51 protein-coding genes (2 of these 51 cut by a window edge) are annotated in these 56,821 nt (G+C 70.6%); 18 read left to right on the forward strand and 33 right to left on the reverse strand.

What is annotated here, in order from left to right:
- The 6 genes from cysD to ACFVUT_RS12935 all read left to right on the forward strand — a co-directional run.
- On the forward strand, window positions 1–147 hold the 3' end of the coding sequence (cysD, locus tag ACFVUT_RS12910) for a sulfate adenylyltransferase subunit CysD (protein ID WP_389651801.1). 789 nt of this gene lie to the left of the window's left edge; the window shows 147 of its 936 coding nt (coding positions 790–936); its start codon lies beyond the left edge, outside the window; its stop codon occupies window positions 145–147.
- Between the two features lies 1 nt (window position 148).
- Window positions 149–1,489, forward strand: coding sequence for a sulfate adenylyltransferase subunit 1 (locus tag ACFVUT_RS12915; RefSeq protein ID WP_389651798.1), 1,341 nt, complete (start codon window positions 149–151; stop codon window positions 1,487–1,489).
- Between the two features lie 234 nt (window positions 1,490–1,723).
- The gene (locus ACFVUT_RS12920) at window positions 1,724–2,839 is read left to right on the forward strand and encodes an aliphatic sulfonate ABC transporter substrate-binding protein (protein ID WP_389651795.1); all 1,116 of its coding nucleotides are present in this window, start codon (window positions 1,724–1,726) and stop codon (window positions 2,837–2,839) included.
- A gap of 40 nt (window positions 2,840–2,879) precedes the next feature.
- Window positions 2,880–3,668, forward strand: a complete 789-nt coding sequence (locus tag ACFVUT_RS12925) for an ABC transporter ATP-binding protein (RefSeq protein WP_389651792.1) — start codon at window positions 2,880–2,882, stop codon at window positions 3,666–3,668.
- The gene (locus ACFVUT_RS12930; RefSeq protein WP_389651789.1) at window positions 3,655–4,533 is read left to right on the forward strand and encodes an ABC transporter permease; all 879 of its coding nucleotides are present in this window, start codon (window positions 3,655–3,657) and stop codon (window positions 4,531–4,533) included. The genes ACFVUT_RS12925 and ACFVUT_RS12930 overlap by 14 nt, the downstream gene beginning before the upstream one ends.
- Before the next feature lie 8 nt (window positions 4,534–4,541).
- On the forward strand, window positions 4,542–5,306 hold the full coding sequence (locus ACFVUT_RS12935; RefSeq protein WP_389651786.1) for a sirohydrochlorin chelatase: 765 nt from the start codon (window positions 4,542–4,544) through the stop codon (window positions 5,304–5,306).
- Window positions 5,307–5,368: 62 nt separating this feature from the next.
- On the opposite strand, the gene ACFVUT_RS12940 is transcribed toward ACFVUT_RS12935, so the two are convergent.
- From ACFVUT_RS12940 to ACFVUT_RS12980, 9 genes are all read right to left on the reverse strand, one after another.
- On the reverse strand, window positions 5,369–6,001 hold the full coding sequence (locus ACFVUT_RS12940) for a DsbA family protein (RefSeq protein WP_389651783.1): 633 nt from the start codon (window positions 5,999–6,001) through the stop codon (window positions 5,369–5,371).
- A gap of 68 nt (window positions 6,002–6,069) precedes the next feature.
- Window positions 6,070–6,651, reverse strand: coding sequence for a TIGR03086 family metal-binding protein (locus ACFVUT_RS12945; protein ID WP_389651780.1), 582 nt, complete (start codon window positions 6,649–6,651; stop codon window positions 6,070–6,072).
- Window positions 6,652–6,749: 98 nt separating this feature from the next.
- A complete protein-coding gene (locus tag ACFVUT_RS12950) occupies window positions 6,750–7,751 on the reverse strand; it encodes a ketopantoate reductase family protein (RefSeq protein ID WP_389651777.1) in 1,002 nt (333 codons plus the stop codon).
- A gap of 198 nt (window positions 7,752–7,949) precedes the next feature.
- Window positions 7,950–8,666 (reverse strand): ABC transporter ATP-binding protein, encoded by a 717-nt coding sequence (locus ACFVUT_RS12955; protein ID WP_389651774.1) that lies wholly within the window; start codon window positions 8,664–8,666, stop codon window positions 7,950–7,952.
- Entirely contained in the window at window positions 8,663–9,403 is a 741-nt protein-coding gene (locus tag ACFVUT_RS12960) for an ABC transporter ATP-binding protein (RefSeq protein ID WP_389652313.1), read from the reverse strand. The genes ACFVUT_RS12955 and ACFVUT_RS12960 overlap by 4 nt, the downstream gene beginning before the upstream one ends.
- 74 nt (window positions 9,404–9,477) lie before the next feature.
- The gene (locus ACFVUT_RS12965) at window positions 9,478–11,163 is read right to left on the reverse strand and encodes a branched-chain amino acid ABC transporter permease (protein WP_389651771.1); all 1,686 of its coding nucleotides are present in this window, start codon (window positions 11,161–11,163) and stop codon (window positions 9,478–9,480) included.
- Window positions 11,160–12,119, reverse strand: a complete 960-nt coding sequence (locus ACFVUT_RS12970; RefSeq protein WP_389651768.1) for a branched-chain amino acid ABC transporter permease — start codon at window positions 12,117–12,119, stop codon at window positions 11,160–11,162. The genes ACFVUT_RS12965 and ACFVUT_RS12970 overlap by 4 nt, the downstream gene beginning before the upstream one ends.
- 149 nt (window positions 12,120–12,268) lie before the next feature.
- The gene (locus ACFVUT_RS12975) at window positions 12,269–13,510 is read right to left on the reverse strand and encodes a branched-chain amino acid ABC transporter substrate-binding protein (RefSeq protein ID WP_389651765.1); all 1,242 of its coding nucleotides are present in this window, start codon (window positions 13,508–13,510) and stop codon (window positions 12,269–12,271) included.
- A 265-nt stretch (window positions 13,511–13,775) separates the two neighbouring features.
- Window positions 13,776–15,416: a PucR family transcriptional regulator gene (locus ACFVUT_RS12980; protein ID WP_389651762.1), complete on the reverse strand. Its 1,641-nt coding sequence runs from the start codon at window positions 15,414–15,416 to the stop codon at window positions 13,776–13,778.
- 136 nt (window positions 15,417–15,552) lie between these two features.
- Here ACFVUT_RS12980 and ACFVUT_RS12985 point away from each other — a divergent pair, with 136 nt between their 5' ends.
- Window positions 15,553–16,422, forward strand: a complete 870-nt coding sequence (locus tag ACFVUT_RS12985; protein ID WP_389651759.1) for an aldo/keto reductase — start codon at window positions 15,553–15,555, stop codon at window positions 16,420–16,422.
- A gap of 83 nt (window positions 16,423–16,505) precedes the next feature.
- Window positions 16,506–17,306 (forward strand): ABC transporter ATP-binding protein, encoded by an 801-nt coding sequence (locus ACFVUT_RS12990; RefSeq protein ID WP_389652310.1) that lies wholly within the window; start codon window positions 16,506–16,508, stop codon window positions 17,304–17,306.
- Window positions 17,307–17,398: 92 nt separating this feature from the next.
- On the opposite strand, the gene ACFVUT_RS12995 is transcribed toward ACFVUT_RS12990, so the two are convergent.
- The 6 genes from ACFVUT_RS12995 to ACFVUT_RS13020 form a co-directional block, all read right to left on the reverse strand.
- Window positions 17,399–17,785: a DUF4440 domain-containing protein gene (locus ACFVUT_RS12995; protein ID WP_389651756.1), complete on the reverse strand. Its 387-nt coding sequence runs from the start codon at window positions 17,783–17,785 to the stop codon at window positions 17,399–17,401.
- Window positions 17,782–18,357, reverse strand: coding sequence for a DUF1697 domain-containing protein (locus ACFVUT_RS13000; protein WP_389651753.1), 576 nt, complete (start codon window positions 18,355–18,357; stop codon window positions 17,782–17,784). The genes ACFVUT_RS12995 and ACFVUT_RS13000 overlap by 4 nt, the downstream gene beginning before the upstream one ends.
- Window positions 18,358–18,480: 123 nt before the next feature.
- Complete coding sequence (locus ACFVUT_RS13005) at window positions 18,481–19,677, reverse strand: S8 family serine peptidase (protein WP_389651750.1); 1,197 nt, start codon at window positions 19,675–19,677, stop codon at window positions 18,481–18,483.
- Window positions 19,678–20,109: 432 nt separating this feature from the next.
- Window positions 20,110–21,405 (reverse strand): ABC transporter substrate-binding protein, encoded by a 1,296-nt coding sequence (locus ACFVUT_RS13010; RefSeq protein ID WP_389651747.1) that lies wholly within the window; start codon window positions 21,403–21,405, stop codon window positions 20,110–20,112.
- Window positions 21,405–22,244: a carbohydrate ABC transporter permease gene (locus ACFVUT_RS13015; protein ID WP_389651744.1), complete on the reverse strand. Its 840-nt coding sequence runs from the start codon at window positions 22,242–22,244 to the stop codon at window positions 21,405–21,407. Before ACFVUT_RS13015 ends, ACFVUT_RS13010 begins: the two co-directional genes overlap by 1 nt.
- Window positions 22,241–23,191, reverse strand: a complete 951-nt coding sequence (locus tag ACFVUT_RS13020; RefSeq protein WP_389651741.1) for a carbohydrate ABC transporter permease — start codon at window positions 23,189–23,191, stop codon at window positions 22,241–22,243. Before ACFVUT_RS13020 ends, ACFVUT_RS13015 begins: the two co-directional genes overlap by 4 nt.
- 124 nt (window positions 23,192–23,315) lie before the next feature.
- On the opposite strand from ACFVUT_RS13020, the gene ACFVUT_RS13025 reads away from it, so the two are divergent.
- Together ACFVUT_RS13025 and ACFVUT_RS13030 are read left to right on the forward strand one after the other, a co-directional pair.
- On the forward strand, window positions 23,316–24,182 hold the full coding sequence (locus ACFVUT_RS13025) for a phosphotransferase enzyme family protein (RefSeq protein WP_389651738.1): 867 nt from the start codon (window positions 23,316–23,318) through the stop codon (window positions 24,180–24,182).
- A gap of 489 nt (window positions 24,183–24,671) precedes the next feature.
- Window positions 24,672–26,171 (forward strand): S1 RNA-binding domain-containing protein, encoded by a 1,500-nt coding sequence (locus ACFVUT_RS13030; protein WP_389651735.1) that lies wholly within the window; start codon window positions 24,672–24,674, stop codon window positions 26,169–26,171.
- A gap of 10 nt (window positions 26,172–26,181) precedes the next feature.
- Here the strand turns inward: ACFVUT_RS13030 and ACFVUT_RS13035 are convergent, their stop codons facing one another.
- Both ACFVUT_RS13035 and ACFVUT_RS13040 read right to left on the reverse strand, forming a co-directional pair.
- A complete protein-coding gene (locus ACFVUT_RS13035) occupies window positions 26,182–26,895 on the reverse strand; it encodes a 3'-5' exonuclease (protein WP_389651732.1) in 714 nt (237 codons plus the stop codon).
- A 117-nt stretch (window positions 26,896–27,012) separates the two neighbouring features.
- A complete protein-coding gene (locus tag ACFVUT_RS13040; protein ID WP_389651729.1) occupies window positions 27,013–28,245 on the reverse strand; it encodes an SAV2148 family HEPN domain-containing protein in 1,233 nt (410 codons plus the stop codon).
- 356 nt (window positions 28,246–28,601) lie between these two features.
- On the opposite strand from ACFVUT_RS13040, the gene glgX reads away from it, so the two are divergent.
- Window positions 28,602–30,773 (forward strand): glycogen debranching protein GlgX, encoded by a 2,172-nt coding sequence (glgX, locus tag ACFVUT_RS13045; RefSeq protein WP_389651725.1) that lies wholly within the window; start codon window positions 28,602–28,604, stop codon window positions 30,771–30,773.
- 163 nt (window positions 30,774–30,936) lie between these two features.
- On the forward strand, window positions 30,937–33,333 hold the full coding sequence (treY, locus tag ACFVUT_RS13050; RefSeq protein WP_389651722.1) for a malto-oligosyltrehalose synthase: 2,397 nt from the start codon (window positions 30,937–30,939) through the stop codon (window positions 33,331–33,333).
- A 148-nt stretch (window positions 33,334–33,481) separates the two neighbouring features.
- On the opposite strand, the gene ACFVUT_RS13055 is transcribed toward treY, so the two are convergent.
- Window positions 33,482–34,345: a LysR substrate-binding domain-containing protein gene (locus tag ACFVUT_RS13055; RefSeq protein ID WP_389652307.1), complete on the reverse strand. Its 864-nt coding sequence runs from the start codon at window positions 34,343–34,345 to the stop codon at window positions 33,482–33,484.
- Window positions 34,346–34,556: 211 nt separating this feature from the next.
- Between ACFVUT_RS13055 and lpdA the strand changes: the two genes are divergently transcribed.
- Window positions 34,557–35,990 carry a dihydrolipoyl dehydrogenase gene (gene lpdA, locus ACFVUT_RS13060; protein ID WP_389651719.1) on the forward strand — a complete coding sequence of 478 codons (1,434 nt, stop codon included), beginning with the start codon at window positions 34,557–34,559 and terminating at the stop codon, window positions 35,988–35,990.
- A gap of 152 nt (window positions 35,991–36,142) precedes the next feature.
- Here the strand turns inward: lpdA and ACFVUT_RS13065 are convergent, their stop codons facing one another.
- On the reverse strand, window positions 36,143–36,709 hold the full coding sequence (locus ACFVUT_RS13065) for an FHA domain-containing protein (RefSeq protein WP_389651716.1): 567 nt from the start codon (window positions 36,707–36,709) through the stop codon (window positions 36,143–36,145).
- 168 nt (window positions 36,710–36,877) lie between these two features.
- Between ACFVUT_RS13065 and ACFVUT_RS13070 the strand changes: the two genes are divergently transcribed.
- Window positions 36,878–37,861, forward strand: a complete 984-nt coding sequence (locus ACFVUT_RS13070; RefSeq protein WP_389651713.1) for a GNAT family N-acetyltransferase — start codon at window positions 36,878–36,880, stop codon at window positions 37,859–37,861.
- Window positions 37,862–38,003: 142 nt separating this feature from the next.
- Here the strand turns inward: ACFVUT_RS13070 and ACFVUT_RS13075 are convergent, their stop codons facing one another.
- A complete protein-coding gene (locus ACFVUT_RS13075) occupies window positions 38,004–39,134 on the reverse strand; it encodes an alpha-L-fucosidase (RefSeq protein WP_389658843.1) in 1,131 nt (376 codons plus the stop codon).
- A gap of 121 nt (window positions 39,135–39,255) precedes the next feature.
- Entirely contained in the window at window positions 39,256–40,623 is a 1,368-nt protein-coding gene (locus tag ACFVUT_RS13080; protein ID WP_389658840.1) for a GH1 family beta-glucosidase, read from the reverse strand.
- Between the two features lie 245 nt (window positions 40,624–40,868).
- Here ACFVUT_RS13080 and treZ point away from each other — a divergent pair, with 245 nt between their 5' ends.
- Window positions 40,869–42,686 (forward strand): malto-oligosyltrehalose trehalohydrolase, encoded by a 1,818-nt coding sequence (gene treZ, locus ACFVUT_RS13085; RefSeq protein ID WP_389658837.1) that lies wholly within the window; start codon window positions 40,869–40,871, stop codon window positions 42,684–42,686.
- 87 nt (window positions 42,687–42,773) lie between these two features.
- Here treZ and ACFVUT_RS13090 read toward each other — a convergent pair whose 3' ends face one another.
- Window positions 42,774–43,901, reverse strand: a complete 1,128-nt coding sequence (locus ACFVUT_RS13090) for a M24 family metallopeptidase (protein WP_389658834.1) — start codon at window positions 43,899–43,901, stop codon at window positions 42,774–42,776.
- Between the two features lie 70 nt (window positions 43,902–43,971).
- The gene (locus ACFVUT_RS13095) at window positions 43,972–44,607 is read right to left on the reverse strand and encodes a nucleoside/nucleotide kinase family protein (RefSeq protein ID WP_389658831.1); all 636 of its coding nucleotides are present in this window, start codon (window positions 44,605–44,607) and stop codon (window positions 43,972–43,974) included.
- Window positions 44,608–44,741: 134 nt separating this feature from the next.
- Here ACFVUT_RS13095 and ACFVUT_RS13100 point away from each other — a divergent pair, with 134 nt between their 5' ends.
- Window positions 44,742–45,134 (forward strand): VOC family protein, encoded by a 393-nt coding sequence (locus tag ACFVUT_RS13100; RefSeq protein ID WP_389658828.1) that lies wholly within the window; start codon window positions 44,742–44,744, stop codon window positions 45,132–45,134.
- A gap of 162 nt (window positions 45,135–45,296) precedes the next feature.
- Here the strand turns inward: ACFVUT_RS13100 and ACFVUT_RS13105 are convergent, their stop codons facing one another.
- The 9 genes from ACFVUT_RS13105 to ACFVUT_RS13145 form a co-directional block, all read right to left on the reverse strand.
- Window positions 45,297–45,848, reverse strand: a complete 552-nt coding sequence (locus tag ACFVUT_RS13105) for a DUF4231 domain-containing protein (RefSeq protein WP_389658825.1) — start codon at window positions 45,846–45,848, stop codon at window positions 45,297–45,299.
- Between the two features lie 10 nt (window positions 45,849–45,858).
- A complete protein-coding gene (locus ACFVUT_RS13110; RefSeq protein ID WP_389658822.1) occupies window positions 45,859–46,632 on the reverse strand; it encodes a glycerophosphodiester phosphodiesterase family protein in 774 nt (257 codons plus the stop codon).
- 104 nt (window positions 46,633–46,736) lie between these two features.
- A complete protein-coding gene (locus ACFVUT_RS13115; protein ID WP_389658820.1) occupies window positions 46,737–47,669 on the reverse strand; it encodes a LysR family transcriptional regulator in 933 nt (310 codons plus the stop codon).
- Window positions 47,670–48,021: 352 nt separating this feature from the next.
- Window positions 48,022–49,950, reverse strand: a complete 1,929-nt coding sequence (locus tag ACFVUT_RS13120) for an alkyl/aryl-sulfatase (RefSeq protein WP_389658817.1) — start codon at window positions 49,948–49,950, stop codon at window positions 48,022–48,024.
- A gap of 405 nt (window positions 49,951–50,355) precedes the next feature.
- Window positions 50,356–51,549: a glycine C-acetyltransferase gene (locus ACFVUT_RS13125; RefSeq protein WP_389658814.1), complete on the reverse strand. Its 1,194-nt coding sequence runs from the start codon at window positions 51,547–51,549 to the stop codon at window positions 50,356–50,358.
- 40 nt (window positions 51,550–51,589) lie between these two features.
- Window positions 51,590–52,618 carry an L-threonine 3-dehydrogenase gene (gene tdh / locus ACFVUT_RS13130; RefSeq protein WP_389658811.1) on the reverse strand — a complete coding sequence of 343 codons (1,029 nt, stop codon included), beginning with the start codon at window positions 52,616–52,618 and terminating at the stop codon, window positions 51,590–51,592.
- Between the two features lie 317 nt (window positions 52,619–52,935).
- Entirely contained in the window at window positions 52,936–53,364 is a 429-nt protein-coding gene (locus tag ACFVUT_RS13135; protein WP_389658808.1) for a TIGR03668 family PPOX class F420-dependent oxidoreductase, read from the reverse strand.
- 107 nt (window positions 53,365–53,471) lie between these two features.
- Window positions 53,472–54,296, reverse strand: a complete 825-nt coding sequence (locus ACFVUT_RS13140; protein WP_389658805.1) for an LLM class F420-dependent oxidoreductase — start codon at window positions 54,294–54,296, stop codon at window positions 53,472–53,474.
- A 362-nt stretch (window positions 54,297–54,658) separates the two neighbouring features.
- Window positions 54,659–55,123 carry an ATP-binding protein gene (locus tag ACFVUT_RS13145; protein ID WP_389658802.1) on the reverse strand — a complete coding sequence of 155 codons (465 nt, stop codon included), beginning with the start codon at window positions 55,121–55,123 and terminating at the stop codon, window positions 54,659–54,661.
- 157 nt (window positions 55,124–55,280) lie between these two features.
- Between ACFVUT_RS13145 and ACFVUT_RS13150 the strand changes: the two genes are divergently transcribed.
- Both ACFVUT_RS13150 and ACFVUT_RS13155 read left to right on the forward strand, forming a co-directional pair.
- Window positions 55,281–56,144 (forward strand): Scr1 family TA system antitoxin-like transcriptional regulator, encoded by an 864-nt coding sequence (locus ACFVUT_RS13150; protein ID WP_389658799.1) that lies wholly within the window; start codon window positions 55,281–55,283, stop codon window positions 56,142–56,144.
- Window positions 56,141–56,386, forward strand: a complete 246-nt coding sequence (locus ACFVUT_RS13155) for a DUF397 domain-containing protein (RefSeq protein ID WP_389658796.1) — start codon at window positions 56,141–56,143, stop codon at window positions 56,384–56,386. The genes ACFVUT_RS13150 and ACFVUT_RS13155 overlap by 4 nt, the downstream gene beginning before the upstream one ends.
- Window positions 56,387–56,527: 141 nt before the next feature.
- Here ACFVUT_RS13155 and ACFVUT_RS13160 read toward each other — a convergent pair whose 3' ends face one another.
- A protein-coding gene (locus ACFVUT_RS13160) for a peptidase S1 (protein ID WP_389658793.1) crosses the window boundary here: on the reverse strand, window positions 56,528–56,821 show its 3' end. 591 nt of this gene lie beyond the right edge of the window; the window shows 294 of its 885 coding nt (coding positions 592–885); its start codon lies beyond the right edge, outside the window; the stop codon is at window positions 56,528–56,530.

The raw sequence follows: 56,821 nt of genomic DNA on the forward strand, positions 1-56,821 counted from the left end.
GGCGCCGTCGACTCGGACGCGACGACGCTGACCGCCGTGATCAGCGAGATCGCCGCGTCCCGGCTCACCGAGCGGGGCGCGACGCGTGCCGACGACAAGATGTCCGAGGCCGCGATGGAAGACCGCAAGCGCGAGGGGTACTTCTAAGATGACCACACCCACCCAGCACGCAGAGCAGTCGTCGACCACCACCCTGCTGCGGTTCGCCACCGCGGGGTCCGTCGACGACGGCAAGTCCACCCTCGTGGGACGTCTGCTGCACGACTCCAAGTCGGTCCTCACCGATCAGCTGGAGGCCGTCGAGCACGCCTCGCGCAACCGGGGCCAGGAGACGCCGGACCTGGCGCTCCTCACGGACGGGCTGCGGGCCGAGCGCGAGCAGGGCATCACCATCGACGTCGCCTACCGCTACTTCGCGACCCAGCGCCGCCGGTTCATCCTGGCCGACACCCCGGGACATGTGCAGTACACCCGGAACATGGTGACGGGCGCCTCGACGGCCGAGCTGGCCGTCGTCCTGGTCGACGCCCGCAACGGTGTCGTCGAGCAGACCCGCCGCCATGCCGCGGTCGCCGCGCTGCTGCGGGTGCCCCATGTGGTGCTGGCCGTCAACAAGATGGACCTGGTCGACTACGCGGAGCCGGTCTTCGCCGCCATCGCCGAGGAGTTCACCGCGTACGCCGCCTCGCTCGGCGTCCCGGAGATCACCACGATCCCGATCTCCGCGCTGGCCGGTGACAACGTCGTGGAGCCGTCCTCCCACATGGACTGGTACGGCGGCCCCACCGTCCTGGAACACCTGGAGACGGTGCCGGTCAGCCACGACCTCACCGCCTGCCACGCCCGCTTCCCCGTCCAGTACGTCATCCGGCCGCAGACCGCCGAGCACCCCGACTACCGGGGATACGCGGGCCAGATAGCGGCCGGCGCGTTCCGCGTCGGCGAGACCGTCACCGTCCTGCCCTCGGGCCGTACGTCGACGGTCGCGGCGATCGACGCGCTCGGCGAGAGCGTCGACACCGCCTGGGCGCCCCAGTCGGTGACGATCCGGCTGGCCGACGACATCGACATCTCGCGCGGCGACCTGATCGCCCCGGCCGACGACGCACCGGCCGTGACCCAGGATGTCGAGGCGACCGTCTGCCACGTCGCCGACCAGCCGCTCACCGTCGGCCAGCGGGTGCTGCTCAAGCACACCACCCGCACGGTCAAGGCGATCGTCAAGGACATCCCCTCGCGCCTCACGCTGGACGACCTCTCCCAGCACCCGGCGCCCGGCCGGCTCGTCGCCAACGACATCGGCCGGGTCGTCGTCCGTACCGCGGAGCCGCTCGCCCTCGACGCCTACGCGGACTCCCGGCGCACCGGTTCCTTCCTCCTGATCGACCCGGCCGACGGCACGACGCTGACGGCCGGCATGGCCGGTACCTCGTTCGCCGCCGCGGACGAGCCCGAGGCCACCGACGACGACGCCGCATGGGACTTCTGATGAGTATCGACATCTACTCCACGTTCGCGAAGGAGGGCGGCCGCGTCGGCAGCGGCGCCCTCGGCAGCGGCCAGGGCGGGGTCGCACGATGTGCGCGCTGACGTACGCGCACTGCCTGCGCGCCCGCTTGCACCAACCGCAACGCCAGTTCAGACGAAGACCTGCCGACTTCCCGGCCGCGTCCCCGTAATCCCGAGGGACGCGAGCACCGGGCCAACGAGAGGAAAGCCTCCCGTGCCTGCCCCCCGTACCACGCTCCGCCGCAGCCTCGCCGCTGCCGCCGCCCTGCCGCTGCTCGCCGTGGCGCTCACCGCCTGCGGCTACGGCTCCGACGCGAAGGACGACGACTCCAAGAAGTCGGACGTCGCCGCCGACGCGAAGAAGCTCTCCACGGACACCGTGCGGATCGGCTACTTCCCGAACCTCACGCACGCCACCGCGCTGGTCGGCGACCAGGAGGGCATCTTCCAGAAGGAACTGGGCGGCACCAAGCTGAAGACGTCGCAGTTCAACGCCGGGCCCTCCGAGATCGAGGCGCTCAACGCCAACTCGATCGACATCGGCTTCATCGGCCCGTCCCCCTCCATCAACGGCTACACCAAGTCCAAGGGCAAGAGCCTGCGAATCATCGGCGGTTCGGCCTCCGGCGGCGTGAAGCTGGTCGTCAACCCCAAGAAGATCAAGACCCTGGACGACCTCAAGGGCAAGAAGATAGCCACCCCGCAGCTCGGCAACACGCAGGACGTGGCGTTCCTCAACTGGATCTCGGAGAAGGGCTGGAAGGTCGACGCCCAGAGCGGCAAGGGCGACGTCTCCGTGGTCCGTACGGACAACAAGGTGACCCCGGACGCCTACAAGTCCGGTTCCATCGACGGTGCCTGGGTTCCCGAGCCCACCGCGTCCAAGCTGGTCGCCGAGGGCGCGAAGGAACTGCTCGACGAGTCGACGCTGTGGCCGGACAACAAGTTCGTGATCACGAACATCATCGTGTCGCAGAAGTTCCTCAGCGAACACCCGGACGTCGTCGAGGCGGTGCTGCGCGGCTCGGTGAAGACCAACGCGTGGATCAACGCCAACCCGGACAAGGCGAAGGCCTCCGCCAACGCCGCGCTCGAGGAGCTGACCGGCAAGCCGCTGCCCGCCGAGATCATCGACCCGGCGTGGAAGTCGATCGAGATCACCGACGACCCGCTGGCCGCCACGCTCGACGCGGAGGCCGAGCACGCGGTGAAGGCCGGTCTGCTGGAGAAGCCGGACCTCACCGGGATCTATGACCTGAAGCCGCTGAACAAGGTCCTGAAGGCCGCGGGCAAGCCCGAGGTCGCCGACGCCGGTCTCGGCGTCAAGTAAGCCGCCCGAACCCGAATCGGATTCCCAGGAGGTGACGACCATGGCGACCACCCTCACCAAGGACGAGGACCGTACAGCGGTCGGGCACGCCGCCCGCATCACGCACGTCTCCAAGTCCTTCGGCGGACCACAGGGGCAGCAGCCCGTCCTCGACGACATCACGCTCGATGTCGCACCGGGCGAGTTCGTCACCCTCCTGGGAGCCTCCGGGTGCGGAAAGTCGACACTGCTCAACCTGGTGGCCGGACTCGACCGCCCGACCGCGGGGTCCATCGAGACCCCCGGCGGGCGGCCGGCCCTGATGTTCCAGGAGCACGCCCTGTTCCCGTGGCTGACCGCGGGCAAGAACATCGAACTCGCGCTGCGGCTGCGCGGCGTGGCCAAGTCGGAGCGCCGCACGGAAGCGGAGCGGCTGCTCGAACTCGTCCGGCTGGGCGACGCGTACAAGAAGCGTGTGCATGAACTCTCGGGCGGTATGCGGCAGCGGGTGGCGATGGCCCGCGCCCTCGCCCAGGACAGTCAACTGCTCCTGATGGACGAGCCGTTCGCCGCGCTCGACGCCATCACCCGGGATGTGCTGCACGACGAGCTGACCCGGATCTGGCGCGAGACGAACGTCTCGGTCCTCTTCGTCACCCACAATGTGCGCGAGGCGGTGCGGCTCGCCGAACGGGTCGTCCTGCTGTCGTCCCGCCCCGGCAGGATCGCCCGTGAGTGGACGGTCGACATCCAGCAGCCGCGCCGTATCGAGGACAACGCGGTCGCGGAGCTGTCCGTCGAGATCACCGAACAACTGCGTGGGGAGATCCGCCGTCATGGCCAGCACTGACACGAAGCCCGACGATCTGGCCGGCCTGGAGGCCGGGCTCGACGCGCTGGACGCCGTGCAGGTGCGCCGCACACCGGTGCGCGAGGTGCTGGTGAAGAAGGTGCTGCCGCCGGTGCTGGCGGTGGCGCTGGTGCTCATCGTCTGGCAGTTGCTCGTCGAGGCCCAGGTCACCGACGACTACAAGCTGCCGTCACCGGGCGCGGTGTGGGACAGCGCGTCCGACATGTGGCGGCAGGGCACACTCCTGGAGGTCGTCTGGACCAGCATCTCTCGCGGCCTGCTCGGCTTCCTGATGGCCGTGGCCATCGGTACGCCGCTGGGCCTGCTGGTCGCCCGGGTGAAGTTCGTACGGGCCGCGATCGGGCCGATCCTGTCCGGGCTCCAGTCCCTGCCGTCGGTCGCCTGGGTGGCCCCGGCCGTGATCTGGCTCGGGCTGAACGACAAGATGATGTACGCCGTGATCCTGCTGGGCGCCGTCCCCTCGGTCGCCAACGGGCTGGTCTCCGGCGTCGACCAGGTGCCGCCGCTGTTCCTCAGGGCGGGGCGTACGCTGGGCGCGACCGGGCTGCGCGGGACCTGGCACATCATCCTTCCGGCCGCACTGCCCGGCTATCTGGCAGGTCTGAAGCAGGGCTGGGCGTTCTCCTGGCGCTCGCTGATGGCTGCCGAGATCATCGCCTCCTCCCCCGATCTCGGCCTGGGACTCGGTCAGTTGCTGGAGAACGGCCGTAACAACGCGGACATGCCCGGCGTCTTCCTCGCGATCCTCCTGATCCTGTTCGTCGGCATCGCGATCGACCTGCTGATCTTCAGTCCGCTGGAGCGGTGGGTGCTGCGCAGCCGCGGTCTCCTCGTGAAGAGCTGAGCCCCGCCATGTCCGAACCGGTCCTCCTCGTCATCGCCCATGGCAGCCGCGACCCGCGGCACGCGGCGACCGTGCACGCGCTCACCGCGCGGGTACGGTCGCTGCGGCCGGGGCTGCGCGTGGAGACCGGTTTCCTGGACTTCAACGCTCCGTCGGTGCCGCGTGTGCTGGAGCGTCTGGCGACCGAGGGCGCGGAGGAGGTCATCGCGCTGCCCCTGCTGCTCACCCGGGCCTTCCACGCCAAGTCCGACATCCCGACGGTGCTGCGCGAGGCCCGGACCGGCCTGCCCCGGCTGCGTGTGCGGCAGGCCGAGGTGCTCGGTCCGTCGTCCCTGCTGAACTCGGCGCTGGAGCGGCGGCTGTACGAAGCCGGCGTCCGTCCCGGCGACCGCGGCTCGACCGGGCTCGTCCTGGCCTCGGCGGGCTCCACAGACCCGGAGGCGATCGCAGTGATCGCTGAAATCGCGCGGGAGCTGCGGCACACCGGTTGGTGCGCCGTGCGGCCTGCGTTCGCCTCCGCCGCCTCCCCCGCGGGGTTCCCGCACACCGAGGACGCCGTACGGGCCCTGCGGGCCGAGGGGGTGCGACGGGTGGCGGTGGCCCCGTACGTCATCGCACCCGGCCGGCTCCCGGACCGTATCGCCGCGGGCGCCGCCGGGGCGGACGTACTGGCCGATGTCCTGGGCGCCTCGGCGGAGTTGGCACGACTGCTGCTGATCCGCTACGACGAGGCCCGCGTCCGGGCCGCGGGACCGGTACCGCTCAGCGCTTAGGGCGGGGCTGTCACGGGGAGGGGCAGGGCCGCGTCCGCGACGTGCCGCCGGGCCCCTCCTTCTCAGCCCACATCCAGGCTGCCCGTGCGGGTCCGCTTGAGTTCGAAGAGGTCGGGATGGCCGGCGAGGACCCGGAAGCTGTCGAAGATCTGCGCCGCTTCCTCGCCGCGCGGTACGGCCCGCAGGACCGGACCGAACCAGACCGCGCCGTCGACATGGATCGTGGGCGTGCCCACGTAGGCGTCCGCCTCCGGGTCCTTGCCGGCGTCGTGGCTGCGGCGCAGTGCCTCGTCATACGTCTCCGTGTGCGCGGCGCCGCCCAGCTCGGCGGGGAGTCCGAGTTCGGCGAGGGACTGGGCGATGACCTCGTCGAAGTCCTCGTTCTTCTGCTGGTGGATGCGGCTGCCCAGCGCGGTGTAGAGGTCGCGGAGCACCGCTTCACCGTGACCGGCGGCCGCCGCGACCGCGACCCGCACCGGGCCGATCGACCGGTCGACCAGGTCCCGGTACCAGTCGGGGAGTTCGTTGCCGATGTTGTGCAGGTAGAGGCTCATGACGTGGAAGCGGAGCTCGATGTCGCGCCGCTGTTCCACTTCGAGCAGCCACCGGGAGGTGATCCAGGCGAACGGACAGGCCGGGTCGAAGTAGAAGTCGACGGCGGTCCTGCCCGTGTCCGGGGTGGGGTGAGAGGTCATGCGCCGAGCCTAGGCGGGCATTGGCTCACCGTCCCGGGCCATTCAGCGTCCAATCAGCTGGGCCACTTTCAGCCTCTGGTCCAGTGCGGGTCACGTCCGCTGCGGGCCAGCGCCCGCTCGAACACCGAGTCCGTGGCGGGCAGCGCGACCTCGTCGGCGAAGCCGTCGTACTGCCGGTAGAGGGCGGCGTTTCCGTCCACGGCGTCGAGGACGTGGGCCGCTGCCGCGTCGGAGAGCCGGACCTGCTCGCCGATGGCGCGGGCCACGTCCCAGGTGTGCAGGGCCGTCTCCTCGATGAGCATCGTGGCGATCGCGGAGGCGGGGGTGGTCGAACCCCCGAGGTCGACCTCCCCCTCCCAGACCGCCGGGTCCGACCAGGCGGCGACGGCCCGGTCCAGTTGGTCCGCGTACTTCCGCGCCCAGTCGGCGTCGGCGGTGAAGTCCCGGGTGGTGAGCGCGTCCGGGAGGTCCTTGCGCAGGGCGCGGTGTTCCAGGCCGTGTGAGGTGTAGAGCACCCAGTGGTTGACGAGTCCGCGCAGGTCCCAGTCGTCGCAGGGGGTGGTGAGGCCGAGTTGTCCGGTGCTGACGGAGCGGGCGATACGGGCCGCCTCGGCAGCGCATTCGGTCATGTGAGCGTGCTCGTTCTTCATGCACGGCACGCTAGGACACGTCCCCGCTGCCGGGATTGAAGAAAGGCGACGGCCACCCGGTCCACGCGGCTCAGGAGACGGCACCCGGTCCGCGCCGCTCAGGAGACGGCGTCCGCCAAAGCGGTGAGTTCGGCGACGGACATCGAGCCGGGCTCCCGGCGCTCGCGCGCGAAGGTGTTCGCGGTGTGCCGCAGAACGTCGTTGACCGGTGTCGGTACGCCGTGCAGCCGGCCGAGGAGCACGATCTCACCGTTGAGGTAGTCCGCCTCGATGGTGCCCGTGCCCCGGCTGAGGCTCTGCCAGGAGGAACCGCCGCCGCGCGGGGAGCCGTCGAACGGCTCGAAGCGGATCCTGTCGGCCCGCGCCTCGGCCTGTTCCTCTCGGCCGGCCGGTTCGATCCCGGCAGCCGCGAGTACGGCCCGACCCTCGGTGAGCGCCCGCTCGAACAGGGCGAACGCGTCCGGCTCGGCGAGGGGGCCGGTGACGGCCTCGATCGCGTTGGCGAGGTTGGAGAGCAGCTTGCCGTACTTCCAGCGCATCACGTCCGGCACGACCGGCGCGAGCATCGTCGACTTCTCCAGGTCGGCGGCGATCAGCCGGGCCGTCCCGTCGGTCCCCGCGGGGTAGCGGCCCAGATGCAGGATGCCGGTGAGCGGTGTTCCGGCGGCGGAGACCTCGCCGGGTTCGACGAAGGTGGCGGGCAGCCACACGCACATGCCGTAGACGTGCCGGAAGCGGCGCAGCGCGAGGCGTTCGCCCTCCACCCCGTTCTGCGCGCAGACCAGGGGCAGCCGTTCGCCCGCCGTGGAGCCGCCCGCGACGGGCCGGACGCTCCAGGCGTCGAGTGCGTCGGTGCTGTCCTGCGTCTTCACGGCGAGCACGAGCACGTCGTCCGCGGTCAGGTCGAGCGCCTCGGGCCGGTCGACGACGGGCAGGGTGTGGGTGCGGGGTCCGTCCGGTGTGACGAGGCGCAGCCCGCGGGTGCGCAGCGCCTCGTACTGCGCACCGCGTGCGACGAGCACGACGTCGTGGCCGGCCTGTGCCAGCCGTCCCCCTATGGCGCAGCCGACAGCACCCGCCCCGACGATGATGTAGCGCATGGAGACTTCCTCCGGTGCGGTCGCGGGAAGGGACCTTGCCGACCCCGGAGGGGGGTCGGCAAGGTGCCAGCATAGGCCAGTGGGGAGTTGCCCTCCGGTGAGAGGAGGTGTCGTGCGACGGCGGCGGGGCCGGGTCGTTCCGTGGGTCGGACCCGTCCGAGAAGCCGTCTGACATCCTGCCGCCTCACATCCTCACGGTCAGTCCTCGCCGAGGTACGCCTTGCGGACGCTCTCGTCGTGCAGGAGTTGCTTGCCCGGACCGGAGAGCACGACGCGGCCGGTCTCCATGACGTATCCGTGGTCGGCGAGGGCGAGGGCGGCGCGGGCGTTCTGCTCGACGAGCAGGATGGTGGTGCCGGTGGACCGCAGTTCCGCGACGGTCTCCATGATCTTCTGCATCATGATCGGCGACAGTCCCATGGACGGTTCGTCGAGCATCAGCAACCGGGGCCGGCACATCAGGGCGCGGCCCATGGCCAGCATCTGCTGCTCGCCACCGGAGAGTGTGCCCGCCGGCTGGGAGCGGCGTTCGCGCAGGCGCGGGAAGAGCGTGTACGCCCGTTCCACGTCGTCCGCCACCGCCGGGTCGTCCTTGCGCAGGTAGGCGCCGAGCAGCAGGTTCTCCTCGACGGTGAGCCGGGGGAAGATGTGCCGTCCCTCGGGGGAGTGCGCGAGTCCGAGGGCGACGACCTCGTGGGCCGGAACACCTGCCAGGTCCTGTCCGCGGAAGGACACCCGGCCCGCGGCCGGTTTCAGCAGTCCGCTGAGTGTCCGCAGGGTGGTGGTCTTGCCGGCCCCGTTGGTACCGATGAGGGTGACGACCTGCCCCTCCTCGACGCGGAAGGAGATGCCCTTGACGGCCTCCACCTTCCCGTACGCGACCCGCAGGTCCCGTACGTCCAGCAGCGTGCTCATGTGTTTTCCTCCTGCGGTGTGCCGAGGTAGGCCTCGACGACCCGCGGGTCTGCCTGTACGTCGGAAGGGATGCCCTCGGTCAGTCTCCGGCCCTGTACCAGGACCGTGACCCGGTGGCAGAGGTTCATGATGAAGCGCATGTCGTGCTCGATCACGAGGACGGCGATGCCCTGGTCGCGGACGGCGAGGACCAGTGCCTCGGTCTCGCGGGTCTCCTGCGGGTTCATGCCCGCGGTCGGTTCGTCGAGGAGCAGCAGGGCGGGATCGGTGGCCAGCGCGCGGGCGATCTCCAGCCGTCGCTGGGCGCCGTACGAGAGGTTGCGCGCGAGCGTTCCCGCGCCGGCGCCGAGTCCGACGAAGTCGAGGAGTTCGCGCCCGCGTTCCCGCGACTGGCGCTCCTCGCGGCGGTAGCGCGGTCCCCGGCCGATGGCCGAGAGGAGGCCGGCGCCGGTGCGGGTGTGCCGGCCCACCATCACGTTCTCCAGCGTCGACATGTTGGGGAAGAGCCGGATGTTCTGGAAGGTGCGGGCGACGCCTGCGCGGGTCACCTGCGCGGGCCTGGACGGCAGCACCTGGCCCCGGAAGCGGACTTCGCCGTCGGTGGGGGTGTACAGACCGGTGAGGCAGTTGAAGAAGGTGGTCTTCCCGGCCCCGTTGGGACCGATGAGACCGACGATCTCGCCCCGGCCGACGGTCAGGTCCACCGCGTCGACGGCGGTGAGGCCGCCGAAACGCATCGTGACGCGCCGGGCCTCCAGCAGGGGCGCGGGAGCGGATCCGGGTGTGGGTTCCGGGTCCGGTGCGGAGAGGGTCACGCGGTGGCCTCCGTGGCTTGTGGGTGGTGCCCGGGTTCCTCTTCGTGGAACTCCAGTTGGTGCTTGCGGTCCGGTACGAGGCCCTCGGGCCGGAACCGCATCATGAGGATCAGCGCCAGGCCGAACAGCAGCATCTGGTACTTGCTGAAGAACTCGAACTTCGCGGGGATCAGATAGAGCAGTGCCGCGCCGACCAGCGGTCCCGAGATGGTCCCCATGCCGCCCAGGACCACGGCGGCCAGCAGGAAGGCCGAGTTGGGCGGCGCGGTGTCGGCGAACTTGTAGTTGTCCGGTACGGCGTTGGTCTGGAGGTGGGCCATGACGGATCCGGCGAGTCCGGCGAGCGACGCTCCGAGGCCGAAGGCGAGCAGCTTGTACCGGAATCCCTCGATGCCCATGGCCGTCGCGGCCTTCTCGTCCTCGCGCAACGCGATCCAGGCGCGTCCGACGCGGGAGTCACCGGCCCGTGCGTACACGAACACGACCAGGGCGGTCACGGCGAGCAGGAGCACGTAGTAGTTGGCGAACCGGCCGAACTCGACGCCGAGCACGGTGTGCGGCCGGCCGAAGTCGAAGCCGAACAGCGAGATGTTCGGCACGGAGTTGATGCCGTTGGGTCCGTTGGTGAGGGACGGGCCGGAGGTGCCGTCGAGGTTGTTGACCGTGATCCGGAAGATTTCGCCGAAGCCGAGGGTGACGATGGCCAGGTAGTCGCCGTGCAGCCGAAGGGTGGGGGCGCCGATGACGACGCCGGCCACCAGCGAGACGGCCATGCTGAGCAGCGCCGCCGCCCAGAAGGGCAGCGGCTCCATGTGGAAGGTGGAGAAGGTGGAACCGGAGACCAGTGCCGCGGTGTACGCGCCGGTGCCGAGGAAGGCGACATAGCCGAGGTCGAGCAGGCCGACCAGTCCCACGACGATGTTGAGGCCGAGGGCCACCGTCGCGAAGACGAGGATGTTGGCGGCGATGGCGGTGTACTGGTCGCCGGTCTGGGTGAAGGGGAAGACGAGTGCGGCGGCCAGTCCGGCGGCCGCGACCGCGATCCGGTTGCGGCGGTTGATCTCACTGAGCCGCCGGCCGAGTCCGCTCACGACGAGCGCGCGCATGCCGAGTCCGGCGGCGGGCAGGAAGGCGAGGAAGTCCTGGGCCGACTCGGTGGTGATGCCGTAGGTGAGGATGAACATCGCGGCGAGGAACACCGCGGTGATGAGGGCGACTTCGGCCGCGCGCGGCAGGCCGCGCCGGCCCGTGGGCCGGTCGGGCACGGCGTCGTCGGGCAGGGTGTGCGCACCGGCGGCGAGCAGCACGGCACCGGCGGCGGCGAGGAACCCGCCCGGTTCGATGTTGATCGCTCCGCCGAGCGTGATCGCGATGGCCACGACCGTGATCAGGGTGGTCGTGAGTGCCGCGAGGGACGCGGCACGCAGGGCCCGTACCGCGCCGGCGGGGGCGAGAAGCGCCGTCCGGTCGCCGCCGAGCGCCGCGACCGCGAAGTAGGCGGCGAGCAGGCCGGTGACGAGGGTGACGAGCTGGCTGCCGCCCGGATATCCGGCGAGGGTGAGGTTGCCGGGGTAGGTCGTGGACTGTGTCCACGGGAGGAACGGGGAGAGGAGGGTGAGGGCGAGGCCGGTGACGGTGAGGATCCGGGCCGCGCGGGGGTGGAGGTGAATCACGACGGTCACGCCCTGTCCGCGATGCGTTCGCCGAGCAGGCCCTGTGGCCTGATCAGCAGCACGACGATGAGAATCACGAAGGCCCACACGTCCTTCCACACCGAGCCGCCGAACATGTGGAAGGCGGGGATGTGCGGCAGGATGCCGGAGGCGACGGACTCGGCGACGCCGAGCACCACCCCGCCGAGCATCGCTCCGTGGATGTTGCCGATGCCCCCGAGCACGGCGGCGGTGAAGCCCTTGAGGCCGGCGATGAAGCCCATGTTGTACGAGATGGAGCCGAGCCGGAGTCCCTGGGCGACGCAGGCGACGGCGGCCAGGACCGCGCCGATCGCGAAGGCGATGACGATGATGCGGTCGGTGTCGATCCCCATGAGCCGGGCGGTGTCGGGGTCCTGCGAGGTGGCCTGCATGGCGCGGCCGGTACGGGTGCGTTTGACGAAGTAGGCCAGCCCGGTCATGGCGACGGCCGCGACGACGAGAGTGATGACCGCGGCGTACTGGAGGCTGATGCCCGCCACGTGGATCGGCTTGCCCGGGAGTTGGGGGAAGGTGACCGGGGCGGTCACCCCCATGTTCCGGCCGGGGAGGGTGAAGAAGTTGAAGACGACCTGTTGCAGGAAGAGCGAGAGGCCGATGGCGGTGATCAGCGGGGCCAGACGCGGGGCGCGGCGCAGTGGGCGGTAGGTGAGGCGTTCCGCGGCGACCGCCGCGGTGACGGAGACGAGGACGGCGGCGAGCAGCATGACCGGCAGCGCGGCCCACAGGGAGATGGTGTGCAGGCCGGGCACCCAGGCGTAGACGAAGAGTGCGCCGAAACCGCCGAGCATGAAGATCTCGCCGTGTGCGAAGTTGATGAGCTGCAGAATGCCGTAGACCATCGTGTATCCGACGGCTATCAGCCCGTACATGGCGCCGAGGACCAGGCCGTCGGCGAGAAGTTGCGTGATGTCGTTGAGGGTCAACCCGGGGTCCTTCGATGGTGCCTGAGTGGCCGGAGGGCAGGTCGCGTGTGCCGTCCGGCGATGAGGAGCGGGGGCCGGGCCGGAAGCCCGGGGCGGCCGGGGCCGAAAGCCCGGGGCGGCCGGGCCGGCCCCGGCCTGCCGGTCGGCTCTCAGCCGACGGTCACGACCTTGAGACCGTCGGACCAGGCACCGTTCTTGACGCCGTTGACGCTGATCACCTGGTTGACGCTGTCGCCGAACTCGTCGAACCCGATCTGTCCGGTGGCGCCGGTGAAGGTGACCTTCTGCATCGCCTCGACCACGTCGGGCCGCAGGTCCTTGACCGCGCCCGGCTTGCCGCCCTTCGCCTCGACGGCGGCGGCCACGGCCTTGATCAGCGCGGTGGTCGCGTCGTACGTGTAGGCGCCGAAGACGCCGTAGGGCTCGGAGTAGCCGGCCTTCTCGTAGTCGGAGATGAAGGTCTTCGCGGAGTCGAGCGTCTCGATCGGCGCGCCGTCGGAGGTGGTGTAGACGCCGTCCGCGGCCGTCTTGCCCGCGAGCTCGACGAGCTTGTCGTCCTTGACGGCGTCGCCGCCGCCCATCGGCCCGTCGAAGCCGGCCGCGACGAGCTGCTTCTTCAGCGGACCTGCCTGCGGGTACTCGCCGCCGTAGAAGACGGCCTCGGCGCCGGAGGACTTCACACTGCCGACGACCGCGGCGTAGTCGCTCTCGTCGGGGTTGATCGACTGGTGGATGGTGACCTTGCCGCCGAGCTTCTTGAACTCTTCCGTGAAGTTGTCGACGATGCCGACGCCGTAGATCTTCTTGTCGTCGACCGTCGCGATCTTCTTGATCTTGAGGTCCTTGTAGAAGTACTCGGCCATCACCGGGGCGGCGACGGCGTCGGTGGTTATGGTGCGGAAGTAGTTGTCGTAGTCCCTCTTCGGCGCCGTCTCGTAGTCGGCTCCCTGGGTGAGCGTCGGGTTGGTGTTCGCTCCGGACACCTGCACCATGCGGGCGTCGCGCAACGTCGACTGCATCGCTGCGGAGACCGAGGAGTTGTACGCGCCGACCACTCCGATCACGGAGGTGTCGGACGTGAACGCGGCGGCGTTCTGCTGGCCGATGTTCGGCGTGGCCTGGTCGTCCTTGGCGACCAGCTTGAACGTGACTCCGGGCACCACCTTGTCGGTATTGGCCTTCTTGACCGCAAGCTCGGCGGCGTTCTTCATGCCCAGGCCGACAGCGGCCAGGTCCTTCGAGAGCGGGGCGTCGAAGCCGATGGACACCGTGGTCGCGGCGGAGCCGCCCGATGTGCCGCCGTTGCCTTCGTCCCGGCTGCCGCACGCGGTCAGGGCGAGTGCCCCGGCCACGAGCGGTACTCCACAGGTGAACAGACGGGTATGACGCATGATTTCCTCCCCAGGCCGGCTCGCGGAACCGCGGCCGTGTGCACCGCTGCTCGGGATTTGCGCGGTGGCTGAAACCTAGGTGAGCGGAAGGAGACCGCACGCTGTCCATCGGGATGACATCCGGGCCCTCCCGTTGTCGGGACGGACAACGGCGGAATCAGTCCTTCCGCCGGACCGTCCCCGCACGGCTCCGTATCCGGCCCCGGTGCGGGGATTCAGCGCACGGCGAGGTGACCGGCGACTTCCCGCCTCCGGACCGGGCCGTTCATCCGGCTCCCTCGCCGAGACGGAGTTGGAGCATGGCGGCAAGCCGGTGCTCGGGGTCGTCCAGGTCCAGTCCGGTCAGCGACGCCGCCTTGCGTATGCGGTAGCGCAGGGTGTTGGGGTGCACGTTCAGGGACTTCGCCACGCGGGCGACGTCGCCGAAGGCGTCCAGGTAGAGGAGCAGCGAGCGGGCGAACTCGGTGCCGTGTTCCGCGTCCCTGTCGACCAGGGCCTGGAGGGCGGGGTGGCGGACCTCGTCGTGCCGCTCCAGCAGTTCCAGCAGGTCACGCACCATCAGCGAGGCCGTGAGCCGGCCGTGCGTGTCCACGGCCAGCTCGGGGGTGCGTGCCATCACCTCCAGGGCGTGGTGGCCGCGCCGCTTCACGGTGGGCACGTCGTCGAGCCGCTGGGCGGTTCCGGCGACCGCGGCCTGGACCGGTGTCTTCAGGTGCCGGCGCAATGTGGCCACCAGGTCGGTGACCCAGCGGACGAGTGAGGGGTCGTCGGAGGCGGTACCCGCTCCCTGGGCGGGGGCGGGCTCGGGCAGCATGGTGTAGATCTGCCCGCAGGCCTCGGCGACGAGTGCGTTCCTCCGGTACGAGGCCGCGTGCACCGACACGATCTCGGCGGCCTCGGCACGCCGCGCGTCCTGCCAGGCGGTGTCCCGTTCCGGACGGTCGCGGAGGTCGAGGGCGACCACGGTCGTCGCCGCGGACGGGGTGATCCCGAGATGGAGCGCGAGAGCGGCGGAGTTGAAGCGTCCGGTGAGCAGGCCGTGCGAGAGTTCGGCGCGGGAGAACAGCCGGGTGGCGGAGTCGCCCTGGTAGTAGTGGTCGACGAGTTGTGAGACGGCGAGCCTCGATGCCCCCTGCATGACCTGGTCCGCGTGCTCGGCGAGCGGCCGGTGGCCTTCCTGCACCCAGATCGTGCCCAGGGGCCGGGGCCCTGCGTTGATACCGATCACCAACCGGCGCCGGATGCCCATGCCGGGCTGCTCCTCGACCTCGACCACTTCCTCGCCTGCGCGCACCCGCCGGTACACACCCCACCGGCGGAGCAGGGAGAGGTAGGGCTCGGGGCAGTTCCGGCCGAGGATGGACTGGCGGCGCAGCTCGTCCGCTTCGTCGCCCGCCCCGGCATACGCCATGACGCGGTGCGCGCTGTCCTCGATGCTGACGACACCGTGGGTGAGGGTCGCCACGGTGTGGGCGAGGGAGAACAGGTCGCCGCGCTGCTGGGGGGCGGGTGCGGCGGTCGCGCGCTCCAGCACCCCGCGCGCCTCCGCCTCGGCCTTGTCCCATCGGACACCGTTCGGGATGCCCATCAGGGCGACGCGCGCCGTCTCGGCGGCCTCGCGCATCGGCTCGGGTACTCCGTCGCCACCGATCCTGACCATGACGGCGGCGGCGCCCGCCCGGCCCGCCGCGGTCACGAAGGCCACCGCTGCGGCACCGCGTGCGCCGATGGCGAGGACGAGGGCGCCGGACGCCTCCGCGAGGTCGTCCCCGGGCTCCGCGATGAGTACGTCACCGAACTCGGTGTCGCTCCGGCCTGCCCAGGCCACGCCGACGCCGAGCACAGTGGCGAGCCGTCCCAGTGAGGTGCCGGAATCGTCTGCACCTCTGCTGTCAGCCAGATTCATCACAGCAGGGTAAGGGCAGTTCCTGAGACATGGCTGTGAGAGGACGAACCCGCTGCGGACCGTGCGACGGCGGGCCCGGGGGCCTTGGACCGGACCGCCCACCGGTTGCTCCTGATATCGGACTATTGTTCCCGTCATGACCTCAGCACTTCCTTCGCGCGATGATTCCTTCCTGCTCGGCGGTGAGCTGCCCGTACGACGTCTCGGTTACGGCACCGCTCAGCTGACCGGCCCCGGGTACTGGGGGCCGCGCGGTGAGCGGCGGGACGCCGTGGCCGTGCTGCGGGCTGCCGTCGAGCGGGGTGTCACGCTCCTCGACACCGCCGACAACTACGGTCCCGGGCTCGCCGAGGAACTGGTCGCCGAGGCCCTCCACCCGTATCGCGAGGATCTGGTGATCGCGACCAAGGGCGGTGTCGTGCGTACCGGTGACAGCGCCTGGCACGTCGCGGGCCGCCCCGAGCAGCTGCGGTCGATGTGCGAGGCGAGTCTGCGGCGCCTTCGGACGGACCGGATCGACCTCTACCAGTTGCACCGGCTCGACCCGGACGTGCCCATGGCGGACCAGCTGGGCACGCTGGATGCGCTGAGGCAGGAGGGTAAGATCCGGTTCATCGGTCTGGACACCCTCACCGCCGACCAGTTGGAGCAGGCCCTCTCCCTGACCGGGATCGCCTCGGTGCAGAACCGCTTCAATCTCCTGGACCGTTCGTCGGACCCGGTGCTGAAGGTGTGCGAGGCCCACGGCCTGGCTTTTCTGCCCTGGTTCCCGCTGGCCAACGGCGCACTGACCGGTGAGGCCGCCGCGGCGCTCGCCGGCGTCGCCGATCGGCACGGTGCCACCCGCGGGCAGATCGCCCTCGCCTGGCTGCTGCACCGCTCCCCCGTGCTGTGCCCGACCCCGGGCACCGGTTCGCCCGTCCATCTGGAGGAGAACCTGGGGGCGCGGGAGATCCGGCTGTCCGCCGAGGACATGAGCCGCCTGGAGGCGCTCGTACCCGCATGAAGGAGGAGCACGTGACCACTGCCCGCACCGCTGCCGCCGTCCCCGTCCCTGTCCCGGCCGCCGCTCCTGTTCCCGGCCCCGGTGTGCCCGCCGTCCCGGTGATCCGGGCCGACGGTGTCTCACTCGTACGGGACGGCAACGTCCTGCTGGACTCGGTCTCGCTGACCGTGCGCAGCGGCGAGCACTGGGCCCTGCTCGGCGCGAACGGGGCCGGGAAGAGCACGCTGCTGAAGCTGCTCGGCGCGGTCAACCACCCCACCAGTGGCTCGGTCGAGGTGTTGGGGCGGACGCTCGGCCGGGTCGATCTGCGGGAGCTGCGGACCCTGCTCGGGCATGTCGATCCCCGTCATCCGCTGCGTTCGCCGCTGTCGGTGCGCGAGGTGGTGCTGACCGGTCTGACCAACTCGGTCGAGCCGGTGCCACGCTGGTCGGCGAGTGCGGAGCAGCGGGCGCAGGCGGAGCGGTTGCTGGCGATGCTCGGCATGGGCGGCAAGACCGCGTCACGCTGGCCCGCGCTGTCGCAGGGTGAGCGGGGCCGTACGCTCATCGCCCGCGCCCTGATGCCGCAGCCGCGGCTGCTGCTGCTCGACGAGCCCGCCACGGGTCTTGATCTGGCCGCCCGTGAGCAGTTGCTCGACAGTCTGGACACGTTGCGCGAGGAGCATCCGGAGCTGGCGACGATCCTGGTCACGCACCATCTGGAGGAGCTGCCCGCGTCGACCACGCACGCGATGCTGTTGCGGGGCGGCGTGTGTGCGGCGTCGGGCCCGGCGGACGAGGTGCTGACCACCGATCTGGTCAGCGACTGCTTCGGGCATCCGGTGCGGATCTCCCGTACGGACGGCCGGTGGACGGCTCGGGCACAGCGCGTCACCCGTCGCTGACCGGGTTCGGCGGCCGGATCCGGGTGCCGGTGCCGGCCGTCGGCGCCCGGGACCGGCGTTCCCCGCCCCTCGCCGGGTTCGGCGACAAGGGCTCAGCCGTCGGCGTCGGGACCGGCGTGGCCGAAGGGCGTGGCCTGGTGGAAGTAGAGCAGCCAGCCCGCGTCGGTCAGTCGCCACAGCGAACTGCGGTGGGAGCGGTCTCCCTTCGTCTCGGCGTCGTAGACGAGGTGGACGAGTTCGTCGGCCAGTTGCACTCCGCGCATCCCGGACACGGTGAGCGGGCCGGGGCGCGGGGCGTCCGCGGCGGTGAGCGAGGCGATCATCGCGTCGCGGTCCCAGACCCGGCCCGTGGAGTCGATCTCGCGGTACTCGGAGTGCAGCACCCGGGAGAGGCGTTCGGCGTGGGCGCGTACCAGCGGGTCCAGGAGGCGCAGCTCGCCCTCCACCGCCGCGGCCACGCCGGCGGGCGTCTCGGTCATGCGGGGGCTCCGTCGTGTGCGGTCCCGGTCCGCGCGGTCATCTCCACCAGCTTGACCACGGTGTTCCAGTTGCGCGTGGTGGCCACGACGCCCGGGGCGAGAGCGGGCCGGGACAGGGCGGCGGCGAGCCGGGAACGGCCCAGTCCGTCGGGGGCGTAGAGGTACAGGGCGCGGTCGCCGAGGCGGAACTCCTCGGGAAGGTGGGCCGCCGGGTCGATCGCGTCGAAGCGTGCGGTGTCGACGGGCCGCCCGTAGTAGGTGACGTGCAGCTGTCTGCCTTCGAGTGCGGCGGCCGGGAACGGGCAGGCGTCGGCGACCGCCGCGAGGTAGGCGCCGTCCCGGACCAGGCAGGGGACCGGGAAGCCGAACCGCTTCTCGATGGCCCGCTCCAGCTCGGCGGCGAGCGCTTCCCCGTCGTCCGATGTGCTGCTGAAGAAGGCGTTGCCGCTCTGCAGGTGGGTACGGACGTCCCCGTGGCCGAGTTCGGTGAGCAGCACGCGGAGTTCGGCCATCGGGATCTTCTTGTGGCCGCTCACATTGATCCCGCGCAGCAGCGCCGCGTACATCGTCATGGGCACACCATAGGACGATCCGTCCACGCGGTGCGGCCGCCGCGCCCCGTGGGGGAGGGCACGGCGGCCGCCGCTTCTGTGGTGCCGGGCGTCTGCTGCCCGGTCACGGCTGCGCGGGGTCGGTTACTCGACGACCTTCAGCAGCTTGTTGGGCGTGTCCTCGCTCGCGTCGGAGATCGCGTCGGGAGTGGCGCCTTCGGTCAGGGCCGTGGCGACCTCTTCCGGGGTGGCGTCCGGGTGGCCGGAGAGGTAGACGGCGGCGGCGCCGACGACGTGCGGGGTCGCCATGGAGGTGCCGGAGATGGTGTTGGAGCCGTCGTCGCTGTCGTTCCAGGCCGAGGTGATGTCCGATCCGGGGGCGTAGATGTCCACGATCGGGCCGTAGTTGGAGAACGACGACTGCTCGTCGTCCACCGTCGACGAGGCGACCGTGATGGCTTCCGGGACGCGGGCCGGGGAGCTCTCGCTCGCGTCGGTGGACTCGTTTCCGGCGGCCACCGCGAAGGTGACACCGGAGGCGATGGCCTTCTGGACCGCGGTGTCGAGCGCCTCGTCCGCGCCGCCGCCGAGGCTCATGTTGGCGACGGAGGGGCCCTCGTGGTGGGCGGTGACCCAGTCGATGCCCGCGACGACCTGCTCGGTGGTGCCGGAGCCGGAGTCGTCGAGGACCCGGACGGCGACGATCTTCGCGTTCTTGGCGACCCCGTAGGTCGCCCCGGCGATGGTGCCCGCCACGTGGGTGCCGTGGCCGTTGCCGTCGTCGGCGCTGTCGTCGTCGTCCACGGCGTCGTAGCCCGAACTGGCCCGGCCCTCGAACTCCTCGTGCGTGGTGCGGACGCCGGTGTCGATGACGTACGCGGTGACGCCCTCGCCGGCGCTGTCCGGGTAGGTGTAGGCGTCGTCGCCGGCCGTCTCGGTCTGGTCGATCCGGTCCAGCCCCCAGGACGGCGGGTTCTCCTGGGTGGCGTCGATGTGGAACTTCTTGTTCTGGACCACCTTGGAGACGGCCGGATCGGCCGCCAGACGCTTGGCGTCGGCCAGGGAGAGGCCGCTGGCGGAGAAGCCGTTGATCGCGGAGCTGTAGTTCCGCGTGAGCGTGCCGCCGTACTCCTTGGCGAGCTTCGCCTTGTCGGCCTTCTGGTCCAGCATCACGATGTAGCTGCCCGAGACGGCGGTCGCCGCGTCCGTACCGTAGACGGTGCCGGTGGCGGGTGCGGCTCCGGCGGTGGGGGCGCCGAGCAGGGCTACTCCGGCCGCTGCGGCCACGGCGGTTATCGCCGCGGTCAGCTTCATCCGGTGTGCGCGCTTGTGAATTGCCATGAAGAGGGGTCTCCTCGTCATTCTTTGTGGGGGGATTGACCCCCGGCCGGAAGATCTCCGGGGGTTGGCTCGAAACCCTCGCTGATTGACGCGCCCAGTTCAAGACCTTCAGGCAGCTGTGACTTACACAACAAGGTTTCTTAATAAGATTTCGGCCAACCACACTCAAGCCGGGCGCCGTTGCCCCGGAATCCGCCGCGCACCCCGGGCCCGCCGGTCTCGTCACGGCGATCCGTACACTTCGCACCAGGGAACTCGGGTCTCTCATGCACCACCGGGCGGACGCGGATCCGGCTTGATTCCACCCCCGCCACTCAGCGGGGGTGTTCGCCTTCGACGAGGTTGGCCGCGCACCACGCGCCGCCCCTCCCCATCCCCCGCCGCCATCCGTTCGCCCACGGCAGCGGCCCTCTCCGTCGGTTCCGGGCGGCCTCAGCGCTGGTAGCGGGCCAGCACCCGGTTGCCGTCCTCGACCAGACGTTTCGTCAGCTCCTCGGCGTCGATCGCCCCGCTGTAGTACTCCTGGAGGGCCGGGGTGGCGACCTTGTCCTTCCACTCCGGGTAGCCGCGCACCGACTGGGCGGGCGCGGGCCGGAGCGCCTTCGCCACGGCGACACCGGTCGACCAGCCGTTCCTGTCGGTGTGCAGGGCCGGGTCCGCGAGGGCCGCGGTGCCGGTCGGGAGCATCCAGTCGCCCTTGGCGAGGCGCACCATGTTCCGCGGCCGGAGCAGGAAGTCGATGAACTGCGCGGCCTCCTTCTTGTGCGGGCTCGCCTCCGACACGGACAGGGTCTGCGGGCTCACCCCCTGGGCCAGTCCTCCGCTGCCGGCCGGGGCGGGCAGCACCGTCCACTCGAAGCCCTCGGGAGCCTGTTCCACGACCTGTTGGCGGTACGAGAAGCCCAGCGGGACCATCGCGTACTTGCCGCCGAAGAATCCGGGAAGGGTGTCCGATCCGCCCATGCCGAGCGCGGTGCGGGCGGCACTGTGGTCGGTCTCGACCTGGTCGTGGATGATGCCGGGGACGATGTGGTCGCCCGCGTCCGCACGGATGGTCACCTTGCCGTCGGCGCCGGGGTGGAAGAGCCGGCCACCGGCGGAGAGGCCGAGGTTGAGGGTGACGGAGACCGGCTCCTTGAGGGGCCAGGCGACGCCGTATCTTCCCTTGCCGGTCAGCTCCTTGGTGATCTGCCGGAACTCGGTCCAGCTCCAGGGGTGTTCGGGGGTGGGGATACGGACGCCCGACTCCCGGAGGATCTCGGTGTTGGCGATCAGGACGCGGGGCTCCTGGAGGAACGGCACTCCGTAGACCCCGTCGCCGAAGGTGGTCGTCTGCCAGCTCTGCTGCGGGATGTCGGCGGTCAGCCGGTCCGGGAGAAGCGTCCGCAGATCGGCGAGGTAGCCGCCGTACGCGAAGTCGGCGAGGTCGTCGGAGGCGTCGTGGATGATGTCCGGCGCCTCGTCCCCCTCGAACGAGGTGAGCAACTGGTCGTGGACGGTGTCCCAGCTGCCCTGGACATAGGTGACATGGATGCCGGGGTGGGCCTCGTTCCACTCCTTCACCAGCTGCTTGTTGGCGTCGACGGACTCCTTCTGCCAGGCCAGCGACTGGAAGCTGAGCTCGGTCCGCCCGCTGTCGTCCCCGCCGCCCGTCCCCGCGCAGCCGGTGAGCAGCAGGGCCAGCGCGGTGGCCACGGCGACGGCCGCCGTCCGTAGGGGTGCGCGCATCAGCTCTTCACCGCCCCGGCCAGTACGGAGCCGGTGATCCGCCGCTGGATGACGGCGAAGACGACCAGCGAGGGAAGGGTCGCGAGGAACGCGGCGGCGGCGAGCGGCCCGAGATCGACCGCGCCCCCGGCGCCGATGAAGTGGGTCAGCACGACCGGCAACGTCTGCTTCTCCGGTGTCTTGAGCAGGACGAGCGCGAAGAAGAACTCGTTCCATGCGGTGATGAAGGCGAAGAGTGCGGTGGCGACGATGCCGGGGGCCAGCAGCGGGGCGGTGACCGAGACGAGGGTCCGCAGCCGGCCCGCGCCGTCGACCGCGGCGGCCTCTTCGAGCTCGACGGGCACGGCCCGGACGTATCCCACCAGCATCCACAGCGCGAACGGCAGCGCCCAGACGACGTACACCATGATCAGCCCCCACAGAGTGTTGATCAGATGGAGGTTCTTCAGGATCAGGAAGAGCGGAATGATCAGCAGGACGAAGGGGAACGCCTGGCTGACCACGACCCAGCCGGTGGCGGCCTTCGAGAGTCTGGAGCGGTGGCGGGCCATCGCATAGGCCATGGGCGTGGCGATGAGGACCGCGATGGCCGCGGCGCAGAGCGCGGTGGTCAGTGAATTGGCGGCGGCCCGGAGCAGCGGCTGTTCGTCGAACGCCGTGCGGAAGTTGTCCAGCGTCGGGTGCTCGGGGATCCAGGTCGGGTGCAGGGAGCCCAGTTCGCGCGCCGGTTTGAAGGCGGTGGAGATCAGCCACAGGAACGGGAACGCCAGGAAGACGAGATAGCCGAGCAGGGCCACGTACTGTCCGGCCCGTGCGGATCTGCTGCTGCGCAGGCTCACCGTTCCTCACCTCCCCCGAGTCGGCCGGCAAGACGCACCGCGAGGATCACGGAGATCACCGCGACCATCACACAGCCCATCGCCGCGGCGTAGCCGAACTGCCCGTAGCGGAAGGCTTCTTCGTACGCGAAGAGCATCGGCAGCCGGGTACGGCCGCCGGGCCCGCCGTTGGTCAGCACGTACACCAGGGCGAAGGAGTTGAAGTTCCAGATGAAGTTGAGCGCGGTGATGGAGAGCGCGACGGGTCTGAGCACGGGCCAGGTGACGGTACGGAAGCGGCGCCAGGCACCTGCTCCGTCCAGCGCGGCGGCCTCGTGGAGTTCGTGCGGGGTGTTCTGCAGTCCGGCCAGGAGGGCGACGGTGGTCTGGGGCATGCCGGCCCAGACGCCCACGACGATCACGGCGGGCAGGGCGGTGGCGAGTCCGGTGAGCCAGTCCCGGCCGTCGCCGAGGCCGAGATCACGGATGGTCTCGTTGAGGACGCCCGCGTCCGGATGGTAGACGAGCCGCCACATGATGCCGACGACCACCTCGGGCATCGCCCACGGGATGATCGCCAGCGCCCGTGCCAGCCAGCGCATCCGCAGGTTCTGGTTGAGCAGCAGGGCGAGGCCGAGCGCCAGGACGAACTGCGGGACGGTGACACCGACCGCCCAGAGCAGACCGATCCGGAACGAGTCCCAGAAGAGGGTGTCATGGAGCAGGTCCTGGAAATTCAGCCCGCCGATCCACTGCGTGGAGCGGGTGCGGCCGGACTGGGCGTCGGTGAAGGCCAGCGCGATGCCGTAGAGGAGCGGGCCGACGCTGAGGATCAGGATCGGGATCAGCGCGGGCAGGACCAGGAACCAGGTGCCGGCGCTCCGGTCAATCGGCCGGGCGCGCGCGTCACGCGGACTACCAGGCGGCCCGTTCCTCCCGGAACGTACGGTTGCACTCGCCAATGTCATGAATTCGCCCCCTTGCGTTATTCCACCGGTTTCGTACCGTTCTGGCCGCTCAGGTAGCCCTCGCCATCGTGCTGACGGACCGTGGGTTCGTCAAGCCAACCTGCACAGATGCGAAAATCGGAGCATGAATGAGATGCGTGCGCGCGAGGTGCTGACCGCTGCGGGATTCCCCGGCGGTGCGAAGCTGCTCGCGCTGGGTGAGAACGCGGTGTTCGCCGTGGACGACCTGGTGGTCAAGGTCGGGCGGAACGCCGTGCAGAACCCGGAACTGCGGGACCGGGCCGAGCGCGAAGTGGCCGTCGCTCAGTGGCTGGCCGCCTCCGGTGTCCCCGCCGTACGGGCGGCCGAGCCGGGCGCGCGGCTGGTCGAGGGCCACCCGGTGACACTCTGGCACCGGCTGCCCGATGCCGTACGCCGCGCCGAGCCGCAGGATCTGGCGCCGCTCCTCACCCTGGTCCACGCGCTGCCCGCCCCGGACGGATTCACGCTGCCGCGCCGTGAACTGCTGGGCGGCGTCGAACGCTGGCTGCGGCTCGCCGGCGATGCGATCGACCCGGCCGACGCCGCCTATCTGCGTGAGCGCCGCGACGGCTTCGCCGCAGCCGCGGCGGCACTGGTCCCGCATCTGCCGCCCGGGCCGATCCATGGTGACGCCCTCCCCCGCAACGTCCATGTCGGCCCCGACGGGCCGGTGCTGGTCGACCTGGAGACCTTCTCCGCGGATCTGCGCGAACACGACCTGGTGGTGCTCGCGCTGTCGAGGGACCGGTACGGTCTCCCGGCCGAGGCGTACGACGCCTTCACCGCCGCCTACGGCTGGGACGTGCGCGCCTGGGACGGCTGCGCGGTGCTGCGCGGCGCGCGTGAGACAGCCAGCTGTGCGTGGGTCTCCCAGCACGCGCCGACCGACCCGAAGGCACTCACGGAGTTCCGCCGCCGGGTGGCATCGCTCCGCGACGGGGACACGACGGTGCGGTGGTATCCGTTCTAGTCCCGGTGACTGGCAAACATCGCCGGGAGGGGCATCGGTGCCGCGGCCGGAAGGACTCGCCGCCTCGCGCAGCCCGACACGGCACGGCACCAGGTGCGCTGGCACTCCGGTCGGCCCACCCATCAGGGCCGCGGGATGCCGAGGTCCTCGGGCGCCGGACGTCGGACCGCTCAGCGACCGCAACGAACCGCCGGGCTCCGGGCGCCGGTGACGGCCTCATGCCCCACGGGCGTATGCGCTCCGTCCGGCGCCGCCGCGGATCCGCGCGCCGGACGGGCCCGGGGAACTCAGGCGAAGCGATCGCGTTACTCGCATCGATCGCCGCTGATCGATGCGGCCTGATGCGGCCTGATGCGGCACGCTATCCCCCTTGCAGAAGGTGATCTCGATGGCCATCCTCGAAGGCGGCGATGCGCCGGCCCCCGCCCTACGCTCCCGATCACGAGATCGGCCGCTGAGCGGGCATCGTCAACAACCACGGGGAGCAACGTGCCGCCTTTCGTCCACCGGATCACCAAGTACGACCCTGCCGACCGCGACGAGCACGACAGCTACATCGGCGCTGAGGACTCGACCAGCGACCACGGACCGGTCGAGGCTGCATATCTGCAAGCAATAGCCGCCTTCGCCGAAGACACCGGCATCGACCATCTGGCCATTCGTGAGCCGGGGATCTCCGGCCTTGCCCACTTCGGCTTGGAGCCGGCGATCGACGGCCACGGTCTTGCCGGGCTCTTCCCACCCGATCTCAGCGGGTTCCACGACGGTGCCGAGGTGTCCCTCTCCCTCGGCCTGGAGCTGGTCAGGGTCATGCTCCGCGACAACGGTGCCTGGTGCCGTCTGGCGGTGGAGGACAGGTTCACCGTGCAGGTCGGATGGGACCAGTACGTCTACGTCAGCAGCGACCAGCCCTGCGAGCGCGCCGTTGCCCGCACCCGGGATCTCGGTCTCTTCCCGGAGCCGCTGGACGCCTCGCCCTACGACAAGGACTTCGACGAGCCCGGCGTACAGCGTCCCGCCGACGAGGACTTCTGGGCCCGTCTGCGCTGGTCCGTCGCCATGCGGCACGCAGCGATATTGGAGGAGGGGTACCTCCACAATGCCTCCCGCTGGCATCGCCTCACCGACGGCACCCTCGACTCGGTACGCGCCCGGCTCGCCCCTCGTGCCCAGTTGACCGTCTGGCCGGACCTGTCCACCGATGTCGCAGCGGTCCTCGCCTCGCTTCCCGATGAAGGTCCGGTCGAGTTCCTATGGGAGGACGAGAACGGGACCATCTCCAGCACGACGGCCGACGAGCCCGAGTACAGCGAACTGGCCGCCCAGGTGGCAGGCGCCCGTGCCGCTATGGCCCTGTCCTTGACCCTCGATGAACGCCACCCGCTGTTCACTGCGGTCCTGCCCGACAGCGACGGTGTCCTGCGCGCGCGGTGGAGGACCGAGCCGACGCCGAGCGACCGGAACTGGGCCTTCCTGAAGACTCTCCAGCCTGGGCAGATCTGCACGGGCACGGTCACGGAGATCGCCAGCTTCGGCGTGACCTTCGTGGACATCGGCGGTTTCACCGCGGTGATCAACATTCCCGAACTGTCCTGGCGCCGCATCAATCACCCCTCCGACATCGTCACCGTCGGCCAGGAAATCTCGGCCGAGATCCTCGACGTCGACCTGGTGCGCGAGCATGTGCCGCTGTCCCTGAAGGCATTGCAAGAGGACCCGATGCCGCCATTCGTACAGCAGGTCGGCCAGACGGTGACCGGCGTCGTGACCAAACTTGTACCGTTCGGCGCCTTCGTCCGTATCGAAGACAGAGAGGACGGCCTCGAAGGCCTGGTGCACCTCACCGAGCTGGCCGAAGGACACATGGTTCGGCCCGAGGACGTGGTCCAGGTCGGAGACACCCTCACGGTGAAAATCGTGGACGTCGACCTTCCACGGCGCCGGATCGTCCTCTCCCACCTGCAAGCTCTCGCGCCCGGAGGGGGCTGACCCAACGCGGTCATCGCCTCCGGGGAACGAGCGGCCAGGCCGGCTCGACGACTGCCGACGGATCCGCGGTACGCCGCAGATAGGCCTGCAAAGAGACCGACTGTTCAGCCGCCGCACGCACCTGAAGGTCATGCAGATCCGCCAACGGCATCAGGCCGACGGGTTGATGCTTCTCACCCATGCGTCGCACCACGCGGGCGGCGGCCACGGCATCGGCCCTCGCATTGTGCGCGTCATCGAGCGACACCCCGTAGTGAGCACACAACGCATGGAGGGCCCGCTTGCCCTTCCGGTACTTGTCGATGTGCTTGTCGATCACCAGCGGATCGATGACGGGCGAAGGCACACTGCCCAGCCGCTCGCTGATTGACTCGACCTCGTGCCGCCGACACTCACGGTCCAGCAGTGACAGGTCGTAGCGTGCGTTCATCACCACCAGGGGCGTACCAAGACGCAGCCCCTCGGCGACGGTCTGCGCGATCTCCTCGATGGCGGAAGCAGCCGGCACTCCGTGCTCGCGAGCATGTTCTGTCGAGATGCCGTGGATCGCCGACGCCTGCTCAGGTATCGCCACCCCGGGATTCAGCAGCCAGGTCCGTTCAGCCGAGACGGCCCCTGCCGCATCCAGGCGCACGACCGCGGCCGTCACGATGCGGTCGGTCTCGACGTCGGTGCCCGTCGTCTCCAGGTCGAAGCCGACCAGCGGCTCCAGGTGCCAGCTCATCCCGTACCTCCTTCGTGGTGCCCTCCCCCAGGTGATGACCACCCTCGCACGCACCACTGACAACGGACGGCCGCCCCCTCGGGAACGGCCTTCGCTGAACCGACCCCCGGCACCACCTCAGGAGACGGGCCGTGAATCCGTCCACACGGACTCGAATTCCTCACGGTATGTCTCGAAAAGCCCGTGTTCGTTGTCCTGTCCCGCCCGGACCACCGCGCGCCCGCCGCCCCGCAGGACCAGCACGGGTGCCTCCATGCCGCGTGCGCGCCGCAGATACGGCTGGACGACCCCGACCGCGTCCGTCCCGTCGCCGTCGACCAGGTAGGCCGTGAAGCGCGGCGTCTCGTCGAAGACATGGATCTCGAAGGCGCCCGGATCACGGAGCTTGGAGCGGACCCGGCGCATATGGAGGATGTTCATCTCCACCGACCGGCTCAGCTCGCCCTTCTTGAGACCCAGCTCCCGCTCCCGGCGCTTGACCGCGCTGCTGGCCGGGTTGATGAAGAGCAGGCGGACCCGGCAGCCCGACTCGGCGAGCCGGATCAGTCTGCGGCCGGAGAAGTTCTGCACCAGCAGGTTGAGCCCTATGCCGATGGCGTCGAGACGGCGCGAACCGCCGAAGAGGTCCTCGGCGGGCAGTTGCCGCTGGAGCCGTACCCGGTCGGAATGGACGGAGACCACATCCGCGTACCGGTCGCCGACAAGCTCCTCGACGGCGTCGACCGGGAGCCGGTCGGCCGACGGGACCGCGGCGCCGCTGCCCAGGATCTCCAGGAGCCGGGCCGAGGCGCGCTCGGCCTGGGCGAGGACCGCCTCGTTCAGGGCGCGGTTGCGGGAGACCACATTGCGGGCGACCTCCAGTTCGTCGAGCGCCAGCTCGACCTCGCGGCGTTCGTCGAAGTACGGCTCGAAGCAGGGCCAGTGCTGGACCATCAGCTCACGCAGCTGCGGCAGCGTGAGGAAGCTGAGGACGTTGTCGTCGGCCGGGTCCAGCAGGTAGCCCTTGCGACGGGAGACCTCGCGTACGGCGACGGCGCGCTGCACCCACTCCTGCCCGGCGGGTCCGGCGGCGGCCACCACCCAGTCCTCGCCGTGGACGGGGCCGTAGATGGGCCGGAGCACCGCGGCGACGACGGCGCGCAGCCGCTGCTCCACGAGATTCAGCCAGATGTAGGCGCGCCCGGCGCGCTGGGCGCGTGTGCGCACCTCGCTCCAGGCGTCCGCTCCCCAGTCCAGTTCAGCGCCGATCTCCATGGGTTGCGCCAGCGAGACCGCCCCGGGCGGGGCATCGGTTGAGTCCCCCTCGTGACCTGTGTCACCCGGGGGCAGCTCGAACCCTCCCGAGCTCACCCGCGCACCGCCTTCCACTCCCCCACCAACGATCAAGGAAGGGTACTCCGGGAGCGGGAGCCGGTGCAGCCGGATGCACAGGCTCCTTCCTCAACTCCCGCAGAACACAAGCATGTTCCGGACGGCAAGATCTGCCGTAGTGAGCGGATTCATAGGGATTGACCACCCCGTCCAGGGCTTCATACGGGGCGTATGTCCGGCTCGGGTCACCGGATCGCGGTTCCGGGCGACACGGAGAGGCCCGATGTTGACCGGACCGCGCGACGTCCTAGGTAGCCGCACCTCTTTCGGGGAAGATCTGGCTCAAGCAGCCCGCAAGCCCCAGGCACCCGGATCAGAAGTGGAAGAGTCAACCTATGCAGGTCTGGCCGGGACAGGCGTATCCCCTCGGCGCCACGTACGACGGCGCCGGGACCAACTTCGCGGTCTTCTCGGAGGCCGCCAACCGAATCGAGTTGTGCCTGCTGCACGACGACGGTTCCGAGACGGCGGTGGAGCTGAGAGAGACCGACGCGTTTGTCCGCCATGCCTATCTGCCCGGCGTGATGCCCGGTCAGCGGTACGGATTCCGGGTCCACGGACCGTACGAGCCGGACCGCGGCGCCCGCTGCAATTCGGCGAAGCTGCTGCTCGATCCGTACGCCAGGGCCGTCGCCGGGCAGATCCAATGGGGCGAGGCGGTGTACGGCTATCCGTTCGGCCGGCCCGACGCGCGCAACGATCTCGACTCGGCACCGCACACCATGTCCTCGGTCGTGGTCAATCCGTACTTCGACTGGGGGGACGACCGACGCCCCCGTACGGACTACCACCGCACGGTGATCTACGAGGCCCATGTGAAGGGCCTGACGATGCTCCATCCGGGGCTGCCGAAAGAGCTGCGCGGCACCTACGCGGGCCTGGCCCACCCGGAGGTGATCGCCCATCTGACGGAACTGGGCGTCACCGCGATCGAGCTGATGCCCGTTCACCAGTTCGTCCAGGACCACCGGCTGGTGGACGCGGGTCTGGCCAATTACTGGGGTTACAACACCATCGGATTCTTCGCCCCGCACAACGCGTACGCCTCCTGGGGGGACCGCGGTGAGCAGGTGCTGGAGTTCAAGCAGGCCGTGCGCGCGCTGCATCAGGCCGGAGTCGAGGTGATCCTCGACGTGGTCTACAACCACACCGCGGAGGGCAATCACCTGGGCCCGACGCTCTCCTTCCGTGGCCTGGACAACGCCTCGTACTACCGGCTCGCGGACGACCAGCGGTACTACATGGACACCACGGGGACCGGGAACTCCCTGCTGATGCGGTCGCCGCACGTACTCCAGCTGATCATGGACTCGCTGCGGTACTGGGTCACGGAGATGCATGTGGACGGCTTCCGCTTCGATCTGGCGGCCACTCTGGCGCGGCAGTTCCACGAGGTGGACCGGCTGTCGTCGTTCTTCGACCTGGTGCAGCAGGACCCGGTCGTCAGCCAGGTGAAGCTGATCGCCGAGCCGTGGGACGTGGGTGAGGGCGGTTACCAGGTGGGGAACTTCCCGCCGCTGTGGACGGAGTGGAACGGCAAGTACCGGGACACCGTGCGGGACCTGTGGCGGGGCGAGCCGCGGACCCTCGCCGAGTTCGCCGGACGGCTGACCGGATCGTCGGACCTGTACCAGGACGACGGACGGCGACCGCTCGCCTCGATCAACTTCACGACCTGCCACGACGGATTCACGCTGCACGACCTGGTCTCGTACAACGACAAGCGCAACGAGGCGAACGGCGAGGGCAACCGGGACGGCGAGAGCCACAACCGGTCCTGGAACTGCGGCGCGGAGGGCGAGACGGACCAGCCGGAGATCCTGGACCTGCGCGAGCGCCAGATGCGGAACTTCATCGCCACCCTGATGGTGTCGCAGGGCGTGCCGATGCTGAGCCACGGCGACGAGTTCGCGCGTACGCAGCGGGGCAACAACAACGCGTACTGCCAGGACAACGAGTTGTCGTGGGTGCACTGGCCCGACCCCGACCCCGACAAGGGCGGTGCGGACGGTGCGGGCGGGAACGATCCGGCGGACGGCGACGATCCGCGCAGCGGTCTGCTGGAGTTCACCCGGGCCATGGTCTGGCTCCGCCGCGACCATCCGGTCTTCCGGCGCCGCCGGTTCTTTCACGGCCGCCCGGTCGAGGGCACGCACGACGAGCTCTCGGACATCGCGTGGTTCACGCCCGAGGGCGGCGAGATGAAGCAACGGGACTGGCAGGCCGCGCACGCCAAGGCGCTGACGGTCTTTCTCAACGGCCATGCGATCTCGGAACCGGGGCCGCGCGGCGAACGCATCTCCGACGACTCGTTCCTGCTGATGTTCAACGCCAGCGCCGACACGCTGGAATTCTCCGTTCCGGTGAATCACGGCCGGCAGTGGAGGGTGGTGGTGGACACGGCGCATCCCACCGGGGTCTTCCCCGGCTCGGGGCCGAAGGTGTCGGGTGGCGAACGGGTGACGCTGGTCGGCCGGAGCATGGTGGTGCTCCAGCGGCCCGCGTAGCCCACGGCGCGGGCCCTTCGGGACCGAACGTGTGGGTCCGTGGTGTCCCGGCGGCGCGGGACGGGGCGCGGGGACTCGTCGTACGGCGGTCCGCGACACCGCCGGTCGAGCCGTTTGCGTCGTTCGGTGACACAGGAGGCCGCAGGCTGGGTACGAACCGGGCATGACGCCCACCGCCACCTACCGGCTCCAGCTCCAGCCGGACTTCCCGTTCTCGGCCGCCGGACAGGCCGTGCCGTACCTCGCCGCGCTCGGCGTCTCCCATCTGCATCTGTCCCCGGTGCTGGAGGCCGTGCCCGGCTCCCGGCACGGGTACGACGTCGTCGACCACGGCCGGGTACGCGCCGAGCTCGGCGGCGAGGACGGACTGCGGGAGCTGGCCCGCACGGCGCGTGCGCACGGTCTCGGGCTGGTCGTGGACATCGTGCCGAACCACATGGCCGCCGACCCCCGCCACAACCACGCGTTGCGGGAGGTGCTGCGCGAGGGCGCCGGCTCCCCGTACGCCCGCTGGTTCGACATCGACTGGGCGGCGGGCGACGGCAAGGTGCTGCTGCCGGTCCTGGCCGGACGGATCGGCGACGAGATCGGCAGGCTCCGGGTCGACGGCCGGGTGCTGCGCTACGGCGAGCAGGAGTTCCCGCTCCGCACGGGCACCGCCCACCTGCCGCTGCCCGAGCTGCTGGACGCCCAGCACTACCGGCTCGGCTGGTGGCGCCTGGCCCGCACCGAACTGAACTACCGGCGGTTCTTCACCATCTCGGATCTCGTCGGAGTGCGGGTCGAGGACCCCGAGGTCTTCGCCGCCACCCACGGCAAGATCATCGAACTGGTCCGGGACGGGGTGGTGGACGGGCTGCGCGTCGACCACCCCGACGGACTCGCCGAACCGGCGGCCTATCTGGAACGGCTCTCGGCGGCGACGGAGGGGCGGTGGACGGTGGTGGAGAAGATCCTCGGCCGCACCGAGCCTCTGCCCGCGGACTGGGCCGTGGCGGGGACGACGGGGTACGACGCGCTGCATCGGATCGACGGCCTCTTCGTCGATCCGATGGGCGCCGCGGAGCTGGTCGGCCGTTACCGGGAGTTCGCCGGGCCCGCCGGGGACCGCGGTGGTGACTGGCCGTCGACCGTCCGCCGGGCCGCGTACCGGGTGGTGACGCATGAGCTGGCCGCCGAGACCGGGCTGCTGACCCGGCTCGCCGTTCGCATCTGTGCCGAGGACCCCGCCCTGCGCGACCACGCGCCGTGGACGCTGCACACCGCTGTGCGGGAGCTGCTCGTACGCCTGCCCGTCTACCGCCCGTACACGACAGCCGGCGGGCCCTGCACGCAGGCGGCCCGAGCGGCGCTGCCGGATTCGGCCGTACGGGACGCGAAGGCGATGTTCTCCGTTCCGGAGGAGGCGTCGGCCGTCGACGTCGTGCGGGATCTGGCGCTCGGCCTGCTGGGGGAAGGGCCCGACCGGTCGGCGTTCTGCGTGCGGTTCGCCCAGACCGCGTCGGCGTTGCGCGCCAAGTCGGTCGAGGACACGGCGTACTACCGGTACGTACCGCTGATCTCGGCGAACGAGGTGGGCGGCGATCCCGGGCAGCCGGGGGTGGCGCCGGAGGAGTTCCACGCGTTCGCGGCCCGGCTGGCGCGCGACTGGCCGGCCACCGGCACGGCGCTGACCACCCACGACACCAAGCGGAGCGCCGACGTGCGGGCCCGGATCGCGGTGCTGACCGAGTGTCCGGAGCAGTGGTCCTGGCTGCTGGTGGAGCTGGGGCGGGTGACTCCCGCCACCGCACCCGATCCGCAGCTCGCCTGGCAGGCCTGGCAGACGGCCGTCGGCTGCGCGGCGCTGCCGGTCCGGGAGATGGCGGCCCGGCTGGAGCCCGCGCTGCTGAAAGCGGTCCGCGAGTCGGCGCTCTTCACCGGCTGGACCGAGCCCGACCCCGCGTACGAGCGAGCGGTGACGGACTTCGTCGCCGCGGGGCCGGCCGCCGGCGAGGGTCCGGTGCGCGAGGCGCTGGAACGCTTCGCGAGCTCACTCGCCCCGTACGTACGGGCCAATGTCCTCGGCGCGGCGCTGGTGCAGCTGACGATGCCGGGCGTGCCCGATCTGTACCAGGGCACGGAACGGGAGTACGCGGCGCTGGTGGACCCGGACAACCGGCGGCCGTTCCGTACCCCGGACAAGGACGCGGCCCGCGGTGAGAAGGAGCGGCTCACCGCGGTGGCGCTGCGGCTGCGGCGCGAACGGCCGGAGGTGTTCGGTGAGTCGGGCACGTACACCCCGCTGAGTGCCCACGGCCCGGCGGCCGCGCACTGCCTGGCGTTCTGCCGCTCCGGCGAAGTGGTCACGGCGGTGACGAGGCTGTCGCTGCGGCTGGCCGAGTCGGGCGGCTGGCACGGGACGGAGCTGACGCTGCCGGACGACGGACCGTGGACCGATCTGCTGTCGCCCGGCCGGAAGTTCACCGACACCGTGGTCCCGCTCGTCGAGCTCTTCGCCGAGCGTCCGGTGGCACTCCTCGGCCGGGCCGGACGAGAAGGGCCCACGGACCGTGTGTGAGCAGCCCGGTGCCGACCGGGCGGAGTCCCGTCCGCCCGGCGGAGCCGGCGCGTGGCGTCGGGCGGGGCACGCCGCGTGCGGGCCCGGCCCGAAGCTCTGGAGCCGGTGACGGATTGCCGGACAGTCCGGGGACGGCCCGGGGCAGCGCTTACGGCCAGGTCGCTTCGAGCAGGTCCGTGAACGCCGCGGCGGCACCCGTCAGCTCGACGCGGGAGAAGACGGCCAGCCGACGCCGCCAGGGCGGGTCGACGCCGAGGATCGCACAGTCCTCGCCGACCGCGCCCCGGACGACATGGGCGGGGGCCGTGGCGACTCCGACGCCGGCCGCGGCCATCCGCACCGCCGTCGACGTGTGCTCGGTGCGCACCGCCGTCCGGGGGGTGAATCCGGCCTGGCCGCAGGCCCAGTCGAGGAAGGGCTGTCCCTGCACGGAGGGTTCCATCGCGCAGCGCACCCAGGGCCGGTCGGCCAGTTCCCTGAGCCGGACGGAGGTACGTCCGGCGAGCCGGTCGTCGAACGGGACCACGAGCACGATCTCCTCCTCACCTACCGGGACGACGGGCCCCTGCCAGTGCGCCGGCGGCGGGCCGACGGCCAGGTCGGCGATGCCGCGTTCGAGCTGTTCCTCCAGGGCCTGTGTGGTGGCGTACTCGTGCAGGACGAGTGCGACCCCGGGGTGCGCCCGGCGCCAGCGCGCGAAGACGTCCGGGAGGATCCCGACGGCCACCGCGTGCACCGTCGCGATGTGCAGCTCGCCGCCCTCCGCCCCGGCCGCCGCCCGGGCCGCGCGCGCGGCCTGGGCGGCGCTGCGTACGGAACGCTCGGCGTGCGGCAGGAAGGCCCGGCCCATCGGGGTCAGGCGCACGCCGCGCGGCAGCCGTTCGAGCAGGGCGCCGCCGACGGTCTTCTCCAGGGCCTTGATCTGGTGGGACAGCGCGGGCTGGGTGACGTGGAGGAGTTCGGCTGCCCGGGTGAAGGACGCCTCCTCCACGACCGTGACGAAGTACTCCATCTGCCGCAGACTCACCGCGCCGCCCTCCCGTGAACCGTTGCCGCGAAGGCGCCCGTGGACCGTTGCCACGGACGCCCCACGGACCCTTGCCCGGACGCCTCGTGGACCGTGGCCGTCGAACGTCCTGCGGACCGTTGCCATGAAGATTGTGCATCGGATCCACAGAAACATTGCCTTGGACTCATGACGAGGCCGGGCGGAGGCTGGGCTCATGACACAGCCCCAGGAAGAGAAAGAGAACCGGACCGAGACGGACGTGCTGGTGATCGGTGGTGGCACCGGCGGGTACTCCACGGCGTTGCGGGCCGCGGCCCTCGGTCTGCGGGTGGTACTTGCGGAACGTGACGCGGTCGGCGGTACCTGTCTGCACCGCGGCTGCATCCCGAGCAAGGCGATGCTCCACGCGGCCGAACTCGTGGACGGCATCGCGGAAGCCGGGCAGCGGTGGGGGGTGAAGGCCACGCTGGACTCGGTGGACTGGCCCGCGCTGGTCGCCACCCGGGACGACATCGTGGCGCGCAACCACCGGGGTGTCGTGGGGCATCTGGGGCACGCGGCGGTCGACGTGGTGTACGGGAGCGCCGAGTTGACCGGTCCGCGCAGTGCCCGGGTCACCGGCCGCGGTGAGATCGTCGCCCGCCGCGGCATCGTCCTCGCCACCGGGTCGCGGCCGCGCACGCTGCCGGGCCTGCCGGCCGACGGGCGCCGGGTCGTCACCAGTGACGACGCGCTGTTCGCGCCGGGGCTCCCGAAATCCGTCCTGGTGCTGGGCGGAGGGGCGATCGGTGTCGAGTACGCCTCGTTCCACCGGTCGATGGGCGCGGACGTCACCCTGGTGGAGGCCGCCGACCGGCTCGTGCCGCTGGAGGACGTCGACGTGTCGCGCCATCTGACCCGCGGTCTGAAGAAGCGCGGGATCGATGTGCTGTCGGGGGCACGGCTCTCGGACGCGGCGGTGCTGGGCGACGGAGTGCTCGCGACGGTCCGCACCGCGCGCGGCGAGACGCGCACGGTGCGGACCGAGCGGCTGCTCGTCGCGGTGGGGCGGGAGCCGGTGACGGACGGGCTCGGTCTCGCGGCGGCCGGTCTGGCCGCCGACGACCGCGGTCATGTGGCGCCCGCCGACTGGTCCCGGTTCGAGACGTGCGTGCCGGGCATCCACGTGGTGGGCGATCTGCTGCCGCCGCCCTCCCTCGGGCTGGCCCACGCCTCCTTCGCCGAGGGCCTGTCGGTCGCCGAGACGCTGGCCGGTCTCCGACCGCCCGCAGTGGACTACACGGCCGTTCCCCGGGTGACGTACTCGTCCCCGCAGACCGCCGCGGTGGGCCTGACCGAGGCGGAGGCGCGTAACGCCGGGCACGATGTCACCGTCGGGACCACGCCGCTGACCGCCGTGGCCAAGGGCATGGTGCACGGTCAGGGCGGCATGGTGAAGGTCGTCGCCGAGCGGGGTGGCCGCGTGCTGGGGGTGCACCTCGTCGGCCCGCACGTCTCCGAGATGATCGCCCAGAGCCAGCTGATCGTCGGGTGGGACGCCGAACCGGCCGATGTGGCTCATCACATCCACGCCCACCCGACACTGTCCGAGGCGGTCGGTGAGGTCTTTCTCGCTCTCGCCGGCCGTGGTCTCCATCAGCGGTCCTGAGGGGACCGGCGAGGAGGAATCCCGAGCCTGGCCTCGCCCCGGGCGCGGGATGCGGGGACGGGCTCGTCCCAGGCACGGGATACGGGACGGGCCGTCTCAGACACGGGATACGGGACGGGCCGTCTCAGGCACGGGATACGGGACGGGCCGTCTCAGGCAGGAGGTCCCGGGACGGGCGCGGAGAGCCGGAAGCTCATCCATCCGAAGCTCACCTGGTCGCCGTCGCGGACCTGGACCGTGCCGATGACGCGCTGCCCGTTGACGCACGTGCCGTTGGTCGAGCCGAGGTCGCGCAGCAGCCAGAGGTCGCCCTGCGCGGTGAGTTCCGCGTGGAGCCGGGAGACCGTCTCGTGGTTGAGCCGCAGCCCGTTGCCCGGATCGCGGCCGATCAGCAGGGGGTGCGGACTCGGGGCGGGCAGCAGGAGCTTCGGGAGCCGTTCCGTCTGCCAGACCCGGCGCACCCGGCCGGGAAAGCCGGACACCCCGCCGACGACCCGGAGTATCCGTCGTGACCAGCGGCCCTCACCCTCCAGGTCGGCGGTGAGCGCCTCCAGCTCCTCCGAGCGGCGGGCGGTGAGGGCCAGTTCCATCCGCCGCATGAAGGTGTCGTGGGACAGCTTGCCCTGGGCCGCGCCGTCTCTGAGCACGCCGAGGACACGGTCGCGCTCGGCGTCCGAAAGCCGCGCGGGGTACGTGTGGAACTCGAAGGGAGACGTCACGCGGTCAATTGTCGTGCCGGGCGCCCCGGGGTGTCCAGAACAACCCCGCTTCCGTCCCCTTCCCTGACCTGCGCGGAACCACCGCCGCGGAATTCACGGGCGGCTCCGGGAGGAGGTTGCTACCGTCTCCCGCTGCGGGCGGTGCGCCGATCGGCGGCCGCCCTCTGTATGCCTCAAGGAGAATTTGTGACCCGTGCACCACAGGAATTGACCATCCGTCCCCTCACCGGTCCGCAGGAGCTAGGACTGTTCCGTCAGCTGTCGTACGTGCTCGATCACGAGCTCGCCGAGGACCTGGAGAGCGGGCGTCGCCGTCCGGAGTGGATGTGGGTGGCGCTGCGCGGCGAGCATGTGGTGGCGCGAGTCGCCTGGTGGAGCCGGGACGGCGACGCACCTATGTTGCTCGACTTCTTCGACCTCGACGACACCCTGCCCGAGCCCGAACGCGGCGAGGCCGGGCTGCGGCTGCTGGAGGCCGCGACGTCAGCGGTCGTGCCCGCCGGGGCACCGCGCCCCGAGTACGGACGCTTCGTCCCGCCCGACTGGCGCGAGGACCCGGCGGCCCGCGATGTCGTCGAGGCCCGGATCCGGGTCATGGAGCGCTCCGGTGCGCGGATGCTGGTCGAGCGGCTGCGCCTGGAGTGGCGGGCCGGTACGCCGGTCCCGACGGACAGCGGCCGGCTGCGCTTCCGCCCCGTCGACGGCCGGGAGGACCTCCTCCCGCTGATGACACCGGTGATGGAAGGCACGCTCGACGCCCACGGCCGCGCCGACCTGGCGTCCGGTCTCAGCGCCCGCGAAGCGGCCGAGAAGCACTACGACGAGGAGCTGGCGGAGTACACGACTCCGCGGGAGTGGTGGCGCGTCGCCGAACTCCCCGACGGCGAACCGGTCGGGTTCGTGATCCCGGCACGCAACAGCTACAACCCGATCATCGCCTACCTCGGTGTGCTGCCTGCCCATCGCGGTCACGGCTACATCGACGACATCCTCGCCGAGGGCACCCGGGTGCTGGCCGCGCAGGACGGCATCGTCAGGATCCGGGCCGCGACCGATCTCGGCAACGTCCCGATGGCCAGGTCCTTCGAACGCCTCGGGTATGTGAACTTCGAGCGCGCCTTCGACATGGTCTGGGACGCTCCCCAGGGCTGAGGCCGCCGCGGTACGACATGGTTTCCCCGGTCGGCGGCGGCGTTCCGCTGCGGCTCTCCGCAGCGGAACGCCGCCCGCCGCCACGCGTCGGCGCCGACCCGCCCCGCACGGTCTCTCGCCCCGTCCCGCACCGACCGGCGCGTCAGCCGGGTACGCGTGCGTCCGGGGCGCGGTCGCGGGTGAGTTCCGCCAGCCAGTCCAGGCGGAGCCGCTGCTCGGCGGGGATCGTCGCGTCCTCGCCGCGCGGTCCCACGTTGAGCAGCAGGTTGCCGCCCTCGGACGCCGTCTCGCGGACCAGCGAGTCCAGCGCGTCGCGGCCGAGGAACGCCTCGGGCGGGGAGTTGCGGTTGTAGCCGAAGCTGTGGTCGATGCCACGGGTGATCTCGTACGGGTCGGGGCCGGTGTAGCGGGCGAATTCGGGTGTGCGGAAGTCGTAGTACGGGGGTTGGCGCGGCACGAAGCCCTCGCCCTGGGCGATGGTGCGGCGCTCCCAGCGGTCGTACAGGGCCTTGGCACCCGGCAGTCGCAGTGCGCGCCACATCGGTGCGTACGGGAACAGCCGGTCGTTGACGACGCCGTGCGGGACGGTGAAGCGGTAGTACTCGACGAGCCGCTGGATGTCGGTGAGGGAGCCGGGCCAGGCGATGTCGTTCCAGAGGATGTCGGGGCGGTAGCGGCGGATCAGTTCGCGCATCTGGGCGCCCGCGTACGCGGGATAGCCGCCGCGGGGCACGGCCGAGACGGTGTCCGCGCCGGTGCCGATGGGACGGTCGTCGAAGGTCCAGTCGAGACCGCCGGAGTAGTAGACGCCGAAGCGCAGCCCCTCGGCCCGTACGGCATCGGCGAATTCTCCGACCACGTCGCGCGAGGTGTGCCAGCCGGCGCGGTGCGGGTTGGTGATCCCGGAGGGCCAGAGGCAGAAGCCGTCGTGGTGTTTGGTGACGAGGACGGCGTAACCGGCGCCCGCGGCGCGGAAGCTGCGGGCCCAGGCGGTCGGATCCCAGGTGTCCAGGGCGTCGTTGAAGTCGCCCCCGAACGCGGTGTACGGGCGGGTGCCGTAGGTCGCGCGGTGGTGGGCGGAGACCGGGCTGCCGGGGAAGCGGAGCGCGTTCTCGTACCACTCGGCGTACGACGTCCAGCCGAGCGGCGAGCGGCGGCCCGCCAGGGGCAGCTCGTCCGGGGGAACGTACGGCGGGGCCCAGCCCGGTACGGAGGCGGGCGTCCAGTGCACAAAGATCCCCAGTCGGGCCCGGGACCACCAAGAAGCAACCATGGCGCGAAGTATTGATCACACCGGGGGCTGTTCGTAAGGTCCCCTCTCCGGGCGCGGTGCCTGACCCTGCGCCGACGGCCGGCGGCCGGTGCTCCCCCAGGGTGCGGTGCGGCGGATCGGGTCAGCGGGCCGAGCCCCCGGTACCGGCCTTCTGCGTACGGATCAGGTCGCGGTACCAGGCGTAGGAGTCCTTGGGCGTCCGGCGCAGTGTCTCGTAGTCGATGTGGACCAGGCCGAACCGTTTGCTGACGCCCTCGGTCCATTCGACGTTGTCCGTGAGCGACCAGGTGAAGTAACCGCGGACGTCGACGCCCGCGTCCATGGCCGACCGCAGGGCCCGGAGGTGCCCTTCGAGATAGGCGATCCGGCGCGTGTCCCGGGCCGGCTCGTCGACGGCGCAGCCGTTCTCGGTGATGAAGAGCGGGGGGAGCCGGTCGCCGAAGCGGTGGTGGAGCTGGACGAGGGTTTCGCGCAGGCCGTCGGGGACGACGGGCCAGCCGAAGTCCGTCTTCTCGTATCCCTGTATCTCGCGGATGCCGAAGGGGAGTTCGGCGGGCATCCCGAAGCCGGAGAAGGAGCCCAGGGCGTTCGCGTCGGGCGCGCCGACGAGGGTCGGGTTGTAGTAGTTGACGCCGTACCAGTCGAGCGGGGTGGAGATGGTCGCCAGGTCGTCCTCGACCGGGCCCGGCATCAGCGCGGCGAAGTTCTCGTCGGGGTAGCGGCCGGTGAGGATCGGGTCGGCGAACATCCAGTTGGTGATCGTGTCGTACAGGTCCGCGCCCAGGCGGTCCTCCTCGGAGTCCCCGGCGGTCCAGACGGGGGTGTGCGAGACGGCGACGCCGATGGCGTCGGCGCCCGCGCCGCGCAGCGCGCGCACGGCCAGGCCGTGCGCGAGGAGCTGGTGGTGGGCGGCGGGCAGGGCGTCGAAGAGGAGAGTGCGGCCCGGTGCGTGCTCGCCGAGTGCGTAGCCGAGCAGCGTCACCTCGGCCGGTTCGTTGATGGTGATCCACATCGGGACGCGGTCGGCGAGCCGTTCGGCGACGATGCCCGCGTACTCGGCGAAGCGGTAGGCCGTGTCCCGGTTGAGCCAGCCGCCCGCCTCGTCCAGCGGCAGCGGGGTGTCCCAGTGGTAGAGGGTGGGGGCCGGTGTGATGCCGTGGGCGCAGAGTTCGTCGACGAGGCGGTCGTAGAAGTCGAGTCCCTGCGGGTTGACGGATCCGCTGCCGCCGGGCACCACGCGCGGCCAGCTGATGGAGAACCGGAAGGCGTCGGCGCCGAGGCCGGCCAGGAGCGCGACGTCTTCGCGGTAGTGCTGGTGGAAGCCGGTCCCGCGGGTGGTGTCGGTGCCGTCCTTGATCCGTCCCGGCTGTGCGGCGAAGGCGTCCCAGCCGGAGGGCCCCTTCCCGTCGGTGTCCGTCGCCCCTTCGGTCTGGAACGCGGAGGCGGAGGCTCCCCAGAGGAAACCGGGCGGGAACGGCGGCACAGTCATCTCGGCCTCCACAGCCGTCAGAGGAAGGAAGTGTGAATCGGGGGGCACGCACGTGGTGGGGAGTGCGTCAGGGAGTACGTATCGAGGGGTGCGTATGGAGAAGTGCGTATTGAGCGGAACCTTGCCGGGCAATGATCAGAACCAGACCTTAATCGCCAGTAACGGGCTCGATCCAGTGTCGCGAGTCAGTCGTCGCGGCTGATGCCGACCATGGGGCACGGGGGCGAGGAGACGAGGAGCGTTGCATGCTGTTCGAGGTATGGGCACCGGATGCGGACTCGGTCGAACTGCGGCTGGCGGGTGTGCCCCGGGCCATGGGGCCCGATCCCGTACGGGCCGGGTGGTGGACGGCCGAGGCGGAGGCTTCGGACGGGGACCGGTACGGCTTCGCGCTGAACGGGGGCGAGGGTCGCGGGACCGGGGACGGGACAGGCGGGGGCGAAGGGGCCGGGACCGGTGGGGCCGTGCTGCCCGATCCGCGCTCGCGCCGTCAGCCTGACGGACCGGACGGTGAGAGTGCCGTCGTCGACCACTCGGCGTACGTCTGGCGCGACGACTGGGCGGGCCGGGGGCTGCCGGGCGCGGTCCTGTACGAGCTGCACATCGGCACGTACACCCCCGAGGGCACCTTCGACGCCGCGGCGGCCCGTCTCGGCCACCTCGCCGAACTGGGCATCACCCACGTGTCGCTGATGCCGGTCTGTCCCTTCCCCGGCAGAAACGGGTGGGGGTACGAGGGGGTGTCGCTCTGGGCCGTCCACGAGCCGTACGGCGGCCCGGAAGGGCTCAAGCGATTTGTCGATACAGCGCACGGTCTCGGGCTGGCGGTCGTCCTGGACGTGGTGCACAACCACCTGGGCCCGTCCGGCAACCATCTCCCGTCCTTCGGACCGTACTTCACCGAGACCCATCACACGCCGTGGGGTGCGGCGGTCAATCTCGACGCCCCCGGTTCGGACGAGGTGCGGGCGTATCTGCTGGGCAGCGCGCTCGCCTGGCTGCGCGACTACCGGCTGGACGGGCTGCGGCTGGACGCGATCCACGCCCTGGCCGACACGCGGGCGCTGACCTTCCTGGAGGAGCTGTCCACGGCGACCGACGCACTCGCCGCGGAACTCGGCCGTCCGCTTTCGCTGATCGCCGAGTCCGACCTCTGCGACCCGCGGACGACGACACCGCGCGACTCCGGCGGCATCGGCCTGCACGCCCAGTGGAACGACGACTTCCACCACGCCCTGCACTGCGCGCTGACCGGTGAGTCCCAGGGCTATTACGCGGATTTCGCCGCCGCGCCGCTGGCCGCCGTCGCCAAGACCGTGACGAGTGCCTTCTTCCACAACGGTACGTACTCCAGCTTCCGCGGCCGTACCCACGGCCGGCCCGTCGACATCGCCCGCACGCCCGCCCACCGGTTCGTGGGCTACGCCCAGACGCATGACCAGATCGGGAACCGGGCCCTGGGCGACCGGCTCGCCGCCACCCTCTCCCCCGGTCTGCTGGCCTGCGCCGCGGCCCTCGTGCTGACCGGGCCGTTCACCCCGATGCTGTTCATGGGCGAGGAGTGGGGCGCCCGCACCCCGTGGCAGTTCTTCACCGACCACACCGATCCGGCGCTCGCCGAGGCGGTCCGCAGGGGCAGACGGCGCGAGTTCGCGGCGCACGGCTGGGCGGCCGACGACATTCCCGACCCGCAGGACCCGGCCACCCGGGACCGCTCCTGTCTGGACTGGAGCGAACCGTCGCGGGAGCCGCACGCCCGCCTGCACGCCTGGTACCGCGAACTGATCGCGCTGCGCCGCACCCTGCCCGACCTCTCCGACCCGGATCTGGCATCGGTGCGCACCGCCCACGACGAGCGGGCGCGCTGGCTGGCGTACCGCAGGGGAGATCTGCGGATCGCGGTCAACCTGGACGAGAAACCGGCCGCGATCCCGCTGGGCGGCGGACGGCGCCGGGGAGCCGGGGGCCGGGTGGTGGCCGCGTGGGAGCCGGTGGAGGCCCCGGACGGCGACGGGCTGCTGCACCTGCCGCCGGAGTCGTGCGTGGTACTGGCCGACGACTGAGGGCCCGTCAGCCGTGGGGTGCGTCCAGCGCCGAGGGGTGCGGCGCGACCGGGCGGGGCGCACCTGCCGGGGCGCGCCCGGGCACGGCTACTCGACGATCGCCATCTCCCGTGCGGTGCTGTTGAGGCGCCGGCCGCCGTCCTCGGTCACGGTCACGATGTCCTCGATCCGGACACCGAACCGGCCCGGCAGATAGATGCCCGGCTCCACGGAGAAGCACATCCCGGGCACCAGCGGCTGCTCCTCGCCCTCGATCATGTACGGCGGTTCGTGGGTGGTGACGCCGATGCCGTGGCCGGTGCGGTGGATGAAGCGTTCGCCGTAGCCGAACTCGGTGATGACGGCTCGGGCCGCTCGGTCGATGTCCTGGCAGGCGACGCCGGGCCGGACCGCGTCGCAGCCCGCCCCCTGGGCCTCCCGCACGATGTCGTGGACCCGCTGCTCCTCGGCGGTGGGCTCGCCGACGTGGACGGTACGGGAGGTGTCGGAGCCGTAGCCGTGCTTGAGACCGCCGAAGTCGAGCACGACCATGTCGCCCCGCTCGATGGTGCGCTCGCCCGCCTCGTGGTGCGGATTGGCGCCGTTGGGACCGGAGCCGACGACGGTGAAATCGACCTGGGAGTGCCCGAACCGCTTCAGCAGATCGGCCAGGTCGGCGGCGATGTCGGTCTCCTTGCGGCCGGCGAACCGCACCTTGAGGATCTCGCCGTACGTGGCGTCGGCGGCGGCACCGGCGGCCGCGATCCGTTCCAGCTCGGCGGCGTCCTTCACCGCGCGCAGCATGGGCAGGGCCTCGGTGAGGGAGACGTACGAGGTGTCCGGGAGCGTCCGCTGGAGCCCGAGCAGATGCATCGCCCAGGCGTTGTCGCTGACGGCGAACCGGCCCCGGCCGTCGAGCAGTGGGGCGGTGACGGCGTACGGGTCCTTTCCGTCGGTCCAGTCCCGGAGGGTGAGAGCGGGCGCGCCGACGGCCTTCTCGGCGTCGGGGGCCTCCAGGGTCGGGACGACGAGGACCGGGTCCGCGCCCGGTGTGAGGACGAGGACGGTGAGGCGCTCGGTGTTCACGGGCTGGTAGCCGGTGAGGTGCACGAGATCGGGGCCGGGGGCGACCAGAACTCCTGCGAGCCCGGCCGCGGCGGCGCCCTCGGCGGCACGCGTCATCCGGGCCCGGTAGTCGTCGGCGGTGAACGGTGCGGGCTGGTTCGGGCTGGACATGCGGACCTCCTGGCGACGCGACACGGCATACAGCATCCTGCCCGTACGTGCCGGTCCACGCGAGCGGGGATCAGGTCCACGAGCGCAGCCTCACGACCAGACCGGCCCGGGAGCGACCGCGTTCCACCAGGCGTGCGTTCGGTTCGTCGGACTCGGCCACCCAATGCTCGGCGTACGTACGGGGCTTGCCGAACCGCACATGCCGGTCGACGAGCCGGCGCACCCGCAGGTCCGGTTCGAGCTCCAGGAACCACGTCTCGTCCAGCAGCTCGTGCACGGGCGCCCACGCCCCTTCGTCGTGCAGGAGGTAATTGCCCTCGGTGACGACGAGCGGAATGTCCGGAGGAACGGGCACGGCCCCGGCGATCGGCTCCTCCAGCGCACGGTCGAAGGCGGGGGCGTACACGGTGGTCCCCGGTTCCGGGAGGCGCAGGCGACGCAGCAGGGCCGCGTACCCGGCGGCGTCGAAGGTGTCGGGTGCTCCCTTGCGCCCGGCGCGGCCGAGCCGTTCCAACTCGGCCTGGGCCAGGTGGAAGCCGTCCATGGGGACGAGGACGGCACGTCCGCCGAGCGCGCCGACGAGCTGTGCGGCAAGGGTGGACTTCCCGGCGCCGGGCGCTCCCGCGATGCCGAGGATGCGCCGGCGGCCCGGGACGGCGAGGCGCCGGGCGCGGGCCGTCAGCCCGGTGAGGTCGCTGGTCTCCATGAGGCGCATTGTCCCGGTGCGTGCCCGCCGGATGCCACGACGGAGCGGCACGGTTCCCGCAGGGGTGGGTAGTGTTACGTATGACGTACGGGCTCGCCCCGCCGTGAGCCGCCCCTCTCCGCACGAGGATTCCCATGCCGCACATCGCCCTGGTCACCCTGGTCGTCCACGACTACGACGACGCCGTGGCCTTCTACACGAACGCCCTCGGCTTCGAACTGGTGGAGGACACCGACCGGGGCGACGGCTCGCGTTGGGTGGTCGTGCGTCCGCACGGCGCGGAGGGATCAGGACTGCTGCTGGCCCGTGCCGGGGACGAGGCGCAGCGGGGACGGGTCGGTGCCCAGACGGGCGGGCGGGTCGGCTTCTTCCTGCACACCGAGGACTTCGCGGGCGACCACGCGCGGATGCTGGCCGCCGGTGTGCGGTTCCTGGAGGAGCCGCGGCACGAGGCATACGGATCGGTGGCCGTCTTCGAGGACCTGTACGGCAACCGCTGGGATCTGCTCCAGCCCTCGCGCCCCTGAGCCATGGCGCCGCCCCGCTCCCCGTGCGCGCACTGGAGGCAGGGACGCGAACAGGAGGCGGGGAGCGGTGAGTTCGGATCGCGATGCCGTCGCCCCCTTCGGGGCGGGTCTCCTCGGTCAACACGACGGGTCTCCTCGGTCAACACGCCGAGACGGATGCGCTCACACCCTGCGCCGGGCACCCGGCAGCCCGGGGTTCTGTCCGTCCGGGACGGATTGAGGCGTCGGTAGCTCGTTGAAGAACGACTCGGCTTCATCACGACGAATACCCATGATCATGTCGATCAGTGCGCGTGTGTCGGCCTCTCTGCGCTCGGGGGAATACGGCTCATCCGCTGAACCGTGGCGCGCGAGCTTCCACTTCAGGTACGCATGACTGATCGCTATCTCCGTGTTGCGGAGCAGAATCCACGACTGGTCGAAGCGGTAGAAGGAGCGCAGAGCTGTGACTGTGGAGATGGTCACGCCGACGAGCGACAGGACCAGTTCCTTGTGGGCGAATTGAGAGGTGGCCAGCAGCGGAAGGAGCGCGCCGATGATGATCACAACGATGCCGCTGAACCGATGACCTCGTCTGTGCCAGCGTGCGCGGGCATCGTAGAAGTGCCGCAGCTCTTGGACATACAGCTCTACCGTGGAATCCAACTCGTCATCAGCAACATTCAGGAAATCGCGAAGGGACGGGGCACGGAGCCTTCGCACATGTGTCCTCACGGAACCTCCCTCATATCGTTGGCCTCTGATGGGCCGTTGGTAGATACCCGTCGAAGTAGAAGTTGTCGGCGACGCGTGCCGCGCGGGCTTCAGTCTCTGCTGAGGTGACAGTCCAGGCAAGAAGCGGGATGCCTCGCCGCTGCCAGAGCGCGGCATAGGAGGATGGCAGCATCTCAAGCTCGTATGCGATGAAATCCGGAGAGGTCACACAATTGGTGACCATGGTGCGGCCGATCAACGCGGTCGCCCGGTTCGCGGAACGCAATGCACCGGAGATCTGCCCGACGGGTCTGTCATTGATCAGACGACGCAGCCGGTACACGGCCAGCGGGTCGAAGGACTGCAGAGCGACAGGACCGTGGTAGTCCTGAATGCCCACTGCTACTGCTCTCTCCAGACGGGGGCTCAACTCCGAACCCCAGCGTCGCACGTCGACGACGACAGGGATCCGGCCGTCGATGACCTCCAAGGCCTGTTCGAGGGTGGGCACCGGTTCACCGGAGTCACCGAGACGCAGCCGGCCCAGGTCCGCACCGCACATCCGGGAGACATGCAGCGGTACGCCTGTCATCCGCTCCAGCGTGGCATCGTGCACCACGACGAGCGTGCCGTCATGGGCCAACTGGACATCGAGTTCGACCGGGATGCCCCGCTCCACTGCGCGGCGGAAGGCCGGCAGGGAGTTCTCGGGAATGCCGAGCGAGGTGTCGAAGAGTCCACGGTGCGCGATCGGCGCGGAGAGGAGCCAGTCGAAGTCCCGCACGGGCCCCCCTACGGTAGACACCCACCACCTTCACAGATATCCCCTCAGGAAGTCCGGGGAACCCGACTCCGCCGACTCCCGCACCGTGCGCTACGACCCCGCGGCCTGTCCCGCGCCGACACGTGTCACGACGAGGCCGGCAGCGGCAGCGCCGCTTCCCGTACCGCAGCCGAGGCCAACGCGTCGAGCACCGGCGCGATCAGCGGATGGTCTTCCGCCCCGTGCCGCACCGCGGCGAAGACCCGGCGGGTCGGGGCGCTGCCCTGCACCGGCCGCACCACGACCCCCGTCAGCTCCATCCCCCGCAACGCCGACCGCGGCACCAGCGCCACCCCGGCACCCGCACCGGCCAGCGCGACCACCGCGCGGAAGTCGTCCGAGGAGTGTTCCAGCCTCGGCTGGAACCCGGCGAACTCGCAGGCCAGGACCACCACGTCATGGCACGGGTTGCCGGGGTAGGGGCCGATCCACGGGTCCTTCTCCAGGTCGGCGATCGCCACCTGCTCCTGATCGGCCAGCCGGTGCCCCACCGGCAGGACCGCGTCGAACGGCTCCGAGTACAGCGGCACCCGGGTCAGCCGCAGGTCGTCCTCGCCCGGCGCGCCCCGGTACTCGACGGCGACCGCGACATCCGCCTGCCGGTCCAGCACCATCGGCACACTCGCGTCGCCCTCGGCATCCTGCACACGGACGCGGATGCCGGGCGCGGTGAGGGCCAGGGCGGCGATCGCGGGGGCGAGGACCAGGCCGATGCCGGTGGCGAACGCGGCGACCGTGACCGTGCCCGCGTCCCCCGCGTCGTACGCGGCGAGCTCCGCCTCGGCCCGCTCCAGCTGGGCGAGGACCGCGTTGGTGTGGGTCAGCAGGATCTCCCCGGCGGGGGTGAGCCGGGCGCCGCGCGCGTTGCGTTCGACCAGCCGGTGCCCGGTCTCCTGCTCCAGCGCGGCAAGCTGCTGGGAGACCGCGGAGGGCGTGAGATACAGCGCGGCGGCTGCGGCGGTCACCGTGCGGTGGTCAGCCACCGCACGGAGAATGCGCAGCCGTCGTGCATCGATCATGTGCCCCATTGTCCCAGGTCATGCAGGAAGCCCGGCCACCGCGGCGAGGCTCCCGGCGGTCGGCGAGGGCGCGAGTGCGGGGCGCGGGGCCCGGGGATGCCCCTACGAGTCGCGGGGCCCGGGGATGCCCCTACGAGTGTGGTCAATGCACTCGGACACGCGCACTGTCCCGATCGGACCCCACGCACCACGACCGTCCGGCGAGCGGGTCACCCCGTACGTCGCTCTCCGACCCTGCCGGCGATGATCCGCTACCCCCGCACGGCATCCACGGTCCAGGTGCTCAGCAGCACGGTGACCACCGTGGCGGCGAGCACACCGCCCCCATCACCGCGAGCACTACCGTCGGGTGTCAGGGCGTGACGATGGCGAAGTCGGGGGCCGGGTCGCTGAGGTGGGCGAGAAGTTCGGTGAATGTGCCCGTATCTCCCTGGATCGTGGCGAGGCCCTGGTCGGCGAGGTCACCGAGGCAGGTGGTGCCGAGGAGAAGGGCGCGAAGGTCCGGCTCGGCGAGGGTGATCTCGGTGTCGGGGTCGGCTGCTTCGGGTGTCGTTCCGGTGGTGTGGACGAGGACGCCGTTGCGCAGGCGCAAGGTGACCGGATCCGTGTCGCGCACGCGGAAGCGGATGGTGAGGTCGGCATGCCAGCTCCGGGGGCCGTCGATCCGGATGGCCAGGGAATCGAGGAGCTGGTCCAGAGTCAGGGCAGCCAGCAGGTCGGGGCCCGCCGTGGACGTGGGGGTGCCGACGGCTCCCTGGCGGAGTTCGAGGGCGCCGGTGAGGTAGAAGTTGCGCCAGGTGCCGTTCTCGCTGCCGTAACCGAGCTGCTCCAGCGCGTCGGCCTGCAGTGCGCGCGCCTCGTCATGGTGAGGGTCGGCGAACAGGACGTGGTTGACGACCTGGGCCACCCAGCGGAAGTCCCCGGCCGCGTAGGAGTCGCGGGCCCGGCGGACGATCTCGTCGGCGCCACCCATGAAGTCCACGTAACGCTGGGCCGCCTCGGCAGGCGGGTGTTCCCACAAGTGGGCGGGGTTGCCGTCGAACCAGCCCAGATAGTGCTGGTAGATCGCCTTGGTGTTGTGGCTGACCGAGCCGTAGTAGCCATGTGTGTGCCAGGCGCGCTCCAGCGTCGGCGGTAGCGTCATCTCTTCGGCGATCTCCAGCGCGGTCAGCCCCTGGTTGAGCATCCGCAGGGTCTGGTCGTGCAGGTACGCGTACAGGTCACGCTGCTCTGACAGGAACGCCAGGACGCGCTCGCGGCCCCGGACGGGCCAGTGGTGCGAGGCGAACGCCACGTCGACGGAGCCCGCGAACAGCGCGATGGCCTCAGTGAGGTAGTGGGCCCACACACGCGGGTTACGGACCTGGGCACCGCGCAGGGTCAGCAGGTTATGCAGGTTGTGGGTGGCGTTCTCGGCCATGCACAACGCCGCCCGGTCGGGGAAATGGATGTTCAGTTCAGCCGGCGCCTCGGTGCCGGGAGTGAGGTGGAAAACCATCACAATGCCGTCAATGGTCTCGCTCTGCCCGGTATGGGTGACGTCCAGGGTCGGGGGGATCAGACCGGCGGCACCGGTGGACGTCGTCTGACCGAGACCGGCACCGATCTGTCCGCGCTCACCCTTGGGCAGTGCCGCGCCGTACATGTAGGCGGCCCGGCGGCCCATGGCCGTCCCGGCGTAGACGTTCTCGCTGACTGCGTGCTCCAAGAAGCCCTCAGGGGCGATGACCGGCACCCCGCCATCGACGTCCCGTGGGTCGATCACGCCTCGGACACCACCGAAGTGGTCGATGTGGCTGTGCGTGTAGAGCACGGCGGTCACAGGTCGTTCGCCCCGATGCCGCCGGTACAGCGCGAGGGCGGCCGAGGCGGTCTCGGCACTGATGAGCGGGTCGATCACCAGCACGCCGCGGTCGCCCTCCACCAGGGTCATGTTCGACAGGTCGAACCCGCGCACCTGGTAGATGCCCTCGGCCACCTCATACAGACCGTGCTGGGCGACCAGGCGGCTCTGCCGCCACAAACTGGGGTTGGCGGTCTCGGGGCAGTCCTCTTCGAGGAACCCGTAGGCGTCCAGGTCCCACACAGCACCGCCGTCGCCGCCTCGCACCACGGTGTCCTCAGCCGTGCCCACAAAACCCCGCGCGGCGTCCTCGAAGTCCTGCGTGTCGTCGAAGGGGAAAGACTCACGCGCTGCGGCGTTGCCTGCGGCGACGCCCGGTTCGGCCGCCTTGGACTGGGTGGTCTCGGTGGACTGGGTGGTCTCGGTGGACTCGGCCATGGCGGTCTCCCTCACTGCGCGACGTGTCCAGCTCCTTGCGCCTGCCCTGCAGATCGCGGCCGCTGTCACGCTCCCGGAAGGGCAAGGCACGGGCCACCCGCGTGGGCCGTTCGGGGGACAGAGGTGTCATGTGCGGCCGTTGCGACGACGCACCAGAGGTGCCCCTCACAGGACGCCCCGCGCGAACACGGTGAGCCCGAAGGCGGCCCGCAGCCTGACCACACGACGCCAACGGATCGGGCCCTGGGAACCACCTCGGCGACGGAGGGCGACGGAGGGCGATGAACGGCACCAGGGCGCCGCCGGTGCGACCGGTGGCGCCCTGCCCTCTGCTCGGAGCAGGGTGCGGGACGGACAAGGTCTCGCCCTCTGCACCGCTGCTCCCCCGTGCGGCCCTCGGCGCCGCTACTCCCCCAGCGCGGCCCGCGCGTCGACGAACGCGTCGACGGCCCGGTTCACGTCCGCCGTGGAATGCGCGGCGGAGAGCTGGACGCGGATACGGGCCGCGCCCTGCGGGACCACCGGGTACGAGAACCCGATCACGTACACACCGCGCTCCAGGAGCAGCTCCGCCATCCGGCCTGCCTTCGCCGCGTCCCCGATCATGACGGGGGCGATGGCGTGGTCGCCGGGCAGGATGTCGAAGCCCTCCTCGGTCATCCGGTTACGGAAGAGCGCGGTGTTGGCATTCAGCTGCTCGCGCAGGTCGCCCGCGGCCTCCAGCAGGTCCAGGACCTTGAGGGAGGCCGCCGCGATGACGGGGGCGAGCGAGTTGGAGAAGAGGTACGGGCGGGAGCGCTGGCGCAGCAGGGCGACGATCTCGGCGCGGGCCGCGACGTAGCCGCCGGACGCACCGCCGAGCGCCTTGCCGAGGGTGCCGGTGATGATGTCGACGCGGTCCATCACGTCGTGCAGCTCGGGCGTGCCGCGTCCGCCGGGGCCGACGAAGCCGACGGCGTGCGAGTCGTCGACCATGACCATGGCGTCGTAGCGCTCGGCCAGGTCGCAGATCTCGCGCAGCGGGGCGACGTACCCGTCCATGGAGAAGACGCCGTCGGTGACGACGAGCCGGCGCCGGGCCCCGGACGCCTCCTTGAGCTGCGTCTCCAGGTCGGCCATGTCGCGGTTGGCGTAGCGGAAGCGCCTGGCCTTGGAGAGGCGGATGCCGTCGATGATGGAGGCGTGGTTGAGTGCGTCGGAGATGACGGCGTCGTCCGGGCCGAGGACGGTCTCGAAGACACCGCCGTTGGCGTCGAAGCAGGAGGAGTAGAGGATCGTGTCCTCCTGGCCGAGGAACGTGGAGATCCGCTGCTCCAGCTCCTTGTGGACCTCCTGGGTGCCGCAGATGAAGCGGACCGAGGCCATGCCGTAGCCCCAGCGGTCCAGAGCATCGTGGGCGGCGGCGATCACCTCGGGGTGGTCGGCGAGGCCCAGGTAGTTGTTGGCGCAGAAGTTGAGCACCTCACCGGGCCGGCCGCCCGCGGTGACGGCGACGCTCGCGGACTGCGGGGTGCCGATCACGCGCTCGGGCTTGTGGAGTCCGGCGGCCCGGATCTCGTCGAGGGTGATGCGCAGGTCGTCGCGTACGGAGTCGAACATGAGGGTGTCTCCCAGCTGGGTACGGAGGCGGTCGGAAGTCTCAGGCGGTCCAGTCGAGGATGACCTTGCCGCCGCGCCCGCTCGCCGCGTCGTCGAAGGCCGCCTCGAAGTCCCGGTAGCCGTACCGGCCGGTGATCACGGGGGCGAGGTCGAGGCCGCCCTCCAGCAGTACGGACATGGCGTACCAGGTCTCGTACATCTCGCGGCCGTAGATGCCCTTGACGGTGATCATCGAGGTGACGATGCGGGACCAGTCGACGGCGAACTCTTCGGAGGGCAGTCCGAGCATCGCGATCCGGCCACCGTGGGTCATGTTCGCGATCATGTCGCGCATTGCCTCGGGCCGGCCGGACATCTCCAGGCCGATGTCGAAGCCCTCGCGCAGTCCGAGGCGCTGCTGCCCTTCGGTGATGGTCTCCTCGGCGACGTTGAGGGCGAGGCTGACGCCGACCTTCCTGGCCAGTTCCAGCCGGGCCTCGCTGACGTCGGTGATGACGACGTGACGGGCCCCCGCGTGCCGGGCGACGGCGGCGGCCATGATGCCGATCGGGCCGGCGCCGGTGATCAGTACGTCCTCGCCGACCAGCGGGAACGACAGCGCGGTGTGCACGGCGTTGCCGAACGGGTCGAAGATCGCGGCGATGTCGAGGTCGACGGGAACCCGGTGCACCCAGACGTTGGACGCGGGCAGGGCGACGTACTCGGCGAACGCGCCGTCCCGGCCGACGCCGAGCCCGAGCGTGGAACGGCACAGGTGGCGGCGGCCGGCCAGGCAGTTGCGGCACTTCCCGCAGACCAGGTGGCCCTCGCCGCTGACCAGGTCGCCGACGCTGATGTCGACGACGTCGGCGCCCGTCTCCGCGACCTCACCGACGAACTCGTGCCCGAGGACGAGCGGGGTGCGTACGGCCTGCTGGGCCCAGCCGTCGTAGTTCCGGATGTGCAGATCGGTGCCGCAGATGCCGGTACGGAGCACCTTGATCAGTACGTCCGAGGGGCCGATCTCCGGCTCGGGCACGTCCATCAGCCAGAGTCCGGGCTCGGCCTTCTGCTTCACGAGTGCCTTCACGGCTGCGGCTCCCTGCGCTGGTACGGCGTTGAGTACCCCGGGCCGGGGCAGCCTTGAGCGAAGCCTGCGGCCCGGGGAAGAAGAGGGGGACGACGTGGCAGCGCGCGTCGATCGGCTGCCGCACACCATCCTCTGCCGTCACGGAGAAATCTGCCGCACCCCGCGCCACAGGTCCATCGAGGTTTTCTTAAGCGCGCCCGCAGCTCCGCTTCACGCCCTGTTCACGCCCCCCGTACGCCCGCGCCGAGTGCGCGCCCGGGCCGGGCGACCCGCCCCCGCACCCCGTCCGCCGCCGTCTCCGTCAACGGCCACACGGTTCACCGTGCGCGCCAGCCGCTCCAGCGCAGCACCGACACCTCGATCACCGGTCCGCCGGGGGGCTGCTCGGCGTACTGCGGGTATTTCGCCGTGAGCAGGTTGACGCGGCGGGCCGCCTCGGGCGACCGGTCCGGCGGCGGCAGCACCCTGGCTCTGCCGTCGGCCCGAACCCACCAGAGGCGGTCCCAGTCGTCCTCGTAGTGGTCGGCAAGCAGGCAGACCGACGGGTTGGCCGCCATGTTGGCCAGGCGTTTCAGCCGCGTCGTCCGCTTCGGCTTGTGGTCCACGACCAGCAGCACGGTGTCGCCGTCCAGGGCGAACACCACGGGTACCAGGTGCGGACGGCCCGCCGTGTCGGCCGTAGCCAGACGCGCGACACGCCCCCAGGCGAACCGCTCACGGGCCTCCGCATGTGTCAGATCGGGCATCGTGCCCCGCCCTTCCAGCAGTCGCGGCGTTACAGAGTTACAGAGTTACGGAGTGACGAGGACGGTGACGAGGCGCCTGCCCCGCACCGGGCAGTGGTCTCGGTGCCTCACCGGAACCGCGCGGTGATCTCGGTCAGCCGGTCCAGGTACTCCCTCGTTTCCCGTTCCGGCATCGTCGGCAGGTAGAACAGCACGCGTTCCACTCCCAGACCGCGATAGCCCTCGATCTGCTCGGGATCGTCGGGGATCCCGTACACCGTCACCGGCACCTCCCGGTCTGCCAGAGCGCGCAGCCGCTCGATCTGCGGGCCGAGCTCCTGCGGCGGCACGCCGTTGGCCAGCCACGCGTCCCCGAGCTGCGCCACCCTCCGGAACGCGCCCTCGCCACCCCCGACGTAGATCGGCGGATGGGGGCGCTGCACGGGCTTGGGCCAGGCGAAGGCCGGGTCGAAGTCCACGAACTCGCCGTGGAATTCGGCCTTCTCCTCGGTCCACAGCTCACGCATGGCCCGCAGCCGCTCGTCGGTGAGCCGGCCGCGCGTGGCGGGATCGGTGCCGTGGTCCCGCATCTCCTCACGATTCCAGCCGACACCGACACCGAAGATCACCCGACCGCCGGAGACCAGGTCGAGCGAGGCGACCTCTTTCGCCGTGATGATCGGGTCGCGCTGCGGGATCAGCGCGATGCCGGTGCCCAGCAGCAGCCGCTCGGTCACCACACCGATCGCCGTCAGAGCCACGAAGGGGTCGAGGGTGCGGTAGTAGATGTCCGGCAGTTCGCCCCCGCCCGGGTAGGGGGACCGGCGGTTCACCGGAATATGGCTGTGCTCGGCGATGAACAACGAGTCGAACGCCCGTTCCTCAAGAGCGGTTCCGAGCGAGATCGGGCTGATGCCCTGGTCGGTGATGAAGGTCGAGACTCCGAATTTCACGACGGCTCCTCAGCAGCGGCGGGTACGGGACATGCGCGGGAAAGAACGGACAGCAGCGCTTTCCTGACTACCCGCCCTGAGTGATCCCGCCCCGATGACCACCCGAGTGAACCCGTACGGCACCTTCCGCGCTTCTCCGCAGGCCGGAGGAACTGCGCGCGGAGGTGACCCGGCTGAAGAAGGAGGAACGTGAGCTGCGCCGGAAGCACGCCGCCGAAGCCGGGAACGGACCGAGGCGTTGTTCGCCCACCGGGACGGGGCGGCCACCAGCGCGAGGCCCTCGAACGTGGTGACCTGCTCACCACGGTGTAGCGGGAACACCCCCACAGCAGCCTTCCACCCAGACGCGGTGCGCGTGATGCTCAGTAGAGCAGGTCCAGCTCGGCACGGATCGTCTTGCCCGGCGGTACGCGGTCCAGTACCGCCCATCGGTCGGCCAGTGCCTCGACCAGGATCAGCCCGTGCCCGCCGTCGGATCCCGGAGGCGGCGGCACCAGCTCTCCCGGCCCCGGCGGGCGCCGCTCGCCCCGGGTGTCGCTGACCTCGATCCGCAGGAGGCCCAGTTCTTGCGCGTCGCCCGGCGCGTGGGTCAGCCGCACCTCGAAGTCGCGGCCCGGTACCCGGCCGTGGGTGACGGCGTTCGCGGCCAGCTCGGCGACGATCAGCGCCGCCGTCTCCGATGCGTCACTGCGGTACGGGATGCCCCAGTCGTGCATCACGTGCAGCGCGAGATGCCGGGCGAGCCTCGCTCCTCGTGGCGTGGAGCTGAAACGCTGCGCGAACACACGTACGGTGAACGGCGGTTGGGGGGTGACGAGTGCTTCCATGCGCCCACCCTGCGGACTCAGAGCCCATCGGACCAGCTCAGCGACTCGTACGCTCAGTCAGCGTACGGGTGCGGAGGGTAGACGGTACGCGTAACAATGCGTGAGCATGGGCGAGTTGCGGACCGGGGCAGGCACAGGGCACGGGAGGTGGCCGGACATGACGGACGGCGTCGGCGGTACGGGTGGAGCGACGGGCGCGAACGGGGAGCCGGAGCCCTCGGACAGCCTGAAGGCGTTCGGGGAGGTCGTCAAGGCCTTCCGTAAGCGGGCACTGCTGACACAGGAGCAGTTCGCACCAATGGTGGGGTACTCGGTGCCGACGGTCGCCTCGATCGAACAGGGACGGCGGTTCCCGCCCCTGGCCTTCGTCGAGCGGGCAAAAGTGGTGCTGGACGCGTTCGGGGTCATCAAGGCGGCGGCACGGCATCTCTCGCGACGACCGGGTTTGGCGAGCTGGTTCCGGCAGTGGGCGCAGTTGGAGGCGGAGGCGATCAGCCTCTACACGTACGAATGCCGGGTGGTGCCAGGCTTGTTGCAGACCGCAGCGTACGCCCGCTCTATCTCGTACTCCGTTCCACCGCTCCCTTCCGAGGAGGAGATCGAACAGCGCGTCGCCGCACGGATGGCCAGGAAGGAGTTGCTATCCACCAAGCGGAAGCCAGCCACTGACTTCAGCTTCATTTTGGAGCAGGCGGTGCTGATGCGGCACAGTGGCGGCGACGAGGTATCGCGAGAGTTGTTCGGCCATCTGATGGAGGTGGTTGACCGTCATCCGAACGTAGAATTGCAAATCATGCCTCTTCGGCAGCCTACGCATGCTGGACTGGACGGCCCTCTCCAGCTCTTGGAGACCCTGGACAACCGCTGGCTCGGGTACTCAGAAGGTCAGGACACAGGGCACTTCATTTCCGAGCCGAAGTCCATCAGCTTCCTCCACCAGCGATATGCCAAGATGCGCTCGCAGGCTCTCACCTCAGAGGACTCCTTGAGCCTGTTGAAGCAAATGCGAGGAGCGCTATGAGCACCACAGACCTGGCCTGGTTCAAGAGCAGCTACAGCGGATCTCAGGGCGACTCCTGCATAGAAGTCGCCCTCTCCTGGCACAAGTCCACCTACAGCAGCCCCTCTGGCGACTCCTGCGTAGAGGTCGCCGCCTGCCCCACCACCGTCCACGTCCGGGACTCCAAGGTCGAGGAGGGCCCCCAGCTCGCCCTCTCCCCCGCCGCCTGGACCGGCTTCGTCGCGTACGCCGTCAGCGGCTGACCGTACAGCGCCCCCACGGCACAGCACCGCGCCGTGCAACGAATCAACTCCGGTGCACGGCGCGGCGGGTGGCAGCTGCCAGGTATCAGGTATCAGGTATCAGGTGATGGCGTCAGAGACGCCGGGGCACGTCACACGGCGTCAGGACAGCGCCAGCTCGGTGACGTTGGTCGCCTCCAGGACCCACGTCGCGCTCAGGCCGCCCTCCTTGACCCGTGCGGCGCCGTCGCCCTTGAGGACGCCGATGCGCTTGCCCGACAGGGCGATCTGGATGGTGTGGGTGTACTCGTGGACCCACGTGGCGCTGAGGCCGCCCTCCTTCACGTACGCGTCACCGCTGTCCGTGAGGACGCCGATGCGGTTGCCGGACAGTTCGAGCTGGATGACGTCGTTGTGCTCCCGCACCCAGCCGGCGCTGAGGCCGCCCTCCTTCAC

This window comes from Streptomyces sp. NPDC058051, assembly GCF_042885475.1.
GTDB lineage: Bacteria > Actinomycetota > Actinomycetes > Streptomycetales > Streptomycetaceae > Streptomyces.

Coding starts and splice junctions, on each gene's coding strand:
- ACFVUT_RS12915 (WP_389651798.1), top strand. CDS start 149: ATGACCACACCCACCCAGCACGCAGAGCAGTCGTCGACCACCACCCTG.
- ACFVUT_RS12925 (WP_389651792.1), top strand. CDS start 2,880: ATGGCGACCACCCTCACCAAGGACGAGGACCGTACAGCGGTCGGGCAC.
- ACFVUT_RS12930 (WP_389651789.1), top strand. CDS start 3,655: ATGGCCAGCACTGACACGAAGCCCGACGATCTGGCCGGCCTGGAGGCC.
- ACFVUT_RS12935 (WP_389651786.1), top strand. CDS start 4,542: ATGTCCGAACCGGTCCTCCTCGTCATCGCCCATGGCAGCCGCGACCCG.
- ACFVUT_RS12940 (WP_389651783.1), bottom strand. CDS start 6,001: ATGACCTCTCACCCCACCCCGGACACGGGCAGGACCGCCGTCGACTTC.
- ACFVUT_RS12945 (WP_389651780.1), bottom strand. CDS start 6,651: ATGAAGAACGAGCACGCTCACATGACCGAATGCGCTGCCGAGGCGGCC.
- ACFVUT_RS12950 (WP_389651777.1), bottom strand. CDS start 7,751: ATGCGCTACATCATCGTCGGGGCGGGTGCTGTCGGCTGCGCCATAGGG.
- ACFVUT_RS12955 (WP_389651774.1), bottom strand. CDS start 8,666: ATGAGCACGCTGCTGGACGTACGGGACCTGCGGGTCGCGTACGGGAAG.
- ACFVUT_RS12960 (WP_389652313.1), bottom strand. CDS start 9,403: ATGCGTTTCGGCGGCCTCACCGCCGTCGACGCGGTGGACCTGACCGTC.
- ACFVUT_RS12975 (WP_389651765.1), bottom strand. CDS start 13,510: ATGCGTCATACCCGTCTGTTCACCTGTGGAGTACCGCTCGTGGCCGGG.
- ACFVUT_RS12980 (WP_389651762.1), bottom strand. CDS start 15,416: ATGAATCTGGCTGACAGCAGAGGTGCAGACGATTCCGGCACCTCACTG.
- ACFVUT_RS12985 (WP_389651759.1), top strand. CDS start 15,553: ATGACCTCAGCACTTCCTTCGCGCGATGATTCCTTCCTGCTCGGCGGT.
- ACFVUT_RS12995 (WP_389651756.1), bottom strand. CDS start 17,785: ATGACCGAGACGCCCGCCGGCGTGGCCGCGGCGGTGGAGGGCGAGCTG.
- ACFVUT_RS13000 (WP_389651753.1), bottom strand. CDS start 18,357: ATGACGATGTACGCGGCGCTGCTGCGCGGGATCAATGTGAGCGGCCAC.
- ACFVUT_RS13005 (WP_389651750.1), bottom strand. CDS start 19,677: ATGGCAATTCACAAGCGCGCACACCGGATGAAGCTGACCGCGGCGATA.
- ACFVUT_RS13010 (WP_389651747.1), bottom strand. CDS start 21,405: ATGCGCGCACCCCTACGGACGGCGGCCGTCGCCGTGGCCACCGCGCTG.
- ACFVUT_RS13020 (WP_389651741.1), bottom strand. CDS start 23,191: ATGACATTGGCGAGTGCAACCGTACGTTCCGGGAGGAACGGGCCGCCT.
- ACFVUT_RS13025 (WP_389651738.1), top strand. CDS start 23,316: ATGAATGAGATGCGTGCGCGCGAGGTGCTGACCGCTGCGGGATTCCCC.
- ACFVUT_RS13035 (WP_389651732.1), bottom strand. CDS start 26,895: ATGAGCTGGCACCTGGAGCCGCTGGTCGGCTTCGACCTGGAGACGACG.
- glgX (WP_389651725.1), top strand. CDS start 28,602: ATGCAGGTCTGGCCGGGACAGGCGTATCCCCTCGGCGCCACGTACGAC.
- treY (WP_389651722.1), top strand. CDS start 30,937: ATGACGCCCACCGCCACCTACCGGCTCCAGCTCCAGCCGGACTTCCCG.
- ACFVUT_RS13055 (WP_389652307.1), bottom strand. CDS start 34,345: ATGGAGTACTTCGTCACGGTCGTGGAGGAGGCGTCCTTCACCCGGGCA.
- lpdA (WP_389651719.1), top strand. CDS start 34,557: ATGACACAGCCCCAGGAAGAGAAAGAGAACCGGACCGAGACGGACGTG.
- ACFVUT_RS13070 (WP_389651713.1), top strand. CDS start 36,878: ATGCCTCAAGGAGAATTTGTGACCCGTGCACCACAGGAATTGACCATC.
- ACFVUT_RS13075 (WP_389658843.1), bottom strand. CDS start 39,134: ATGGTTGCTTCTTGGTGGTCCCGGGCCCGACTGGGGATCTTTGTGCAC.
- ACFVUT_RS13080 (WP_389658840.1), bottom strand. CDS start 40,623: ATGACTGTGCCGCCGTTCCCGCCCGGTTTCCTCTGGGGAGCCTCCGCC.
- treZ (WP_389658837.1), top strand. CDS start 40,869: ATGCTGTTCGAGGTATGGGCACCGGATGCGGACTCGGTCGAACTGCGG.
- ACFVUT_RS13090 (WP_389658834.1), bottom strand. CDS start 43,901: ATGTCCAGCCCGAACCAGCCCGCACCGTTCACCGCCGACGACTACCGG.
- ACFVUT_RS13095 (WP_389658831.1), bottom strand. CDS start 44,607: ATGGAGACCAGCGACCTCACCGGGCTGACGGCCCGCGCCCGGCGCCTC.
- ACFVUT_RS13100 (WP_389658828.1), top strand. CDS start 44,742: ATGCCGCACATCGCCCTGGTCACCCTGGTCGTCCACGACTACGACGAC.
- ACFVUT_RS13115 (WP_389658820.1), bottom strand. CDS start 47,669: ATGATCGATGCACGACGGCTGCGCATTCTCCGTGCGGTGGCTGACCAC.
- ACFVUT_RS13120 (WP_389658817.1), bottom strand. CDS start 49,950: ATGGCCGAGTCCACCGAGACCACCCAGTCCACCGAGACCACCCAGTCC.
- ACFVUT_RS13125 (WP_389658814.1), bottom strand. CDS start 51,549: ATGTTCGACTCCGTACGCGACGACCTGCGCATCACCCTCGACGAGATC.
- ACFVUT_RS13135 (WP_389658808.1), bottom strand. CDS start 53,364: ATGCCCGATCTGACACATGCGGAGGCCCGTGAGCGGTTCGCCTGGGGG.
- ACFVUT_RS13145 (WP_389658802.1), bottom strand. CDS start 55,123: ATGGAAGCACTCGTCACCCCCCAACCGCCGTTCACCGTACGTGTGTTC.
- ACFVUT_RS13150 (WP_389658799.1), top strand. CDS start 55,281: ATGACGGACGGCGTCGGCGGTACGGGTGGAGCGACGGGCGCGAACGGG.
- ACFVUT_RS13155 (WP_389658796.1), top strand. CDS start 56,141: ATGAGCACCACAGACCTGGCCTGGTTCAAGAGCAGCTACAGCGGATCT.